The organism is Streptomyces sp. NPDC003032, assembly GCF_053591415.1.
The window spans coordinates 1-55,742 of sequence record NZ_JBSFTT010000014.1 but is presented as its reverse complement, the minus strand read 5'-3'; the positions used below and the strand labels follow the sequence as shown (position 1 = coordinate 55,742).

At 70.5% G+C, this 55,742-nt stretch carries 51 protein-coding genes, 1 tRNA gene and 1 pseudogene (1 of these 53 running past the window's edge); 31 read left to right on the top strand and 22 right to left on the bottom strand.

What is annotated here, in order from left to right:
- The 6 genes in view from ACWDZ7_RS20925 to ACWDZ7_RS20900 are tightly spaced (at most 54 nt apart) and all read left to right on the top strand, a layout consistent with a single transcriptional unit that may run on beyond the window.
- A protein-coding gene (locus ACWDZ7_RS20925; RefSeq protein WP_451519317.1) for a DUF881 domain-containing protein crosses the window boundary here: on the top strand, window positions 1-657 show its 3' portion. 114 nt of this gene lie to the left of the window's left edge; only the last 657 of its 771 coding nucleotides appear in the window; its start codon lies off the left edge, out of view; the stop codon is at window positions 655-657.
- Between the two features lie 31 nt (window positions 658-688).
- Window positions 689-1,351 carry a class E sortase gene (locus ACWDZ7_RS20920; RefSeq protein WP_451798969.1) on the top strand — a complete coding sequence of 221 codons (663 nt, stop codon included), beginning with the start codon at window positions 689-691 and terminating at the stop codon, window positions 1,349-1,351.
- Window positions 1,352-1,405: 54 nt separating this feature from the next.
- Window positions 1,406-1,567: a hypothetical protein gene (locus ACWDZ7_RS20915; RefSeq protein ID WP_107097924.1), complete on the top strand. Its 162-nt coding sequence runs from the start codon at window positions 1,406-1,408 to the stop codon at window positions 1,565-1,567.
- Window positions 1,564-2,223, top strand: coding sequence for an aminodeoxychorismate/anthranilate synthase component II (locus tag ACWDZ7_RS20910; protein WP_451798788.1), 660 nt, complete (start codon window positions 1,564-1,566; stop codon window positions 2,221-2,223). Before ACWDZ7_RS20915 ends, ACWDZ7_RS20910 begins: the two co-directional genes overlap by 4 nt.
- Entirely contained in the window at window positions 2,220-3,464 is a 1,245-nt protein-coding gene (locus ACWDZ7_RS20905) for a class E sortase (protein ID WP_451798786.1), read from the top strand. The genes ACWDZ7_RS20910 and ACWDZ7_RS20905 overlap by 4 nt, the downstream gene beginning before the upstream one ends.
- A gap of 24 nt (window positions 3,465-3,488) precedes the next feature.
- A complete protein-coding gene (locus tag ACWDZ7_RS20900; protein WP_451798784.1) occupies window positions 3,489-4,226 on the top strand; it encodes a class E sortase in 738 nt (245 codons plus the stop codon).
- A 129-nt stretch (window positions 4,227-4,355) separates the two neighbouring features.
- Here the strand turns inward: ACWDZ7_RS20900 and pknB are convergent, their stop codons facing one another.
- The 6 genes from pknB to ACWDZ7_RS20870 all read right to left on the bottom strand — a co-directional run bounded on the left by pknB (window position 4,356) and on the right by ACWDZ7_RS20870 (window position 12,694).
- Window positions 4,356-6,422, bottom strand: a complete 2,067-nt coding sequence (gene pknB / locus ACWDZ7_RS20895; protein WP_451798783.1) for a Stk1 family PASTA domain-containing Ser/Thr kinase — start codon at window positions 6,420-6,422, stop codon at window positions 4,356-4,358.
- Between the two features lie 169 nt (window positions 6,423-6,591).
- A complete protein-coding gene (locus tag ACWDZ7_RS20890; protein ID WP_451798781.1) occupies window positions 6,592-8,055 on the bottom strand; it encodes a peptidoglycan D,D-transpeptidase FtsI family protein in 1,464 nt (487 codons plus the stop codon).
- Window positions 8,052-9,470, bottom strand: a complete 1,419-nt coding sequence (locus ACWDZ7_RS20885) for an FtsW/RodA/SpoVE family cell cycle protein (RefSeq protein WP_451517198.1) — start codon at window positions 9,468-9,470, stop codon at window positions 8,052-8,054. The genes ACWDZ7_RS20890 and ACWDZ7_RS20885 overlap by 4 nt, the downstream gene beginning before the upstream one ends.
- Window positions 9,471-9,496: 26 nt before the next feature.
- On the bottom strand, window positions 9,497-11,059 hold the full coding sequence (locus ACWDZ7_RS20880) for a Stp1/IreP family PP2C-type Ser/Thr phosphatase (RefSeq protein WP_451798779.1): 1,563 nt from the start codon (window positions 11,057-11,059) through the stop codon (window positions 9,497-9,499).
- Between the two features lie 131 nt (window positions 11,060-11,190).
- Complete coding sequence (locus tag ACWDZ7_RS20875; protein WP_451517196.1) at window positions 11,191-11,706, bottom strand: FHA domain-containing protein FhaB/FipA; 516 nt, start codon at window positions 11,704-11,706, stop codon at window positions 11,191-11,193.
- Between the two features lie 10 nt (window positions 11,707-11,716).
- The gene (locus tag ACWDZ7_RS20870; RefSeq protein WP_451798778.1) at window positions 11,717-12,694 is read right to left on the bottom strand and encodes an FhaA domain-containing protein; all 978 of its coding nucleotides are present in this window, start codon (window positions 12,692-12,694) and stop codon (window positions 11,717-11,719) included.
- A 483-nt stretch (window positions 12,695-13,177) separates the two neighbouring features.
- Here ACWDZ7_RS20870 and ACWDZ7_RS20865 point away from each other — a divergent pair.
- The 4 genes and pseudogenes from ACWDZ7_RS20865 to ACWDZ7_RS20850 all read left to right on the top strand — a co-directional run bounded on the left by ACWDZ7_RS20865 (window position 13,178) and on the right by ACWDZ7_RS20850 (window position 16,403).
- Window positions 13,178-13,264 (top strand) — tRNA-Leu (locus tag ACWDZ7_RS20865).
- Window positions 13,265-13,471: 207 nt separating this feature from the next.
- A pseudogene (locus ACWDZ7_RS20860) lies at window positions 13,472-14,916 on the top strand (DUF2252 domain-containing protein).
- 308 nt (window positions 14,917-15,224) lie between these two features.
- Entirely contained in the window at window positions 15,225-15,968 is a 744-nt protein-coding gene (locus ACWDZ7_RS20855) for a hypothetical protein (protein WP_451798967.1), read from the top strand.
- Window positions 15,969-16,055: 87 nt separating this feature from the next.
- Window positions 16,056-16,403, top strand: a complete 348-nt coding sequence (locus ACWDZ7_RS20850) for a rhodanese-like domain-containing protein (protein ID WP_451798776.1) — start codon at window positions 16,056-16,058, stop codon at window positions 16,401-16,403.
- Between the two features lie 27 nt (window positions 16,404-16,430).
- On the opposite strand, the gene ACWDZ7_RS20845 is transcribed toward ACWDZ7_RS20850, so the two are convergent.
- The 6 genes from ACWDZ7_RS20845 to paaA all read right to left on the bottom strand — a co-directional run bounded on the left by ACWDZ7_RS20845 (window position 16,431) and on the right by paaA (window position 21,298).
- Window positions 16,431-17,564, bottom strand: a complete 1,134-nt coding sequence (locus tag ACWDZ7_RS20845; protein ID WP_451798774.1) for an acyl-CoA dehydrogenase family protein — start codon at window positions 17,562-17,564, stop codon at window positions 16,431-16,433.
- A gap of 111 nt (window positions 17,565-17,675) precedes the next feature.
- Window positions 17,676-18,749 carry a 2Fe-2S iron-sulfur cluster-binding protein gene (locus tag ACWDZ7_RS20840; RefSeq protein ID WP_451798773.1) on the bottom strand — a complete coding sequence of 358 codons (1,074 nt, stop codon included), beginning with the start codon at window positions 18,747-18,749 and terminating at the stop codon, window positions 17,676-17,678.
- On the bottom strand, window positions 18,749-19,249 hold the full coding sequence (gene paaD / locus ACWDZ7_RS20835; RefSeq protein WP_451798771.1) for a 1,2-phenylacetyl-CoA epoxidase subunit PaaD: 501 nt from the start codon (window positions 19,247-19,249) through the stop codon (window positions 18,749-18,751). Before paaD ends, ACWDZ7_RS20840 begins: the two co-directional genes overlap by 1 nt.
- Window positions 19,243-19,965, bottom strand: coding sequence for a 1,2-phenylacetyl-CoA epoxidase subunit PaaC (paaC, locus tag ACWDZ7_RS20830; RefSeq protein ID WP_451798770.1), 723 nt, complete (start codon window positions 19,963-19,965; stop codon window positions 19,243-19,245). Before paaC ends, paaD begins: the two co-directional genes overlap by 7 nt.
- Window positions 19,962-20,252 (bottom strand): 1,2-phenylacetyl-CoA epoxidase subunit PaaB, encoded by a 291-nt coding sequence (paaB, locus tag ACWDZ7_RS20825; RefSeq protein WP_451517188.1) that lies wholly within the window; start codon window positions 20,250-20,252, stop codon window positions 19,962-19,964. The genes paaC and paaB overlap by 4 nt, the downstream gene beginning before the upstream one ends.
- The gene (gene paaA / locus ACWDZ7_RS20820) at window positions 20,249-21,298 is read right to left on the bottom strand and encodes a 1,2-phenylacetyl-CoA epoxidase subunit PaaA (protein WP_451798768.1); all 1,050 of its coding nucleotides are present in this window, start codon (window positions 21,296-21,298) and stop codon (window positions 20,249-20,251) included. The genes paaB and paaA overlap by 4 nt, the downstream gene beginning before the upstream one ends.
- Before the next feature lie 193 nt (window positions 21,299-21,491).
- Between paaA and ACWDZ7_RS20815 the strand changes: the two genes are divergently transcribed.
- Genes ACWDZ7_RS20815 through ACWDZ7_RS20805 form a run of 3 tightly spaced genes read left to right on the top strand, consistent with a single transcriptional unit; the run spans window position 21,492 to window position 24,252 of the window.
- Window positions 21,492-22,238 carry a DUF5819 family protein gene (locus ACWDZ7_RS20815; protein WP_451798767.1) on the top strand — a complete coding sequence of 249 codons (747 nt, stop codon included), beginning with the start codon at window positions 21,492-21,494 and terminating at the stop codon, window positions 22,236-22,238.
- Window positions 22,235-23,461, top strand: coding sequence for an HTTM domain-containing protein (locus ACWDZ7_RS20810; protein ID WP_451798765.1), 1,227 nt, complete (start codon window positions 22,235-22,237; stop codon window positions 23,459-23,461). Before ACWDZ7_RS20815 ends, ACWDZ7_RS20810 begins: the two co-directional genes overlap by 4 nt.
- Window positions 23,458-24,252, top strand: coding sequence for a TrmH family RNA methyltransferase (locus ACWDZ7_RS20805; RefSeq protein ID WP_451798764.1), 795 nt, complete (start codon window positions 23,458-23,460; stop codon window positions 24,250-24,252). Before ACWDZ7_RS20810 ends, ACWDZ7_RS20805 begins: the two co-directional genes overlap by 4 nt.
- Before the next feature lie 33 nt (window positions 24,253-24,285).
- Here the strand turns inward: ACWDZ7_RS20805 and paaN are convergent, their stop codons facing one another.
- On the bottom strand, window positions 24,286-25,977 hold the full coding sequence (paaN, locus tag ACWDZ7_RS20800) for a phenylacetic acid degradation protein PaaN (RefSeq protein ID WP_451798762.1): 1,692 nt from the start codon (window positions 25,975-25,977) through the stop codon (window positions 24,286-24,288).
- Window positions 25,978-26,172: 195 nt separating this feature from the next.
- Here paaN and ACWDZ7_RS20795 point away from each other — a divergent pair, with 195 nt between their 5' ends.
- Entirely contained in the window at window positions 26,173-27,684 is a 1,512-nt protein-coding gene (locus ACWDZ7_RS20795) for a 3-hydroxyacyl-CoA dehydrogenase (RefSeq protein ID WP_451798760.1), read from the top strand.
- The gene (locus tag ACWDZ7_RS20790) at window positions 27,681-28,274 is read left to right on the top strand and encodes a TetR/AcrR family transcriptional regulator (RefSeq protein ID WP_451798759.1); all 594 of its coding nucleotides are present in this window, start codon (window positions 27,681-27,683) and stop codon (window positions 28,272-28,274) included. The genes ACWDZ7_RS20795 and ACWDZ7_RS20790 overlap by 4 nt, the downstream gene beginning before the upstream one ends.
- Window positions 28,275-28,284: 10 nt before the next feature.
- Here ACWDZ7_RS20790 and ACWDZ7_RS20785 read toward each other — a convergent pair whose 3' ends face one another.
- Window positions 28,285-28,788, bottom strand: coding sequence for an Lrp/AsnC family transcriptional regulator (locus ACWDZ7_RS20785; protein WP_451798758.1), 504 nt, complete (start codon window positions 28,786-28,788; stop codon window positions 28,285-28,287).
- A 190-nt stretch (window positions 28,789-28,978) separates the two neighbouring features.
- Between ACWDZ7_RS20785 and pdhA (ACWDZ7_RS20780) the strand changes: the two genes are divergently transcribed.
- From pdhA (ACWDZ7_RS20780) to ACWDZ7_RS20740, 9 genes are all read left to right on the top strand, one after another.
- On the top strand, window positions 28,979-30,124 hold the full coding sequence (gene pdhA, locus ACWDZ7_RS20780) for a pyruvate dehydrogenase (acetyl-transferring) E1 component subunit alpha (RefSeq protein WP_451798757.1): 1,146 nt from the start codon (window positions 28,979-28,981) through the stop codon (window positions 30,122-30,124).
- Window positions 30,121-31,137 (top strand): alpha-ketoacid dehydrogenase subunit beta, encoded by a 1,017-nt coding sequence (locus ACWDZ7_RS20775; protein ID WP_451798756.1) that lies wholly within the window; start codon window positions 30,121-30,123, stop codon window positions 31,135-31,137. Before pdhA (ACWDZ7_RS20780) ends, ACWDZ7_RS20775 begins: the two co-directional genes overlap by 4 nt.
- Window positions 31,137-32,636, top strand: a complete 1,500-nt coding sequence (locus ACWDZ7_RS20770) for a dihydrolipoamide acetyltransferase family protein (protein WP_451798755.1) — start codon at window positions 31,137-31,139, stop codon at window positions 32,634-32,636. The genes ACWDZ7_RS20775 and ACWDZ7_RS20770 overlap by 1 nt, the downstream gene beginning before the upstream one ends.
- 85 nt (window positions 32,637-32,721) lie before the next feature.
- Entirely contained in the window at window positions 32,722-33,903 is a 1,182-nt protein-coding gene (locus ACWDZ7_RS20765) for an NTP transferase domain-containing protein (protein WP_451798753.1), read from the top strand.
- Window positions 33,900-35,309 carry a molybdopterin molybdotransferase MoeA gene (locus ACWDZ7_RS20760; protein ID WP_451798752.1) on the top strand — a complete coding sequence of 470 codons (1,410 nt, stop codon included), beginning with the start codon at window positions 33,900-33,902 and terminating at the stop codon, window positions 35,307-35,309. Before ACWDZ7_RS20765 ends, ACWDZ7_RS20760 begins: the two co-directional genes overlap by 4 nt.
- Window positions 35,297-36,403 (top strand): potassium channel family protein, encoded by a 1,107-nt coding sequence (locus tag ACWDZ7_RS20755; RefSeq protein WP_451798751.1) that lies wholly within the window; start codon window positions 35,297-35,299, stop codon window positions 36,401-36,403. Before ACWDZ7_RS20760 ends, ACWDZ7_RS20755 begins: the two co-directional genes overlap by 13 nt.
- A gap of 171 nt (window positions 36,404-36,574) precedes the next feature.
- Window positions 36,575-37,552 (top strand): NAD(P)H-quinone oxidoreductase, encoded by a 978-nt coding sequence (locus tag ACWDZ7_RS20750; RefSeq protein ID WP_451798750.1) that lies wholly within the window; start codon window positions 36,575-36,577, stop codon window positions 37,550-37,552.
- Between the two features lie 241 nt (window positions 37,553-37,793).
- On the top strand, window positions 37,794-38,216 hold the full coding sequence (locus tag ACWDZ7_RS20745; RefSeq protein ID WP_451798749.1) for a hypothetical protein: 423 nt from the start codon (window positions 37,794-37,796) through the stop codon (window positions 38,214-38,216).
- A gap of 65 nt (window positions 38,217-38,281) precedes the next feature.
- Window positions 38,282-38,824, top strand: coding sequence for a bacterial proteasome activator family protein (locus tag ACWDZ7_RS20740; RefSeq protein WP_451517171.1), 543 nt, complete (start codon window positions 38,282-38,284; stop codon window positions 38,822-38,824).
- 122 nt (window positions 38,825-38,946) lie between these two features.
- Here the strand turns inward: ACWDZ7_RS20740 and ACWDZ7_RS20735 are convergent, their stop codons facing one another.
- The gene (locus ACWDZ7_RS20735; protein ID WP_451798748.1) at window positions 38,947-40,590 is read right to left on the bottom strand and encodes a protein kinase domain-containing protein; all 1,644 of its coding nucleotides are present in this window, start codon (window positions 40,588-40,590) and stop codon (window positions 38,947-38,949) included.
- A 306-nt stretch (window positions 40,591-40,896) separates the two neighbouring features.
- Between ACWDZ7_RS20735 and ACWDZ7_RS20730 the strand changes: the two genes are divergently transcribed.
- Window positions 40,897-42,453: a protein kinase domain-containing protein gene (locus ACWDZ7_RS20730; RefSeq protein WP_451798746.1), complete on the top strand. Its 1,557-nt coding sequence runs from the start codon at window positions 40,897-40,899 to the stop codon at window positions 42,451-42,453.
- A gap of 102 nt (window positions 42,454-42,555) precedes the next feature.
- Here the strand turns inward: ACWDZ7_RS20730 and ACWDZ7_RS20725 are convergent, their stop codons facing one another.
- Together ACWDZ7_RS20725 and ACWDZ7_RS20720 are read right to left on the bottom strand one after the other, a co-directional pair.
- Window positions 42,556-42,993 carry a pyridoxamine 5'-phosphate oxidase family protein gene (locus tag ACWDZ7_RS20725; protein ID WP_451798744.1) on the bottom strand — a complete coding sequence of 146 codons (438 nt, stop codon included), beginning with the start codon at window positions 42,991-42,993 and terminating at the stop codon, window positions 42,556-42,558.
- Window positions 42,994-43,083: 90 nt separating this feature from the next.
- A complete protein-coding gene (locus ACWDZ7_RS20720; protein ID WP_451798742.1) occupies window positions 43,084-43,746 on the bottom strand; it encodes a response regulator in 663 nt (220 codons plus the stop codon).
- A 406-nt stretch (window positions 43,747-44,152) separates the two neighbouring features.
- Here ACWDZ7_RS20720 and pdhA (ACWDZ7_RS20715) point away from each other — a divergent pair, with 406 nt between their 5' ends.
- Genes pdhA (ACWDZ7_RS20715) through ACWDZ7_RS20705 form a run of 3 tightly spaced genes read left to right on the top strand, consistent with a single transcriptional unit; the run spans window position 44,153 to window position 47,771 of the window.
- Window positions 44,153-45,352, top strand: coding sequence for a pyruvate dehydrogenase (acetyl-transferring) E1 component subunit alpha (gene pdhA / locus ACWDZ7_RS20715; protein WP_451798741.1), 1,200 nt, complete (start codon window positions 44,153-44,155; stop codon window positions 45,350-45,352).
- A gap of 2 nt (window positions 45,353-45,354) precedes the next feature.
- Window positions 45,355-46,335 carry an alpha-ketoacid dehydrogenase subunit beta gene (locus ACWDZ7_RS20710; protein ID WP_451798739.1) on the top strand — a complete coding sequence of 327 codons (981 nt, stop codon included), beginning with the start codon at window positions 45,355-45,357 and terminating at the stop codon, window positions 46,333-46,335.
- A gap of 11 nt (window positions 46,336-46,346) precedes the next feature.
- Entirely contained in the window at window positions 46,347-47,771 is a 1,425-nt protein-coding gene (locus ACWDZ7_RS20705) for a dihydrolipoamide acetyltransferase family protein (protein WP_451798737.1), read from the top strand.
- Window positions 47,772-47,880: 109 nt separating this feature from the next.
- Here the strand turns inward: ACWDZ7_RS20705 and ACWDZ7_RS20700 are convergent, their stop codons facing one another.
- Window positions 47,881-48,777 carry a D-alanyl-D-alanine carboxypeptidase family protein gene (locus tag ACWDZ7_RS20700; protein WP_451798736.1) on the bottom strand — a complete coding sequence of 299 codons (897 nt, stop codon included), beginning with the start codon at window positions 48,775-48,777 and terminating at the stop codon, window positions 47,881-47,883.
- 176 nt (window positions 48,778-48,953) lie between these two features.
- Here ACWDZ7_RS20700 and ACWDZ7_RS20695 point away from each other — a divergent pair, with 176 nt between their 5' ends.
- Both ACWDZ7_RS20695 and ACWDZ7_RS20690 read left to right on the top strand, forming a co-directional pair.
- A complete protein-coding gene (locus tag ACWDZ7_RS20695; protein ID WP_451798734.1) occupies window positions 48,954-49,607 on the top strand; it encodes a GntR family transcriptional regulator in 654 nt (217 codons plus the stop codon).
- A gap of 121 nt (window positions 49,608-49,728) precedes the next feature.
- Window positions 49,729-51,036, top strand: coding sequence for an MFS transporter (locus ACWDZ7_RS20690; protein ID WP_451798732.1), 1,308 nt, complete (start codon window positions 49,729-49,731; stop codon window positions 51,034-51,036).
- 10 nt (window positions 51,037-51,046) lie between these two features.
- On the opposite strand, the gene ACWDZ7_RS20685 is transcribed toward ACWDZ7_RS20690, so the two are convergent.
- Window positions 51,047-51,871 (bottom strand): maleylpyruvate isomerase family mycothiol-dependent enzyme, encoded by an 825-nt coding sequence (locus ACWDZ7_RS20685; RefSeq protein ID WP_451798731.1) that lies wholly within the window; start codon window positions 51,869-51,871, stop codon window positions 51,047-51,049.
- Window positions 51,872-52,049: 178 nt separating this feature from the next.
- Here ACWDZ7_RS20685 and ACWDZ7_RS20680 point away from each other — a divergent pair, with 178 nt between their 5' ends.
- The gene (locus tag ACWDZ7_RS20680; RefSeq protein ID WP_451798730.1) at window positions 52,050-52,886 is read left to right on the top strand and encodes a carbon-nitrogen family hydrolase; all 837 of its coding nucleotides are present in this window, start codon (window positions 52,050-52,052) and stop codon (window positions 52,884-52,886) included.
- A 66-nt stretch (window positions 52,887-52,952) separates the two neighbouring features.
- Here the strand turns inward: ACWDZ7_RS20680 and ACWDZ7_RS20675 are convergent, their stop codons facing one another.
- The 3 genes from ACWDZ7_RS20675 to ACWDZ7_RS20665 all read right to left on the bottom strand — a co-directional run bounded on the left by ACWDZ7_RS20675 (window position 52,953) and on the right by ACWDZ7_RS20665 (window position 55,135).
- Complete coding sequence (locus tag ACWDZ7_RS20675) at window positions 52,953-53,447, bottom strand: LURP-one-related/scramblase family protein (protein ID WP_451798728.1); 495 nt, start codon at window positions 53,445-53,447, stop codon at window positions 52,953-52,955.
- A 62-nt stretch (window positions 53,448-53,509) separates the two neighbouring features.
- Window positions 53,510-53,740: a hypothetical protein gene (locus ACWDZ7_RS20670; RefSeq protein ID WP_451517157.1), complete on the bottom strand. Its 231-nt coding sequence runs from the start codon at window positions 53,738-53,740 to the stop codon at window positions 53,510-53,512.
- A gap of 99 nt (window positions 53,741-53,839) precedes the next feature.
- Window positions 53,840-55,135 (bottom strand): M18 family aminopeptidase, encoded by a 1,296-nt coding sequence (locus ACWDZ7_RS20665; protein ID WP_451798727.1) that lies wholly within the window; start codon window positions 55,133-55,135, stop codon window positions 53,840-53,842.
- Between the last annotated feature and the right edge of the window lie 607 nt (window positions 55,136-55,742).

Genomic DNA, 55,742 nt, shown 5'->3' with positions numbered 1-55,742 from the left:
TTCAACACGGCCAAGGGCACCAACATCCGTACCGACGCCTCACTGCTGAAACTCTCCGACCTGATTCAGGAACGCAGCCACAAGAACGGCGCGCTCGACGAGTCCAACGGCTCCCTGCGCGACGACGTCGAGTCGCTCGCCCAGCGCGACAACGGCGGCACCAAGGCCGACGACGCCCGGCTCAAGGCCCTGGAGGAGAACGCCGGCACGAAGAAGCTGAGCGGCGAGGCCGTCACGGTCACCCTCGCCGACGCCCCGCCCGACGCCACGGCCAAGCTCCCCGGCTACCCCGAGCCCCAGCCGAACGACCTGGTCATCCACCAGCAGGATCTCCAAGCCGTGGTCAACGCCCTGTGGCAGGGCGGCGCCAAGGGCATCAAGGTCATGGACCAGCGACTCATCTCCACGAGCGCCGTGCGCTGCGTCGGCAACACCCTGATCCTCCAGGGCCGCGTCTACTCCCCGCCCTACAAGGTGACCGCCGTGGGTGACCCCGACAAGCTGACGAGCGCCCTCGTCGCGTCCCCCGAGATCCAGAACTACATGCTGTACGTCAACGCGTACGGCCTCGGCTGGAAAGTGGACGACGACGGGGCGGTGACTCTTCCCGGCTACTCGGGCACAGTGGATCTCCACTACGCGAAGCCCGTGAAATAGCCCGAGCAGCGTCCTGGGGGAGCCCGTGTCCGTGCGCGTGATGGTCAGGACGCTCAGCGAACTGTGCATCACCGTCGGCACGCTGATCGTGCTCTTCGTCGTGTACGTCCTGTTCTGGACCGGCGTGAAGGCCGACAGCGCCATGGACGGCCAGATCGACGAGCTCCAGGACCGGTGGGCGCGGGTCCCGCTCGACAGCTCCCCGAAGAAGCCCGCCCCTTACAAGGACGGCAGGTCGTTCGCCGTCATGTACATCCCGCGGTTCGGTTTCACGTGGAACAAGCCCGTGCTCCAGGGCACCGGCACCGACGTACTGAAGAAGGGCCTCGGCCACTACGCGTCCACCGCGCGGCTCGGGCAGAAGGGCAACTTCTCCGTGGCCGGCCACCGCCGCACCTACGGCGACCCCTTCAAGGACTTCCCGAGGCTGCGCCGCGGCGATGCCGTCGTCCTGACCGACGGCGCGACCTGGTTCACGTACCGCGTCCACAAGAAGCCCTACAGGACGCTCCCCGGCGACGTCGGCGTCATCGATCCCGTCCCGCGCAAGTCCGGCTTCCAGGGCCCGGGGCGTTACCTCACCCTTACGACGTGCGAACCGGAGTGGGGCCACAGCCACCGGCTGATCGTCTGGGCGCATCTGGATGCCACGCAGCCCGTGGAGGCCGGGAAACCGGAGGCACTGCGCCGTTAGTCTGGTGCCGTACGGCGAGAGAGGCCTGTTGCCGTACGCGACGGAAGGGACGGCATGTACGGCTGGATCTGGCGGCATCTGCCGGGAAACGCATGGGTAAGGGCGCTGATTTCGCTGGTGCTCGTCTTCGCGGTGGTCTATGTGCTGTTCCAGTACGTCTTCCCGTGGGCCGAGCCGCTGCTCCCCTTCAACGACGTCACCGTGGACGGCCAGTGAGCACCCCCGGCGGCGCCCGCCGCACCCGCGTCCTGGTCGTGGACAACTACGACAGCTTCGTCTTCAACCTCGTCCAGTACCTGTACCAGCTGGGCGCCGAATGCGAGGTGCTGCGCAACGACGAGGTCGAGCTGCGGCACGCGCAGGACGGCTTCGACGGCGTCCTGCTCTCGCCCGGCCCCGGCACCCCGGAGCAGGCGGGCGTCTGCGTCGAGATGGTGCGGCACTGCGCCACGACCGGCGTGCCCGTCTTCGGGGTCTGCCTCGGCATGCAGTCGATGGCGGTGGCGTACGGCGGCGTGGTGGATCGCGCCCCGGAGCTTCTGCACGGCAAGACCTCGCTCGTACGCCATGAGGGCACGGGCGTCTTCACGGGCCTGCCGTCGCCGTTCACCGCGACCCGCTACCACTCCCTGGCCGCCGAGCCCGCCACGGTCCCGGCCGACCTCGAGGTCACCGCGCGCACGGAGGACGGGATCATCATGGGCCTGCGCCACCGTGAACTTCCGGTCGAGGGCGTGCAGTTCCACCCCGAGTCCGTGCTGACCGAGCACGGCCACCTCATGCTCGCCAACTGGCTGGTGGAGTGCGGCGACACCGGAGCCGTCGAGCGATCGACCGGGCTCGCCCCGGTGGTGGGCAGGGCCACGGCGTGACGGCCTTGCGCCCCGAGCACGACTCCTCCGGAGTCCCGTACGACGCGCAGGGCGCGGCGGGCGGGGACGGGACCGGTCACGCGCTCGGGGACGCCGGTGCCTTGGAGGAGGCGGTCGATCACCTCACCGACCCGCTGAACGATCCGCTGCCGGGACAGCACCCCTCTCCGTGGTTCCGCAGCTCGTCGCCGGAGCCGCCGCGGCCGGCGCCCGCGCGGGAGGCCCCTGAGCCCCAGGGACACGCCCGCGACTGGTACGGCGGCCAAGTGCCGCGGCAAGGGACGCCTGAACCCACGTACGAGCAGCTGTACGGCGCGTACGCCCCCGAACCGACCGCGTACGCCCCCGATCCCATAGCCGGCGCCCGGCGCGCGGCCGATCCGCAGCCCGCTCGCCCCGCTGATCACCCCACCGAGGGCCTCACCGAGGGCCGCGCCGCCCGCCGCAGGGCCGCCAAGGGCAAGCAGACCGCCCGGGTCAAGAAGGGCGCCCCACGCCCCGCACAGCCCCGGCCGGGCGCCGCCCCCCTCTCCCGCGTCGAGGCCCGCCGCGCCGAGCGTGCCCGCAGGCCCTCGCCCGGCGCGGTGATCAGCCGGGGGCTCGGTGAAGTCTTCATCACGGTGGGCGTGTTGATGCTGCTGTTCGTCACGTACCAGCTGTGGTGGACGAACATCCGTGCCCAGCAGCAGGCGGACGGCGCCGCCCACGACCTCCAGGAGGACTGGGCGAAGGGCAAGGGCAAGCCGGACGCCTTCGAGCCGGGCCAGGGCTTCGCGCTCCTGCACATCCCCAAGCTGGACGTCGTCGTGCCGGTCGCCGAGGGCATCGACAAGCAGAAGGTGCTCGACCGCGGCATGGTCGGCCACTACAACGAGGGCGCCACCAAGACGGCGATGCCGGACGCCGAGAAGGGCAACTTCGCGGTGGCGGGCCACCGCAACACCCACGGCGAGCCCTTCCGCTACATCAACCGCCTGGAGCCGGGCGACCCGATCGTCGTGGAGACGCAGGACAAGTACTTCGTCTACAAGATGGCGAGCATCCTGCCGCAGACGAGCCCCGGCAACATCGGCGTGATCGGCCCGGTCCCGCCGGGCTCCGGCTTCACGAAACCCGGCCGCTACATCACACTGACCACTTGCACCCCGGAATTCACGAGTAAGTATCGAATGATCGTCTGGGGCAAGATGGCCGAGGAACGGCCGCGCAGCAAGGGCAAGCCGAGCGTGCTCGTCAACTAGAAGTGTGAGAACGGGGCAGAACCAGTGGCAGCCACGACCGAAGACGACGAGAAGCAGGTCGAGACACCCGCTCCCTCGCCCGCACCACGACGCCGGGGCCGCGGCCCCATCGCCACGGCGGTCAGCGTCTTCGGCGAACTCCTCATCACCGCCGGCCTCGTCCTCGGTCTCTTCGTCGCCTACTCCCTGTGGTGGACGAACGTCGTCGCCGACCGCGAGGCGCACAAACAGGGCGACCGGGTGCGCGACCACTGGGCGGCCGGCCCGGGCAGCGTCGACACCAAGGGCGGCATCGGCTTCCTCCACGTACCCGCGATGGGCAACGGCGAGATCCTGGTCAAGCCGGGCACGGACAGCAAGCACCTCAACAACGGCATCGCGGGCTACTACAAGAAACCGATCAAGTCGGCCCTCCCCCAGGACAAGAAGGGCAACTTCACGCTGGCCGCGCACCGCGACGGGCACGGCGCGAAGTTCCACAAGATCGACAAGATCAAGAAGGGCGACGCGATCGTCTTCGAGTCGCGGGACAAGTGGTACGTCTACAAGGTGTACGAGACGCTGCCGTCGACCTCGAAGTACAACGTGAAGGTACTGGACCCCATCCCGAAGGAATCGGGCGCGAAGAAGCCGGGCCGCTACATCACGCTGACGACCTGCACGCCCGTCTACACCTCCACCTACCGCTACGTCGTGTGGGGCAAGCTGGAGCGGGTCGAGAAGGTCGACAGCGAGAGGACGCCGCCGGCGGAGCTGAAGTGACCTCCGGCTCGTGACAGTAGTGGTCTCCGGCTTGTGACAGTAGTGGTCTCCGGCTTGTGACAGTGACGACAGAGCCCCGGTACCGCTCAGCGGTACCGGGGCTCTGTTCATGGAGCCTGACGAGCCGGTTCAGTCCTCGTCGCGGTTCGAGCCCCAGTGCGAGTCCCGGTGGGAGTCGCGCTGCGACAGGCCGCCGATGAAGCCGCCGCCGTCGTCTCCACCGCCGTTCCCGCCGTTCCCGCCGTCGCCGCCGTTCCCGCCGTTGCCGTTGCCGCCGCCCGCGGTGGTCAGGTCGACCGCCGTGCCGGGGGCCGCCTTCTCGCCCGCGCCGGGTGTGGAGAAGACCACGAGGGAGTCGTCGTCCTGCGGACCCGTGATGGTGCCCACCGAAAGACCGGCGTCCTCGATGGCCTTACGGGCGTCCTTCAGCTTCTGGCCGGTGAGGGGCGGGACGGTGGTTTCCTCGGGGGCCTTGGCGACCTGGACGTTGACGGTGGAGCCGGGTTCCGCGGACGTGCCGGCGGTGGGCGTGGTCTTGATGACCTTGCCCTCGTCGACGTCGTCGCTGGCGACATCCGTCCTCTCGGCCGCGAAGCCGTTGGCCTTGAGCTGCTTCTCGGCGGCCGCGTAGTCGAGGCCGGTCACGTCGGGGACCGGGGTGAGCTTCTTCTCCTGGGCGACGGTGAGCGTGATGGTCTCGCTCTTCTCGATCCTGCTGTCGCCCGGAGGGTCCTGGTCGATGACCTTGCCGGCAGTCCGATCGGACTCCTGCAGCTCCTTCTCGATGTCGGTGAAGCCCTTGGCCTCCAGCTGCTTCTCGGCCTCTTCGTAGCTCAGGCCCTGCACATCCGGGACAAGGATCTTCGGCGAGCCGGTCGAGACGGTCACCGTGATGGTGTCGCCCTTCTCGACCTCGGCACCCACCGCGGGATCCTGATCGCAGACCTCACCCTTCGGGTACTTGGCACACGCCTTGCGATCGCCGACCGCGAACTTGAGGCCGTAGTTCGTGGCCGAATCCTTCGCCTCGCTCTCGGTCTCGCCGATGAGCTTCGGCGCCTTCATCGGCGCGTCGGCGCCGTCCCCGCTGACCGCCCACTTCCCGATGAGGATCGCTCCCACCAGGACGAGAACGCCCGCGAGGATGAGCAGCCACGTCGACGTGTTGCTCTTCTTCTGGCGGCGGCCGTGGCCGCCCTCGTCGCCGTAACCCCCCTCGTCGGGGTTGACCGGCGGCATCATGGACGTCTGGCCGCCGCCGTTCTGCGGGCGCAGCATCGCGGTCTGCTGGTCGGCCCCGTAGCCGTCGGTCCCGCCGTAGCCGACCGCGCCCATGGCGGCGGTGGCCGCGACGGGCTGGCCGTCCAGGCAGGCCTCGATGTCGGCGCGCATCTCGTCGGCCGACTGGTAGCGGTAGTCGGGGTCCTTGGTGAGGGCCTTCAGGACGATGGCGTCCATCTCCGGAGTGATCTCTCCGTCGAAGACGCTCGGGGCCTGCGGCTCCTCACGTACGTGCTGGTAGGCGACCGCGACCGGGGAGTCGCCGACGAACGGCGGCCGCACGGTGAGCAGCTCGTAGAGCAGACAGCCGGTGGAGTACAGGTCGGAACGGGCGTCGACCTGCTCGCCCTTGGCCTGCTCGGGCGAGAGGTACTGGGCCGTGCCGATGACCGCGGACGTCTGCGTCATCGTCATGCCGGAGTCGCCCATGGCGCGGGCGATGCCGAAGTCCATGACCTTGACCTGGCCGTTGCGCGTCAGCATGACGTTCGCGGGCTTGATGTCACGGTGGACGATGCCGCTGCGGTGGGAGTACTCCAGGGCCTGGAGGATGCCGATCGTCATCTCCATGGCCCGCTCCGGCAGCAGCTTGCGGCCGGAGTGCAGCAGCTCGCGCAGCGTGGAGCCGTCGACGTACTCCATCACGATGTACGGGATGGAGACCCCGTCGACGTAGTCCTCGCCGGTGTCGTAGACCGCGACGATCGCCGGGTGGTTGAGCGAGGCGGCAGACTGGGCCTCACGGCGGAACCGGGCCTGGAACGACGGGTCGCGGGCCAGGTCGACCCGCAGCGTCTTCACCGCCACGGTGCGTCCGAGGCGGGTGTCGTGCCCGAGGTAGACCTCCGCCATCCCACCGCGGCCGAGCACCTGGCCCAGCTCGTACCGGCCGCCGAGGCGACGCGGCTCTTCCATAGCTAATCCAGCCCTCTCCGTCGGTCCCCGACCGCACCTTTGTGTGGTCCGGCGGTGTGCTGTCCGGGCATACCGTACCCGGCTCGACTTGCGTGACCCGGACGCGACCGTCAGCCGATACCGGACCGGTACCGCAACGTGCACCGATGTGGAGTGGCCGTGACGGGCGTCACTTCTTGCTCTTGATGACCGCTTCCATCACGTCCTTGGCGATGGGGGCGGCGAGCCCGCCACCGGAGATGTCACCCCGGTCGGCGTCGCTGTCCTCCACGACCACGGCGACGGCGACCGGCGACCCGGAGTCCGTCTTGGCGTACGAGATGAACCAGGCGTACGGGTTCTTGCTGTTCGCCACGCCGTGCTGCGCGGTGCCCGTCTTGCCTCCGACAGTGACGCCGGGGATCTTGGCCATGGTTCCGGTGCCTTCGTTGACGACCGTCTCCATCATTTCCTGGAGCTTCTGGGCGTTCTCCTTCGAGAGCGGCTCGCTCATCTCCTTGGGCGAGTGCTTCTCGATGACGTCCAGGTTCCGCGCCTGCAGCTCGCTGACCATGTACGGCTCCATGAGCGTGCCGTCGTTGGCGATCGCGGAGGCGACCATGGCCATCTGCAGGGGCGTCGCGGCGGTCTCGAACTGGCCGATGGAGGACAGCGCGGTCTGCGGCTTGTCCATGTCCTCGGGGAAGTGGGAGGCGTTGGAGCGGACCGGAACGAACTGCTCGGAGTTGAACCCGAACTTCTTCGCCGTCTCCAGCATCTTGTCCTTGCCGAGATCGGAGCCGATCTTGCCGAAGACGGTGTTGCAGGAGACCCGCAGCGCCTCACGCAGCGTGGCGTTCTTGCAGGGGATGTTCCCCTCGTTCTTCAGCGGCGTCGTGGTGTTCGGCATGACCCACGGCAGTGGCGAGCGCGTCTTGCCGTCGATGTCGTCGTACAGGCCGTGCTCAAGGGCGGCCGCGGCCGTGACCACCTTGAAGGTGGAGCCGGGCGGGTACGTCTCGCGCAGCGCGCGGTTGACCAGCGGCTTGTCCTTGCTCTTGTCGAGGTCGAGGAACTTCTGGGCCTCGTCGTTGGTGTTGCCCGCGAAGTCACCGGGGTCGTACGAAGGCGTGGAGGCCAGCGCCAGGATCGCGCCCGTGGAGGGGTCGATCGCGGCGACCGCGCCCTTGCCGCGGCCCTTCAGACCGTCGTATGCGGCCTTCTGCGCGGCGGAGTCGAGGGTCGTGACGACATTGCCGCCCTCCTTCTTCTCACCGGTCAGCATGTCGAGCGTGCGGCGGAAGAAGAGCCGGTCGTCGTTGCCGGTGAGGATGCCGTCGTCGATGCTCTCCAGCTGGCTGGCGCCGATGCGCTGCGAGGAGTAACCGGTGACGGGGGCCCACATGGGCCCGTCCTTCCAGGTGCGCTTGTACTTCAGGTCGCTGCCCGGGGTGGCCTTGGAGCCGGTGATGGGCTTGCCGTCCACGATGATGTCGCCGCGCGGCTGGGAGTAGCGCTCGATGGTGACGCGGCGGTTCTTCTCGTGCTTGGCCAGGGTGTCGGCCTGGACGTACTGGAGCCAGTTGTCCCGGGCGAGCAGGGCGAGGACGAGCAGCCCGCAGAAGATCGCGATCCGGCGCAGGGGCTTGTTCACGGTCGGACCACCTGGGTCATTTCGGCGTCGGGGTTCGGGGCGGGGGACGGGGCGGGACGGCGCGCGGTGTCGCTGATCCGGATGAGGATGCCGACCAGGGCCCAGTTGGCGATGACGGACGAACCGCCGTACGCCAGGAAGGGCATGGTCATACCGGTCAGCGGGATCAGGCCCATGACGCCGCCGGCGACGACGAAGACCTGGATGGCGAAGGCCCCGGAGAGACCGATCGCGAGGAGCTTGCCGAACGGGTCGCGGGCGGCGAGCGCCGTGCGGACGCCGCGCTCCACGATCAGGCCGTAGATCAGCAGGATCGCCATCACACCGGCCAGACCCATCTCCTCGCCGAAGGTGGCGAGGATGAAGTCGGAGTTGGCGGCGAAGCCGATGAGGTCGGAGTTGCCCTGACCGAGGCCGGTGCCGAGGACACCGCCGGAGCCGAAGGCCATGAGGGACTGGGCGATCTGCTCGGTCTGCTGGAGCGTCTCGGGGGCGAACGGGTTCAGCCAGGCGTCCACACGCTGCTGTACGTGGGGTTCGAACGAGGCCACGCCGACGGCACCGACGGCGGACATCAGCAGACCGAAGACGATCCAGCTGGTGCGCTCCGTGGCGACGTACAGCATCACGACGAACATGCCGAAGAACAGCAGCGACGTACCGAGGTCGGTCTCGAAGACCAGGATCAGGATCGAGATCGCCCAGACGACGATGATCGGACCGAGGTCGCGGCCACGCGGCAGGTACAGGCCCATGAAGCGGCGGCTGGCCAGCGCGAGCGCGTCACGCTTCACCATCAGATAGCCGGCGAAGAAGATCGCGATGACGATCTTCGCGAACTCACCTGGCTGGATGGAGAAGCCGCCGACCCGGATCCAGATCTTGGCGCCGTAGATGTTCTGGCCGAGACCCGGCACGAGCGGCAGCAGCAGCAGGACGATCGCGCCGACCATCGAGATGTACGTATAGCGCTGCAGGACGCGGTGGTCCTTGAGGAAGACCAGTACGGCCACGAAGAGCGCGATGCCGATCGCGGAGTACATGAGCTGGTTTGGAGCCGACGGGCTGAAGGCGTCGAACTGGGCCTTGGCCAGATTCTGCAGCCTCTCCGACTGGTCGAGCCGCCAGACCACGACAAGGCCGAGTCCGTTGAGGACCGTCGCCAGCGGCAGCAGCAGCGGGTCCGCGTACGCCGCGAATTTGCGTACGACGATGTGGCCGACGCCCGCGAGGAGGCCGAGCCCCATGCCGTAGCCGAGCATGCCGGACGGCAGTTCACCGTCGAGCGCGAGGCCGACGTTGATGTAGGCGAACAACGGAATGACGACCGCGAAAGCGAGCAGCGCGAGCTCGGTGTTGCGCCGGCTCGGCGCCCCGATCGCGCCGATCGTCGACGTGTGTGTAGTACTGCTCATGGCGTGCAGAGGCCCCCAACGGCTGCTTACTGCTTACCGCACAGCGGGACCAGCTTCTGCTCATCCTCGGAGAGGCTGGGGCCGGGTGTGGGAGTCGGTGCGGTCTTGGACTTGTTCTTGTCGGTCGTGCTGTTCTTGTCGTTCTTGCCGGTCGGGTCCGACGACGGGTTCGTGGTGGGGTCGTCGCCCGGGGCCTTGGTCAGGCCGGTCGTGCCGCCCGCCTCGCCCTCACCGGTCCTGGCGTTGTTCTCGCGCTCGACCTCGCGGCGCTCGGCGTCCTTCTTGCACGCCGAGGCCTGGAGGCCGAGCTCCTTGATCTTGCTCTTGGCCTCGTCGAGGTTGCCCTCGGCGATGGTGGCCTCGACCTGCTTGCGCTGGTACGGCGGCAGGTACTTGAGTTCGATCTCGGGGTGGTCCTTCTCGACCTTCGACAGACTGACCCAGGCCAGGTCCTGGTCGATGCCGCGGTAGAGCGCGATGTGCCTGTCCTTCGTGCCCACGTAGTACTGGGTCTGCGTCCAGCGGTACCCGCCGTAGAGCCCGCCGCCGATGACGGCGAGCGCGAGCACTGTGTAGAGGGATCTCTTGAGCCACTTGCGGCCGCCGCCGGGCTTCACGAAGTCTTCGTCGTCGTACGCCCCGAAGCCGCCCTCGGGGACATACCCCGTGGTGTCGCCGCTGCCGGGCGGGCCGAAGCCGCCACCCTGCCCATGAGAGGTCTGCGGCGGCACCGGGCGGCCGAGGCCGGAGGCGCGTCCCGCGGGCGTCTGCATGGCGCCGTCGTCCTGCGCCTGGAGCTGGTTCTCGGCGACCGCGCCGACCACCACGGGGGTGTCGGACAGCTGGCCGGCGAGGGTGTCGCCGCTGTCGATGTCCAGGACATCGGCGACGATCACGGTGATGTTGTCGGGGCCGCCGCCGCGCAGTGCGAGCTGGATCAGCTCCTGCACGGTCTCCTGCGGGCCCTGGTAGGAGGCGAGCGTGTCCTCCATGGTCTGGTGCGAGACGACTCCGGAGAGGCCGTCCGAGCAGATCAAGTACCGGTCGCCGGCGCGGACTTCACGGATGGAGAGGTCGGGCTCGACGTGGTCGCCGCTGCCCAGCGCGCGCATCAGCAGGGAGCGCTGCGGGTGGGTGGTGGCCTCTTCCTCGGTGATGCGGCCCTCGTCGACGAGGCGCTGCACCCAGGTGTGGTCCTGCGTGATCTGCGTGAGCACGCCGTCCCGCAGGAGGTACGCGCGCGAGTCGCCGACGTGTACGAGACCGAGGCGCTGGCCCGTCCACAGGAGGGCGGTCAGGGTGGTCCCCATGCCCTCCAGCTGGGGGTCCTCCTCGACCATCAGCCGCAGCTGGTCATTGGCCCGCTGCACAGCCGTGCCGAGCGACGTCAGGATGTCGGAGCCGGGGACGTCGTCGTCGAGCGTGACGAGCGTCGAGATGACCTCGGAGCTCGCCACCTCGCCCGCCGCCTGGCCCCCCATGCCGTCGGCGATGGCGAGGAGACGGGGGCCGGCGTAACCGGAGTCCTCGTTCCCCTCCCGGATCATGCCTTTGTGCGATCCGGCGGCGAAGCGCAAAGACAGACTCATGCGCACCTCGCCCGTCGGCTCCGGGTACATCCGCACGGTGCCCACCCTCCGGTCGGGAGCGCGCCGGCGTCCAGTGCCTGGACAGCCGCTTCGGCTCGCTCGCTCCGCTCGCGCTCTTTCATGACGTAGCACTACTTCCGCAGCTCGATGACGGTCTTGCCGATGCGGATCGGCGCGCCCAGCGGAACGGGCGTCGGGGTGGTGAGTCGGGTCCGGTCGAGATACGTGCCGTTGGTGGACCCGAGATCCTCGACAATCCACTGGCCGTCACGGTCCGGGTAGATCCTGGCATGTCTGCTGGAGGCGTAGTCGTCGTCCAGCACGATCGTCGAGTCGTGCGCACGGCCCAGCGTGATGGTCTGCCCCTGCAGGGCGACCGTCGTCCCCGCGAGGATGCCCTCGGAGACGACCAGCTTGCTGGGGGCGCCGCGGCGCTGGCGGCCGCCACCGCCCTGCTGCTGGCGCGGCGGAGTTGGTGCGGCCTGCTGCTGGCGGGCGGCCTGCTGCGGCCGCTCGCGCCGGGAACCGCGTTGTGTGACGCGTGTTCCGAACAGGTCGCTGCGAATGACCTGGACGGCCACGATCACGAACAGCCACAGAACAGCTAGAAAACCTAGCCGCATGACCGTCAGGGTCAGCTCTGACATTGCCCCCGCTTCACCCTTCGGCTTGCCGGTAAACGATGGTGGTTTGGCCCACGACGATCCGCGAGCCGTCGCGGAGCGTAGCGCGGGTGGTGTGCTGCCCGTCTACCACGATGCCGTTGGTAGACCCGAGATCCTGGATCGTCGAGGGCGTTCCGGTCCGGATCTCACAGTGCCGGCGGGATACGCCGGGGTCGTCGATCCGCACATCGGCGTCGGTGCTGCGACCCAGCACCAGCGTCGGGCGGGAGATCTGATGGCGGTTGCCGTTGATCTCGATCCAGCGCCGCACCTGGGCGCCCGGAAGAGGTCCGGCACCGGGCCCCGCGGGCCTGCTCGCTGCCGTGGACTGACCGCCTGGGCGACTCGCGCCGGGTGGCGGTGCGGCAGGCATGGGAGGTGCCCCGCCGGGAGCGCCGCCGGTGGCTCCGGAGGGCGGCTGCGGATAGCCATAGCCGCCGCCCGCGCCACGGCCGGGAGCCGCGGGGCCACCGGAACCGGGACCGCCGGAACCGGCACCACCGGAACCGGGACCGCCGGAACCCGGGCCGGTGCCGCCGGGGCGAGGGCCTGCGGAGCCGGGGCCCGCGGGGGCGCGTTCAGGAGACTGCGAGGTGCTGGAGGCGAGTGTGCGGCTGCGGACGCGATACAGGCCGGTGTCGAGATCCTCGGCCTTCTCCAGGTGCACCTTGATGGGGCCCATGAAGCTGTAGCGCTGCTGCTTGGCGTAGTCGCGCACCATGCCGGACAGCTCGTCGCCGAGCTGTCCGGAGTAGGGGCTCAGGCGCTCGAAGTCGGGCGCGCTGAGCTCCACGATGAAGTCGTTGGGGACGACCGTCCGCTCGCGGTTCCAGATCGTCGCGTTGTTGTCGCACTCCCGCTGGAGGGCGCCGGCGATCTCGACGGGCTGGACCTCGGACTTGAACACCTTGGCGAAGGTGCCGTTGACCAGACCTTCGAGTCGCTGCTCGAACTTCTTCAGGACTCCCATGGGGCACCTCCTCCGTCGTAGTCATCCTGGTACTGCTTACTGATCGTATCCACGCGCCGGGAAATCGGCTGGTTCCCCCTGTTCGCCCGGTCGACGAGTGTCGCCTCTCACAAGGCATGCCCGCACCAGGCCCCAGGGATCCTCCCAGCACCCCTGACGAGGCCCTGATTTCCGGATCCGTAAACCCTTCCGGGAAGTGGCTCGGGACGCCTGCTCGAGTCTCCTCTTACCAGGGATCGTAGAGGGGGTCCCAAGCCAGTGTCCCGCACCTGGCTGCGGACCTCGGCGAGCCCGGTGGGCCCGGTGGGCGGAGCGGTCCCGGTCCCGGTCCGTTCCTGTGCGCGTACGGGAGTGTTGCGGGCGGATCCCTTGGCAGGTGCCCCCCGAATACGGATGTGAATCCACCGTCCGCAGCGTGCTAATCTTCTGGATGTCGGCAGGCGCTCGCCCCACACGGCGGGGAGCCCGAAGGCAACACCCAATGCGCGGGTGGCGGAATAGGCAGACGCGCTGGATTCAGGTTCCAGTGCCCGAAAGGGCGTGGGGGTTCAACTCCCCCCTCGCGCACCATGAGGAAGCGGTCCTCCTCCGGACGAAAGTCCGGAGGAGGACCGCTTCTTTTTGTGTCCGTGGACGGCTGGTGGCCTGCTCGGGTGGCTTGCTCGGAGCGGGGGCGGTGATGTATGTCACCGCGGTTGTCCACAGGCTCTGACGGGGATCGGTGCGCGGCGGTACTTTCGAGGCCGGGTTCGGTGACGGTCGGCGGGGGCGATGGGCATGGCGGAGCTGGGTGAGGCCGGGGCGGGTGGGCTGCTCGGGGCCGGGCGCGGGGCGGACGCGCGGCTTCCGCGGGTGACGGGGTTCGCGGCGTGGCCCGCGCAGGGATCGCCCAAGAGCGACGGCAAGGCGCTGCGAGGGCGGGTGCCTCGCTCGGCGCACGCGCGGTTCGAGGCGGGTGTGGGACGCCCTGGCCCCGTGGCGGCCGTGAAGGAGGCGAACCGCGGCAGGCGTGCCGAGCTCGGGTCGGCAGGATGGCCGCCTCTCCCTTCGCGTTCCTGCGGGGCTCCGCGGGACTCATGGCGTACGACCTCGCGCGCGCCCCGCTGACCGGCATCGGCGCGCAGATCTGCGGGGACGCGCACGCGGCGAACTTCGGGCTCTACGCGGACGCGCGGGGCGGCCTCGTCATCGACCTCAACGACTTCGACGAGACCGTGCACGGCCCCTGGGAGTGGGACCTCAAGCGGCTGGCCACCTCCCTGGTGCTCGCCGGCCGCGAGGCGGGTGCGAGCGAGGCTGTCTGCACGGCTGCCGCGCTGGACGCGGCGGGGGCCTATCGACGCACCATGCGGCTGCTCGCGAAACTCCCCGTCCTGGACGCGTGGAACGCCATCGCGGACGAGGAGTTGGTCTCGCACACGGACGCGCGTGACCTCCTCGGCACGCTGGAGCGTGTCGCGGCGAAGGCGCGGCAGAACACGAGCGCCCGGTTCGCCGCGAAGTCGACGGAGCGGGTCGAGGGCGTTGACGGTTCCGTGGGGCGGCGCTTCGTCGACGCCCCGCCCGTGCTGCGGCGGGTGCCGGACGCGGAGGCCGCCTCGGTGGCGGGTGCGCTGGAGGAGTATCTGGGCACGCTGACCGAGGACCGGCTGCCGCTGCTCGGGCGGTACGCGATCCAGGACGTCGCGTTCCGCATAGTGGGCACCGGCAGCGTCGGCCTGCGGTCGTACGTGGTGCTGCTGCTCGACCACCGGGGCGAGCCGCTGGTGCTCCAGGTCAAGGAGGCGCGGCCCTCCGCGCTGCTGCCGCAGCTGCCCGTGGCGGGCTTCAAGGTGCCCGATACCGCGCACGAAGGGCAGCGGGTGGTGCGCGGCCAGCAGCGGATGCAGGTCGTCAGCGACTTCCTGCTCGGGTGGACGACGGTGGACGGGTCTCCTTTTCAGGTACGCCAGTTCAGGAACCGCAAGGGCAGCGTGGACCCGGTGGCGCTGACCGCCGACCAGATCGACGACTACGGCCGCATGACCGGCGCGCTGCTGGCTCGCGCCCATGCGCACAGCGCCGATCCGCGCCTCATAGCGGGGTACTGCGGCAAGAGCGACGAGCTGGACGTGGCGATATCGCGGTTCGCGACGGCGTACGCGGACCGTACGGAGGCGGATCACGCGCTGCTGGTGCGGGCGGTCAAGGAGGGGCAGGTGGCAGCTGAGGTGGGGGTGTGAGGGCTTCTTGAGCGGGTGGTGAGCGGGCCCGGGCAGGCTGTCCGGGGGAACGGACCGGCCGTGCTTCGGGGGCGGGGCACTTGGTGCCCTACGCTGGACGAGTGACGATCCCGGAAGCCGAGCCGACGCAGCCCGAGACGCCTGAGACTCCCGGCGAGGAGTCCGGGCAGCCGGGCCCAGAAGGGCGGCTCAAGGACCAGCTCAAGGAGCGGCTCAGGGCGCGCTCCGAAGAGCGGCGTGCGGGGCAGGCGGACCAGCGGGCCGAGGAGCAGGCGGATCAGCGGCCCGAGGCGCGGCTCGAACGGGCCGTGCGCGCCGCCGAGCAGGCGCTGATCGAGTACGAGATCGCGTTGGAGACCTTCCGGGTGGAGGTCGAGAACTTCTCGCGTCTGCACCACCAGAAGCTCGGCCCGATGTACGCGCGCCTCGACGAGCTGGACGCACGGATCGCCGAGGCCACCGCGGCCCGCACGGGCGACCCCGAGGATCTGCGCAAGGCGGAAGAGGCGCGGGCGCGGGTGATGCCGATGCCGGGTGTCGAGGAGCTGTTCCACGGCTGGATGGACGACGAGGGTCTCTACCCCGAGGCCGCCGCGATGCTCACCGACCAGTCGGTGCGGCCTCCGCAGCGCGTGCGCCCCGGCGAGGAGGCCCGCAAGCTCTACCGCGAGCTGGTGCGCAAGGCGCATCCGGACCTGGCGCAGGAGGAGGGCGAGCGGCAGCGGCGCGAGGAGTTCATCACGCGCGTCAACGCCGCGTACGCCCGTGGCGACGAGGCGCTGCTGCGGGAGCTGTCCGAGGAGTGGGCCGCGGGGCCGGTGCCCGAGGAGCAGCGGCTGACCCGCAGCGAGGAGCTGTACGCCAGGCTCGAATGGCTCGCCCAGCGCAAGGAACTCCTCTCCGTCCTCGCCAAGGATCTGGAGGAGAGCGCGATCGGCGGGATGCTGCGTCTCGCGCCCGACGATCCGGACGCGCTCCTCGACGAGATCGCCGAGCGGCTGCTCGCGCAGGTCGCCGAGCGCGAGGCGGAGCTGGAGCGGCTGAGCGCGTAGCCGCGTCCACAGCCCGCTGCGCGGGCATCCGCGGTCCGTCGCGCAGGCGCGCCCGCGGGGCGGCATCGGTCGGGTAGCGTCGGGGGCATGGCTTTCGGAACTCATGTCCCCACGGTCGGCGTCGATGACCTCACGCCCGTCGACTTTCTGCTGGATGTCCGCGAGGACGACGAATGGCAGGCGGGCCACGCCGAGGGCGCGCTGCACATCCCGATGAGTGAGTTCGTCGCCCGGTACGGGGAGTTGACCGAGGCGGCGCCGCAGGACGGCAAGGTCAACGTCATCTGCCGGTCCGGCGGGCGCTCCGCCCAGGTCGCCATGTACCTGGGGCAGCAGGGCATCGACGCGGTGAACGTCGCCGGTGGCATGGAGGCCTGGCAGGCCGCCGGGCGACCGGTCGTCGACGACAAGGGCGCGCCGGGCACCGTCGTGTAGGCCCTGGTACGTCCACCTCCCGCTGGTTCAGCCGAGCGCATGGGCGGCCAGCAGGTCGCCCAGCGCTTCCTCGTGCGCCGCTGCCGGGCCGAGGGAGAGCTCAAGGTACTTGGCCCAGGCGTGATAGCGGTGCAGGGGGTAGTCGGTGTCGGCGCCGAAGCCGCCGTGCAGATGCTGGGCCGTCTGTACGACCCTTCGTACGCCGTCGGACGCCCAGATCTTGGCGACGGCCACGTCCCCGGTGGTGGGCAGCGCGCTGTCCGCACCCGTGGCGATGCGCCAGGCGGCCTGCCAGAGGGTGGCCTCCATGGCGCGCAGGTCGATGTAGCGGTCGGCGGCCTGCACGGCGACCGCCTGGAACGTGGCGATCGGGTGGCCGAACTGCTCGCGCTTGCTGACGTACTCACTTGTCATACGGAGGACGCCTTCGCCGAGGCCCAGGGCGAGCGCGCACGTGCCGGTGGCGAGCAGGTCGCGCAGCCGGTCCCAGGCGCCGTCGGCCTCGATGACGTCGGACGCGGCGACGCGCACTGCCTCCAGGCGCAGCTCGCCGAGGTGCTCGCCGCTGGTGGAGTACTGCTCGGCCAGGCTGAGGCCGTCGTGGACGCGGGGGACCAGGGCGAGGACGGTGCGGCCCTCGGCGGTGTGGGCGGGTACGACGACGAGGTCGGCGTTCCGCACCCAGGGCACGGCCGTCTGGAGTCCGTCCAGGAGCCAGCTGTCGCCGTCCCGCCGGGCTGAGACGGCCAGCTCGGCAGGGCCGTGGCCGGTGCGGCCGTTGGCGGCGACGGTCAGGACGAGCCTCCCACGGGCGGCCCGGGGGAGGAGCCGTTGCCTCAGCTCGTCGCCGCCATGGGTCTGTACGAGTGCGGCGGCGGCGCTGCTTTCCAGGAGCGGTACCCGTGCGAGGACCTTCGCGGATTCGCGGAGCACCAGGCACAGGGCGATGGCGTCGAGGCCCACGCCGCCGTACTCGGCGTCGATGAGCAGGCCGAGCAGATCGGCGTCCGCGAGCCTGGACCACAGGGCGCGGTCGAGGTCCTCGGCGACGGCACCCGGAGTGAGGGCCGGACTCGGCACCCCGTCCGGCGCGACGTCGGTGAAGAGCGCCTCGGCCGTCTCGACCACGGCCTGCTGTTCCTCGGTGAAGGTGAAGTCCACTGCCTGTCCTCCCGCGCCGGCCTCCGCTTACCTGATGGGGCGTCAAGATAGAACAGGTTCTAGCGGAAGGGAACAGGCGCGGGGTCCTGGCGGCGCCCGAGCGCCCGCGTCTCAGCGGTCGAAGTCCAACTCCACTGTGGCCGTGGCCGGATGGGACTGGCAGGCCAGGACATACCCGGCCTCCGTCTCCTCCGGTTCCAGTGCGAAGTTCCGCTCCATCTGGACCTCGCCCGAGACCCGGAAGGCGCGGCACGTCCCGCAGACCCCGCCCTTGCAGGCGTAGGGCGCGTCCGCGCGGTTGCGCAGCACCGTCTCCAGCAGTGTCTCGCCGTCCAGGACGGGCCAGGTGCCCGAGCGGCCGTCGAGGGTCACCGTCACCGTGCTGTGCGCGGGCGTGGCCGGGGGTGCCGAGGGTGCGGTGGAAACACCGCCGTCCACGTGGAAGATCTCCTCGTGGATGCGCCGGCGGCCCACGCCGAGGGCGCGCAGGGTCCGCTCCGCGCCCTGCACCAGACCGAACGGGCCGCACAGGAACCAGCCCTTGACCTCCGCCACGGGCAGCAGCGCCGGCAGGAGACGGGCGAGCCGCCCCTCGTCGAGGCGTCCGGAGTCCAGTCCCGCCTGCTGCTCCTCCCGGGAGAGCACGGTCACCAGCTGGAAGCGGTCCGGCCAGCGGTCCTTGAGGTCGGCTACCTCCTCCAGGAACATCGTCGAGGCGGCGGTGCGATCGCTGCGTATGAGGCAGAAGTGCGCCAGCGGCTCGCGCACCAGGAGCGTGGTGACGATGGAGAGCACCGGTGTGATCCCGCTGCCGCCGACCACCGCCGCATAGCGCCCGGGGGCCGGGTCCAGGGTGAAGCGTCCGGCCGGGGTCATCACCTCCAGCTCGTCGCCGACGGAGAGTTCCTTGAAGGCGTACGTCGAGAAGGCGCCGTCCTCGACGAGGCGCACTCCGACCCGCAGCGTTCGTGGCTCACCCGGGGCGTCGGGGAGCGGGGCGGGGGAGCAGATCGAGTACGTACGGCGGATCTCGGTGCCGTCGGTGAAGCGGCGGAGGGCGAGGTGCTGGCCCGGCGTGAAGCGGTACTCCTCGCGCAGGGCGGGCGGCACGTCGAAGGTCAGCGTCACGGAGTCGTCGGTGAGCCGGTCGACCGCCGCTACCCGGAGCGGGTGGAAGCGGGCCATCACAGCTCCTTGAAGTGGTCGAAGGGTTCACGGCAGGAGACACAGCGGCGCAGCGCCTTGCAGGCCGTGGAGGAGAAGCGGCTGAGCAGCTCCGTGTCGGTCGATCCGCAGTGCGGGCAGCGGATCGAGAGGCTCAAGGGGACGGGCCCGTCCGCCGGGTGGGAGCGCGGGGGCGCTATGCCGAACTCCGCCAGTTTGCGACGGCCTTCGGCGCTGATGTCGTCCGTCGTCCAGGCGGGCGCGAGCACCGTGCGCACCGAGACCTCGGCCATGCCGTGGTCGTGCAGCACCTGCTCTATGTCGGAGGTCATGGCCTCGATCGCCGGGCAGCCGGTGTACGTGGGGGTCAGCTCGACGTCGACCTTGCCGGGGGCCAGGACCCGCACCCCGCGCACCACGCCGAGGTCGGCCAGGGTCAGGACCGGCAGCTCCGGGTCGGGCACCGAGCCCGCGAGGGTCAGCAGCTCGGCCTCCAGCGCGGTGGGCGCGGTCGTCACCATGACGCCCCCGGGTGGCTGCGGTGGAGGTGCTGCATCTCGGCGAGCATCCGTCCGAACGGCTCGGTGTGCAGGCCCTCGCGGCCGGCGCCCGCCGCCCAAGCGCCGGTCTGCGGTCCGCCGGGCAGGGTCAGGGTGGCGCGCTCCATGACGGCCGTCACCGAGGCCGTCCAGCTGTCCCGCAGGGCGTCGCAGTCGACACCGAGCCCGTCCACCGGCTGGAACATCTCGCCGGTGAACCGCCAGAGCGCGTCGAGCCCGCGCTGCATCCGCTCGTGGCTCTCGGCTGTGCCGTCGCCGAGCCGCAGTGTCCACTGCTCGGCGTGATCCTGGTGGTAGGCGACTTCCTTGACGGCCTTCGCCGCCAAGGGCGCGAACTCGCTGTCCCCGGAGGCCAACTGGCCATACAGCAGCGTCTGGTAGGTGGAGAAGTACAGCTGGCGGGCGATGGTGTGCGCGAAGTCGCCGTTCGGCTGCTCGACCAGTTGGAGGTTGCGGAAGGCGCGCTCCTCGCGGAGGTACGCCAACTCGTCCTCGTCCCCGGCCAGGGAGAGCAGGACGCGGGCCTGCCCGAGCAGATCCAGGGCGATGTTCGCCAGGGCGACCTCTTCTTCGAGGACCGGGGCGTGCCCGGCCCACTCCCCCAGGCGGTGCGAGAGCACCAGGGCGTCGTCCCCCAGGGCGAGGGCGGGTGCGGTCGGGGCCGGTGCGGCGGTCACAGGTGCTTCACCCCGTCCGGGATGTCGTAGAACGTCGGGTGGCGGTAGGGCTTGTCGCCGGCCGGTTCGAAGAAGGAGTCCTTCTCGTCCGGGGAGGAGGCGGTGATCGCGGTGGACGGCACGACCCAGAGGGAGACGCCTTCGCTCCTGCGGGTGTACAGGTCGCGGGCGTTGCGCAGGGCCATCTCCGCGTCCGGCGCGTGCAGGCTGCCGGCGTGGGTGTGGGAGAGGCCGCGGCGCGAGCGGACGAAGACCTCCCACAGCGGCCAGTCGGTCGAGCTGCTCATGCTGTCGCCTCTCCGTGCTGTGCGGCGGCCCCGCCATGCGTGGCGTCCGTGCGGACCGCTTCCGCTTGCTTCGCGGCATACGCGGCCGCTGCCTCCCGGACCCAGGCGCCCTCCTCGTGGGCGCGCCTGCGTTGGGTGATGCGCTGTTCGTTGCACGGGCCGTTCCCCTTCAGGACGTCCCAGAATTCGGTCCAGTCGATCGGGCCGAAGTCGTAATGCCCCCGTGTTTCGTTCCACACCAGGTCCGGGTCGGGGAGGGTCAGGCCGAGCGACTCCGCCTGGGGGACGCAGATGTCCACGAAGCGCTGGCGCAGCTCGTCGTTCGAATGGCGCTTGATCTTCCACGTCATCGACTGCTCGGAGTGCGAGGACTCGTCGTCGGGCGGGCCGAACATCATCAGTGAGGGCCACCACCAGCGGTTCACCGCGTCCTGCGCCATCTCGTGCTGGGCCTGGGTGCCTCTGCTGAGGGCGAGCAACGACTCGTACCCCTGGCGCTGGTGGAAGGACTCCTCCTTGCAGACGCGGACCATCGCGCGGGCGTACGGGCCGTACGAACAGCGGCACAGGGGGACCTGGTTGGTGATCGCGGCGCCGTCCACGAGCCAGCCGATCGCGCCGACGTCCGCCCAGGTCAACGTGGGGTAGTTGAAAATCGACGAATACTTCTGGCGGCCCGAGTGCAGCTTGTCGAGCAGCTCGTCGCGGCTGGTGCCGAGTGTCTCGGCGGCGCTGTAGAGATACAGGCCGTGGCCGGCCTCGTCCTGCACCTTGGCCATGAGGATCGCCTTGCGCCGCAGGGAGGGGGCGCGCGTGATCCAGTTGGCCTCGGGCTGCATGCCGATGATCTCGGAGTGCGCGTGCTGCGCGATCTGCCGGACGAGTGACGCGCGATAGGCGTCCGGCATCCAGTCGCGCGGCTCGATGCGCTCGTCGGCGGCGACCGCCTCGTCGAAGGCGGCCTGGTGCCCGGCCGTGCGTGCGGCCGAGGACGTGGCCTCGTCCGGCTCCGTCCCCGCCGCCCTGTCTGCGGCTGCTGTCGCCATCTCGGTCCCCCTCGACCTGAGCGAACCGACCGACCGATCGTTCGGTTCGTCTGGATTCAATGGTGCGGCGCGCCGCCATAAGGTGTCAACCCTGTGGATAACTTCGCGAACGCTGTGCGCGGCGGGCGGGCCTGAGTACCGTTCCGGCGGCAGGGTTCGGAGCGAGCGGCCGGGGATCGGGGAACGGGGCGGAATGGACGGGTACGACAAAGGCTCCGGCGGCGGGCCTGCCGGGCCCGCCGACCCGGAAACCGGCCCGGAAGCCGCGCCGGAGCCCCGCGTCGGTATCGCCGGGCTGAAGCTGGGCTATCAGATCGCGGCCGCCTGCGCCCTCGCGTTCGTCGGCGTGGTCGCGTGCGTCCACATAGGGATGCTCTTCTTCCATGTCGCGCCCTCGAACACCCTGACCAAGCAGCATGGCGACGTGGTCGAGGAGTGGGTCTACCCCGAGTTCGAGCAGAACTGGAAGCTTTTCGCGCCCAACCCGCTCCAGCAGAACGTCGCGGTGCAGGCCCGGGCGGAGCTCCGTACGGCCGACGGCGGAACGCGGACCACCGACTGGTACGACCTCTCCGCACAGGACGGCGCCGCCATCGACGGCAACCTCCTGCCCAGTCACACGCAGCAGAACGAACTCCGCCGGGCCTGGGACTTCTACGTCGGCTCGCACGACGCGCAGAATCGTCCCGTCGGCCTGCGGGGCCAGCTATCGGAGCGCTACATCCGACGCATCGCGTACATGCGGCTGGACCGGGAGCGGCCGGGCGGCAAGGGCGACGACATCGCGCGCGTGCAGCTGCGCTCCAGGACCACGAACGTGCGGCCGCCGAAGTGGAGCGAGGAGAAGGTCTCCGCCAAGCCGGTGTACCGGCTGCTCCCCTGGTGGCCGGTGACGCCCGATGACCTGCCGCTCACGGACGCGGAAGGGACCGCGCGGTGACCACCCGTATCGAACGCCCGTTGGCGCGAGGGCTCAGCAAAGTCACCGGGTTCGCCCTCGGTCCGTACCAGACAGCGGTGGTCCGCATCGGATTCGCCGGCACCTGGCTCTTCTTCCTGCTGCGCGAACTCCCCCACCGCCATGAGATGTACGGTCCCCACGGCCCCTGGGACTGGGACATGGCGCGGCAGCTCATCTCGGGGAACGGTGCCTTCACCGCCCTGATGTGGTCGGACGGGCGGATCTGGTTCGAGGTCGTCTACGCGCTGGCGATCCTGAGCAGTGCCCTGCTGCTGCTCGGCTGGCGGACGCGCACCATGTCCGTGCTGTTCATGATCGGCGTGCTGTCGCTGCAGAACCGCAGCATCTTCATCGGTGACGGCGGCGACAACGTCATCCATCTGATGGCGACCTACCTGGTGTTCACCCGGTGCGCCCAGGTCTGGTCGCTGGACGCGCGGCGCGCGGCACGCGCGCGCGTGGAGGACACCGACAGGGTGGGACCCCTCCTGTGGTGGGTGCTCGGGCTCGGACTGTCCGTCGTGACCTTCATGGGGGAGCTCAGCGGCGGCTGGCTGCGGTTCTTCTGGGGGCTGTGGCTGGTGCACGGCCTGTGGTGGGCCGTGGGGCGGCGCGCCCCGCGGAGCGAGCTGCGCAAGCTGCTCGACGTCGTCGCCAACATCGCCCACAACGCGGGCCTGCTCGTCATCATGGTCGAGGCCTGCCTGATCTACGCCACCGCCGGCTGGTACAAGATCCAGGGCAGCCGCTGGCAGGACGGCACGGCTGTCTACTACCCGCTGAACCTCGACTACTTCTCCCCGTGGCCCGCCCTCTCCGAGCTGCTCTCGTCCAACGGCCTGATCCTGATGCTGGTGACGTACGGGACGGTCGCCGTGCAGGTGGCCTTTCCCTTCACCCTCTTCAACCGGCGGGTGAAGAACGTCCTGCTGGCGGCGATGATCCTGGAGCACGCCGTCATCGCCGTCGTCCTGGGGCTGCCCTTCTTCTCGCTGGCGATGATCACAGCCGACGCGGTGTTCCTGCCGACGTCGTTCCTGCGGCGCCTGGGCGGATGGGTGGCACGCGCGCGTGGAGCGGTGGTCTCCCGTGTGCCGCTCTCCCGTCTGCCGCTCCGGGGCGCCCGGCCGCGGCGGAGCGCGGCGGAGTGGTGGCGGGACGAGGAGCCCACCGAGCACGCGCGCGTAGGCTTCACTCCATGAACAGGACGTCCATGAACAGGGCGGATGCGGTGGAGCCCGACGGCGCCCTGCGCGCCTGGCACGGGCTCGCCGACACGTCCGTGCTGCTCGACGGCTTCCATGCGATCAAGCACGCGCTGCGCTTCGAGGCGCGTGTACCGGTCGCGCTGACCGGCGACCGGGCCGGTGCGCTGGCTCTCGCGGACGAGCTGGCGCCGGATGTGAGGGACGCGCTGGACGCGCTCCTGGTGGAGGTCCCCGAGGAGCGGCTGCGCGCCCTGGTGCCACGGCTGCACCCCACCGCGATGGCCGCCTTGGCGGTACGTCCCTCGCGCGCGGCCAACCTCGAAGCGCTGGGGCGTACGCCGAGGACCGCGCCGGTCGTCGTGCTCGACGACCCCCGCAATCTCGGTAACGCCGGGGCGGTGATCCGGCTCGCCGCCGGTTTCGGGGCGACTGGTGTCGTCACCACCGGGACGCTCGACCCCTGGCACCCCACTGTCGTACGCGGTGGCGCCGGGCTGCACTTCGCGACGGCCGTGGAGCGCGTGGAGGTCGCCGAGCTACCGCCCGGGCCGGTGTTCGCGCTCGACGCGGAGGGCGTGGACATCCGGGGGCTGAAGCTCCCGGATGACGCCGTGCTCGCCTTCGGGTCCGAGCGCAGTGGCCTGTCGGCGGCGCTGCGGGAACGGGTCGACCACTTGGTGTCCCTGCCGATGCGCCCGCAGGTCTCCAGCTACAACCTGGCGACGAGCGTCGGCATGGCGCTCTTCCACTGGTCGGCGGGCAGACCCCCGGGTCTGGAGGCCTGAACCCGCCGCCGGGTCACATCCTTCGCGCGCGGGTCACGCGTCCTTGCGGATCTCCACCACACGGAAGCGGTTGGCCACGAACGCGCCGTCGCACAGCGCGGCGTTCGCCGCGGGGTTGCCGCCCGAGCCGTGGAAGTCCGAGAACGCCGCGGTCTGGTTCACATAGACACCGCCCGTGAGGTTCAGGGACAGCTGGGCGCACTCCTCCAGGCAGGTCTCCTCGACGGCCGCGGAGACCTCTTCCGAGGTGGTGTACGCCCCGACGGTCATCGCTCCCTTCTCGCGCACCGTGCGGCGCAGCAGCTTCACGGCGTCCGCCGCCGAGTCGACGGCGACCGCGAAGGAGACCGGGCCGAAGCACTCGCTGAGGTAGGCCGCCTCGGCGTCCGGCTTCGCGCCGTCCAGTTTGACGATCACCGGGGTGCGCACCACGGCCTCGGGGAAGTCGGGGTTGGTGACCTCCCTTGACGGCAGGGCCACTTCGCCGAGCCCGGCGGCCGCCTCCAGGCGGCTCTTCACGTCCGGGTTGACCAGCGCGCCCAGGATGCCGTTCGCCCGGGCGTCGTCGCCCAGGAGGCCGCTCACCGAGGCCGCGAGGTCGGCCACCACCTCGTCGTACGACTTGGCTCCGGCGTCCGTCCGGATGCCGTCGCGCGGGATGAGGAGGTTCTGCGGGGTGGTGCACATCTGGCCGCTGTAGAGGGACAGGGAGAAGGCGAGGTTGGCCAGCATTCCTTTGTAGTCGTCCGTCGAGTCGACGACGACGGTATTGACTCCGGCCTTCTCCGTGTAGACGTGCGCCTGGCGGGCGTTGGTCTCCAGCCAGTCGCCGAAGGACGACGATCCCGTGTAGTCGATGATCTTGATCTCGGGGCGGACGGCGAGGGTCTTGGCGATGCCCTCGCCGGGCCGCTCGACGGCCAGGCAGATCAGGTTCGGGTCGAAGCCCGCCTCCGCGAGGACCTCGCGGGCGATCCGCACCGTCAGCGCGAGCGGCAGCACCGCGCGCGGGTGGGGCTTGACCAGGACGGGGTTGCCGGTCGCGAGCGAGGCGAAGAGGCCCGGGTAGCCGTTCCACGTCGGGAAGGTGTTGCAGCCGATCAGGAGAGAGATGCCGCGCGCCACGGGCGTGAACCGCTTGCTCATGGCGAGGGGGTCGCGCTTGCCCTGGGGCTTGTGCCACTCGGCGGTCTCGGGGGTGCGGGCCTGCTCGGCGTAGGCGTACGCGATCGCTTCCAGGCCGCGGTCCTGGGCGTGCGGGCCGCCCGCCTGGAAGGCCATCATGAAGGCCTGGCCACTGGTGTGCATGACCGCGTGCGCGAACTCGTGCGTGCGGGCGCTGATCCGCGCCAGGATCTCCAGGCTGACCACCGCGCGCGCTTCCGCGCCCGCGTCGCGCCAGGCGCGCATTCCGGCGCGCATCGCGGGGAGCAGGGCGTCGATGTCCGGGTGGGGATAGGTGATCCCCAACTCCGGGCCGTACGGCGAGACCTCGTCGCCGACCCAGTCATCTGTGCCGGGCTGGTCGAGGTCGAAGCGTGTGCCCTGGAGGGCGTCGAAAGCGGCTTTGCCCTCGGGCAGGCTCAGGCTGCCGTCCTCCCCGTACGCCTTGGGGTGCTCGGGGTGCGGGGACCAGTACGCCCGCGTGCGGATGGTGTCCAGCGCCTGATCGAGGGTGGGCCGGTGCTTGGCGATCAGCTGGTGCGCGGTGAGTTCGGCGGCCATGACAGGACCAACTCCTCGTCGGTCAGCTCTCCATCGAGCTGGCGAGTGGGCGGGAACAGTGGGCAGGGACTGGCTGACAGAGCTAGAGTAACCGAACGATCGGTCGGGACAAGAGGGTCCGCCAAACCTGTGGACAACTTCTCCGCGGCCACCCCGAACCCCCCGGCCGACAGACCGTGCGGGAGGATCGCGGACATGACAGCAGTCGAGCTCAGCAGCGCCGTGGCCGTGGTCGGCACCGGAACCATGGGGCAGGGCATCGCACAGGTCGCCCTCGTGGCCGGTCACCCCGTACGGCTGTACGACGCGGCCCCCGGCCGGGCGGAGGCGGCGGCCGACGCGATCGGCGCCCGCCTGGACCGGCTCGTCGAGAAGGGCAGACTGACGGCCGACGACCGCGCCGCCGCGGCCGCCCGGCTCGCGCCTGCGGAGAGTCTCGCGGAGCTGGCGGGCTGCGGCCTCGTCATCGAGGCGGTACTGGAACGACTGGACGTCAAGCAGCGGCTGTTCCAAGACCTGGAGGGCGTCGTCGCCGACGACTGTCTGCTGGCCACCAACACCTCCTCGCTCTCCGTCACCGCCGTCGCGGGAGCCCTGCAGAAGCCGGGCCGAGTCGTCGGCCTGCACTTCTTCAATCCGGCGCCGCTGCTCCCCCTCGTCGAGGTCGTCAGCGGCTTCGCGACGGACGAGACGGCCGCCACGCGCGCGTACGAGACCGCAAAGGCCTGGGGCAAGACGCCGGTGCGCTGCGCGGACACCCCCGGCTTCATCGTCAACCGCGTCGCCAGGCCCTTCTACGCAGAGGCGCTGCGCCTGTACGAGGAGCGGGTCGCCGACCCGGCGACGATCGACGCGGTCCTGCGCGAGTGCGGCGGCTTCAAGATGGGCCCCTTCGAACTCACCGACCTCATCGGCCAGGACGTCAACGAAGCCGTCACGCGCTCCGTGTGGGAGTCGTTCTTCCAGGATCCCAAGTTCACGCCCTCGCTCGCCCAGCGCCGGCTCGTCGAGTCGCGCCGCCTCGGCCGGAAGTCGGGCCAGGGCTGGTACGCGTACGGGGACGACGCCCCGCGCGCGGAGCCGCACACCGCCGAGCCCGAGAAGGCCCCGCGGGCCGTCACCGTCCACGGCGACCTCTTCCCGGCGGACGCCCTGCTCGACCTCATGCGAGAGGCCGGCATCCGGGTCGGCCCGGGGCAGGGCGTACCGAGCCGCCCCGGCTCCATCGAGCTGCCGAGCGGCGCCCGGCTGGAGCCGGTCGACGGGACGGCCCCCGACACCGCGGCGGAGCCCACGATCCACTTCGATCTCGCGCTGGACTACCGCGCCGCGACCCGGATCGCCCTCGCCCCGTCCAGCAGGGTCGGTGAGCAGGCCCTGAAGGAGGCGATCGGCCTCTTCCAGGCGCTCGGCAAGAAGGTCAGCGTCATCGGGCCCGTCCCGGGGATGATCGTGGCCCGCACGGTGTGGATGCTCGTCGACTTCGCCCTGGACGCCGTGGGGCGCGAGGTGGCGGACGCCGAGGACGTCGACACCGCCATGCGCCTCGGGGTCAACTACCCGCTCGGCCCGCTCGAATGGGGCCGCCGTCTCACCACGTACCGCGTGGCCGAGGCGCTGGACCTCTTGAGCAGCGAGTACCCCACCGGGCGTTACGCGCCCTCCCAGGCCCTGCGGCGCCAGGCCGTGCGAGAGGAGTACTCATGACCACCGCCCGGCGGGACACGTACACCCCGGAGACGCTGCTGAGCGTCGCCGTCCGCGTCTTCAACGAGCGCGGCTACGACGGCACGTCCATGGAGCACCTCTCCAAGGCGGCAGGTATCTCCAAGTCCTCGATCTACCACCATGTGGCGGGCAAGGAGGAGCTGCTGCGCCGCGCGGTGAGCCGGGCGATCGACGGCCTCTTCGGGATCCTCGCCGAGGAGCACGCGCGCGTGGGGACCGCCGTCGAGCGCCTGGAGTACGTCACCCGCCGCACGGTTGAGGTGCTGGTCGCCGAACTGCCCTATGTGACGCTGCTGCTGCGGGTGCGGGGCAACACCGACACCGAGCGGTGGGCCCTGGAGCGGCGCAGGCAGTTCGATCAGCAGGTGGCCGCGCTGCTCAAGGAGGCCGTCGCGGACGGCGACCTGCGCTCCGACGTCGAGCTGCGCCTGGCTACCCGGCTGCTCTTCGGGATGATCAACTCCATCGTGGAGTGGTACCGGCCGGAGAGCCGGGGAGCGGCCAACGGCGCCCAGATCGCCGACGCCGTCGTGCAGTTGGCCTTCGCGGGGCTGCGCACCGACCGCTGAGCCGCGCGGTTCACCCCTTTGGCTCGGCGCTCTCCAGGTCCTCCTCCTCGAAGACCAGCAACGTACGCGTGCTGAGGACTTCGGGGATGGACTGCAGCCGGGTCAGCACCAGCTCGCGCAGGGCGCGGTTGTCCGGTGTGTGGACCAGGAGCAGTACGTCGAAGTCACCGCTGACCAGCGCGATATGGGACGCGCCAGGGAGCGCGCGCAGATGCTCGCGCACCGTGCGCCAGGTGTTCTGCACGATTTTGAGCGTGATGTACGCCGACGCGCCCTGCCCGGCGCGCTCGTGGTTGATCCGCGCCCCGAAGCCCCGGATGACGCCGTCGTCGATGAGGCGATTGATGCGCGCGTAGGCGTTGGCCCGTGACACATGGACCCGTTCGGCCACGGAGCGTATCGACGCGCGACCGTCCGTGTGCAGGATCTGGAGGATGTCACGGTCGATGGAGTCCAGGGGTCGGGGCTCCGGCCGGTCGCCGGCGTGCTGCTCGGCCATTCGTTCAGATCCCATGTCCCCCCGCCTCCCTACCATGGACGTACTGCATCCATCCCAGGCTGTGCAGAACCGTTTGTCCACAGCCTGGAGGTGCCTGTAGCCAAAATGTGCCGACGACCGAACAATCGGTAGGTGAGGCGCGTCACACCGCTGCGCCTCTTTTGCCGCTCCCACGAGGAGACCGCTTCCCCCAGGAGGTGCCGTCATGACGGTTATGGAGCAGCGGGGCGCCTACCGGCCGACCCCGCCCCCCGCTTGGCAGCCCAGGACCGACCCCGCGCCGCTGCTGCCGGACGCGGAGCCGTACCGCGTCCTTGGCACCGAGGCCGCCGCGAAGGCCGACCCAGGGCTGCTGCGCCGCCTCTATGCCGAGCTGGTGCGGGGACGTCGCTACAACACGCAGGCGACGGCGCTGACGAAGCAGGGCAGGCTCGCGGTCTACCCCTCCAGCACCGGCCAGGAGGCCTGCGAGGTCGCCGCCGCGCTGGCCCTCGACGAGCAGGACTGGCTCTTCCCGAGCTACCGGGACACACTCGCCGTGGTCGCCCGCGGCCTCGACCCCGTGAGCGCGCTGGCGCTGCTGCGCGGCGACTGGCACACCGGTTACGACCCGCGCGAGCACCGCATAGCGCCCCTGTGCACGCCCCTCGCCACCCAGCTGCCCCACGCTGTCGGCCTCGCGCACGCCGCACGCCTCAAGGGCGACGACGTGGTCGCACTCGCCATGGTCGGCGACGGCGGCACCAGCGAAGGCGACTTCCACGAGGCGCTGAACTTCGCCGCCGTGTGGCGGGCGCCCGTGGTCTTCCTCGTGCAGAACAACGGCTTCGCGATCTCCGTGCCGCTCGCCAAGCAGACCGCGGCCCCCTCCCTGGCCCACAAGGCCGTCGGGTACGGCATGCCGGGGCGTCTGGTGGACGGCAACGACGCGGTCGCGATGCACGAGGTCCTGGGCGAAGCGGTCACCCGCGCGCGGAAGGGCGGCGGGCCCACCCTCGTGGAGGCGGTCACGTACCGCGTGGAAGCCCACACGAACGCCGACGACGCCACGCGCTACCGCCACGACGCCGAGGTCGAGGCCTGGCGCGACCACGACCCGATCCTGCTCCTGGAGCGGGAGTTGGCGGAGCGCGGCCTCCTCGACGACGACACCAAGCGGCAGGCGAGCGAGGACGCCGAGGCCATGGCGGCCGACCTGCGCGAGCGCATGAACCAGGACCCCCTGCTCGACCCCATGGACCTCTTCACGCACGTGTACGCCGAGCAGACCTCCCAATTGCGGGAGCAGGCGGCGCAGTTGCGGGCCGAGCTGGAAGCGGCCTCGGAAGAGGCACAGGAGGAGACGCGATGACCACGGTCGCGGTGAAGCCGGCCACCAAACCGGCCACCATGGCGCAGGCGCTCGGACGCGCGCTGCGTGACTCCATGACCGAGGACCCCTCCGTGCACGTCCTCGGAGAGGACGTGGGGGCGCTCGGCGGCGTCTTCCGGGTCACCGACGGGCTCACCGAGCAGTTCGGAGAGGACCGCTGTACGGACACACCGCTGGCGGAGGCGGGCATCCTGGGGACAGCGGTCGGCATGGCCATGTACGGCTTGCGGCCCGTCGTCGAGATGCAGTTCGACGCCTTCGCCTACCCCGCCTTCGAGCAGCTCATCTCGCACGTGGCACGGATGCGCAACCGCACCAGGGGCGCGATGCCGCTGCCCATCACCGTGCGCGTGCCCTACGGCGGCGGAATCGGCGGAGTGGAGCACCACAGCGATTCCTCGGAGGTGTACTACATGGCGACCCCGGGCCTCCATGTCGTGACGCCCGCCACGGTCGCCGACGCCTACGGCCTGCTGCGGGCCTCCATCGCCTCCGACGACCCGGTCGTCTTCCTGGAGCCGAAGCGGCTGTACTGGTCCAAGGCCGACTGGAACCCGCAGGCGCCCCAGGCCGTTGAACCGATAGGCCGCGCGGTGGTGCGGCGCCCCGGGCGCAGCGCCACGCTCATCACGTACGGGCCGTCCGTGCCCGTCTGCCTGGAGGCGGCCGAGGCGGCCCGCGCGGAGGGCTGGGACCTCGAAGTGGTCGACCTGCGGTCGCTGGTGCCCTTCGACGACGAGACGGTCGCCGCGTCCGTGCGACGCACGGGGCGGGCGGTCGTCGTGCACGAGTCGGGCGGTTTCGGCGGTCCCGGCGGAGAGATCGCCGCGCGGGTCACCGAGCGGTGCTTCCACCACCTGGAGGCGCCGGTGCTGCGGGTCGCGGGGTTCGACATCCCGTATCCGCCGCCGATGCTGGAGAAGCACCATCTGCCGGGTGTCGACCGGATCCTGGACGCGGTCGCGCGATTGCAGTGGGAGGCGGGGAACTGATGGCGCCTGCTTTTGATGTGAACAGCCTGGAGTTCAAACTGCCCGACCTCGGCGAAGGGCTCACGGAGGCCGAGATCGTCCGCTGGCTCGTCCAGGTCGGGGACGTCGTCGCCGTGGACCAGCCGGTCGTCGAGGTCGAGACGGCCAAAGCGATGGTCGAGGTGCCGTGTCCCTACGGGGGCGTGGTCACGGCCCGCTTCGGCGAGGAGGGCGAGGAACTGCCGGTCGGAGCGCCGCTGTTGACGGTCGCCGTGAGCGCGCCGGCCGGTCCCCGAGCGCCTGAGGAGCCCGCCGAGCGGGCCCTGCAGACGGCCGCGGAGGAGTCCTCCGGGAACGTCCTGGTCGGTTACGGCACCGCGGCGGCGCCCGCCCGCCGCAGGAGGGTGCTGCCCACGCGGCCCGCCCTGAGGACGCCCTCCGCAGAGCCCGGCCCGGAGAGGCCTCCCGCGCGCGTGGACGGCCCGGTCCCGGTGATCTCCCCTCTCGTACGCAAGCTGGCGCGGGAGCACGGCGTGGAGCTGCGCGGGCTCGCGGGTTCGGGCCCGGACGGGCTCATCACGCGGGCCGACGTCGAGGCGGCCATCGGCGGGGACCGGGCGGCCGAGCGCGAGACGGCCACCTCGGGTGCCGGGACCTATACCTCAAGTGCCGAGGCCGATACCTCGCGGGCGAAGAGCGAGGCGCGCCGGGTCGCGGCGGTCAAGAAGGCGGTCCGCGAGGACGACGAGCTGATCCGCGCCGGGCGGGCCGAGGCGCGCCGCCAGGTCGGGGCGGGGCAGGAGCCCACGCGCGCGGGCATCGAATCCCGGTATCCGCTGAGCGGCATCCGGGGCCTCGTCGCCGACAAGATGTCCCGCAGCAGGCGCGAGATACCGGAGGCCACCTGCTGGGTCGACGCCGACGCGACGGAACTGCTCGCCGCCCGTGCCGCCATGAACGCCGCGATGACGGAGCGCGAGGGCCACAAGGTGTCGCTGCTCGCGCTGCTCGCCCGCATCAGCGTGGCCGCGCTGGAGCGCTTCCCGATGCTGAACTCCACGGTGGACATGGAGGCGCGGGAGGTGCGGCGGTTCGCCGACATCCATCTCGGGTTCGCCGCGCAGACCGATCGGGGCCTGGTCGTTCCGGTCGTACGGCACGCGCAGACGCGGACGACCGCGTCGATCAACGCCGAGCTGATCCGGCTCACGGTCGAAGGGCGGGCCGGGACACTGACCCCCGGGGAGCTGACCGGGGGGACGTTCACGCTGAACAACTACGGGGTGTTCGGCGTCGACGGATCCACGCCGATCATCAACCACCCCGAGGCGGCCATGCTCGGCGTGGGCCGGATCGTCCCCAAGCCGTGGGTGCATCAGGGGGAGTTGGCGGTGCGGCACGTGGTCCAGCTGTCGCTCACCTTCGACCACCGGGTGTGCGACGGCGGCACGGCCGGAGGCTTCCTGCGGTACGTGGCGGACTGCGTGGAACAGCCGGCGGTGCTGTTGCGGTCGGTGTGAGGCCCCCTGGTGACGTAAGCCCTTTACCCAACCCAAGGGTCCTTAATGGGGTGGCAATGATCCTCTGTACGCCCATACTCGGGGGGTGACCGCGAACGAAGGTGCCCTGTACGACGCCGTGGTGCTCGCCGGTGGCGGCGCAGCGCGGCTCGGCGGTGCCGACAAACCCGGCCTGCGCGTGGGTGGCCGGACGCTGATCGACCGGGTCCTGGCGGCGTGCGCCGGCGCCGGGACCACCGTCGTCGTGGCCGCGCCGAGGCCGACCGTACGGCCCGTGGTGTGGGCGCGCGAGGAGCCGCCGGGCGGCGGGCCGCTGGCCGCGCTCGACGCGGGCCTGCGGCGCACGACGGCGGAGCGGGTGGTGGTGCTCTCCGCGGACCTGCCGTTCCTGTCCGAGGAGACCGTACGCCGTCTGCTCGGCGCCCTGCGGAAGAGCGGCGCCGACGGAGCGGTCCTCACCGACCCCGGCGGCCGTGAGCAGCCGCTCGTCGCGGCCTATCGGAGTGCGTCGCTCCGGCGGGAGATCGCGGGGCTCGCGGGCGCGGCCGCGAGCACGGGTACGGGTGCAGGCACGGGTGCGGGTGCGGGCACGGGTGCGGGTGCGGGTCCGGGCGCGGGCCAGGGTGGTGGGCTCGGTGGGCTGCCGCTGCGGCTGCTGACCGCGCGGCTCGACCTGACCCGGGTCGCCGACCCCGTCGCCGCCTTCGACTGCGACACCTGGGACGACATCACCGCCGCGCGGGCGCGCATCAGGGAGCATGGGCACGTGTTGGATGAATGGATTTCCGCAGTCAAGGACGAGCTGGGCATCGAACTCGACGTCGATACCGGCACCCTCCTCGACCTCGCCCGCGACGCCGCGCACGGCGTGGCAAGGCCGGCGGCACCGCTGACCACCTTCCTCGTCGGCTATGCGGCGGCGCAGGCCGCCGGGCGGGACGGGACGACGGGCGGCGCCGAAGCGGTGGCCGAGGTGGCGCGCAAGGCCGCGGCGCTGGCGGCCCGTTGGGCGGACGAGGACGAACAGGACGCGAAGCCGACGTCGACCTCCGACACCGCCTCCGGCGCCACCTCCGACACCGCCTCCGACACCGCCTCCGACACCGCCTCCGACACCGCCTCCGGCGCCGCCTCCGGCGCCGGGCTTCATGCGGACTCCGGCACGGAGACCCAGGTGGCTCCTGGCGCGCAGCCCCCCACCACCTCCGATCCGGAGCCCTCGGCCACCCCGCGTCCCCAGCCCCACCCCACCCCGGACGCCGGATGAGTGGGAACCCCGCGCCGGATGCCGAGCTTGATGAAGCTCTTGCTCTGGTGAACGAGTGCCGGGATGGTCACGGAGTCGTGCCCCGCTCGGCGTCCCCGGCCGCGCCGACAGCCCCGGTCGGCGTCACCCCCTGGCCCGCGGCCCGTGCCCTTGCCGCGCGGGTCGTGCCGAGGGCCGGGGGTGAGCCCGTGGCGGTTCCGTTGGAGGGGGCCCTCGGGATGGTTCTGGCCGTTCCGCTCGCCGCCCTCACCGATCTGCCGTCCTTCGACACCTCCGCGATGGACGGCTGGGTCGTCGCGGGCCCGGGCCCCTGGGACGTGCGGGCCGACGGCATCCTCGCCGGACACGACGGTCCGGAGACGCTCGGCGACGGAGAGGCGGTCCGCATCGCGACGGGCGCCCGCATCCCGCGGGACGGCACCGCGGTTCTGCGCAGCGAGCACGGCCGTATCGACGACAAGGGCAGGCTGCACGCCCTGCGTGAGGTGGTGCCGGGGCAGGACATCCGCCCGCGCGGCCAGGAGTGCCGTTCCGGTGACCATCTCCTGCCGGCCGGCTCCCTGGTGACGCCCGCCGTACTCGGGCTCGCCGCGGCCGCCGGGTACGACACGCTCCGTACCGTCCGCAGGCCCCGCGCCGAAGTCCTCGTACTCGGTGACGAGTTGCTCACCGAGGGTCTGCCCCGCGAGGGCCTCATCCGGGACGCGCTCGGCCCGATGCTGCCGCCCTGGCTGCGCGCGCTCGGCGCCGAGGTCACCGGGGTCCGGTGGCTCGGCGACGACGCGAAGGCGCTCCACCAGGCGCTCACGACGTCCACCGCCGACCTGATCGTCACGACGGGCGGTACGGCGTCGGGCCCCGTCGACCACATCCACCCCACGCTGCGCCGCATCGGCGCCGAACTGCTCCTGGACGGTGTCGCCGTACGCCCCGGACACCCGATGCTGCTGGCCCGCATCCGCCCGGGGCAGCACCTCGTCGGTCTCCCGGGCAATCCGCTCGCCGCCGTCTCCGGACTGCTGACGCTTGCCGAGCCGCTGCTGCGCACGCTCACCGGACGCGCGGCCGACCCCGGCGGCGGCTCCTCAGAGGCTTCGGCGGCTTACGCGGCTTCGGCGGCTTACGCGGCTTCGGCGAATCCGGCGGCTTCGACCGGCTCGGCGTACACCGCGCCCGTACGCGACGACGTGCAGGGACACCCGTACGACACCCGCCTCGTGCCTGTCGCCCTGCGTGCCGAGCAGGCCGTGCCGCTGCACTTCAACGGCCCGGCGATGCTGCGCGGCATCGCCGCGGCCGACGCGCTCGCGGTCGTGCCGCCCGGCGGTGCCCGCGAGGGCCAGGAGCTGGAGATCCTCGATCTCCCCTGGGCCCTGACCGACGGTGGCGGGGTGTGTTTCACGTGAAACTTCCCGGCCACGACGCGATCGCCCGCAACCCCGAAGAGCACCACGCCACCCATCGGATCAAGCTGCCCCAGCGGGTGGTGGAGCGGCCATTGCGCCAGGTCACCCGGCGTCTGCTGATGGCCTTGCTGGTGCTCGCCCTGACGACGTTCATAGTCTGGATCGACCGCGGCGGCTACCACGACAACTCGGACGAGCGCGTCGACTTCCTCGATGCCGCGTACTACGCCACCGTCACGCTCTCCACCACCGGGTACGGCGACATCGTCCCGTACAGCGACAGTGCCCGGCTCACCAACATCCTCATGATCACGCCGTTGCGCGTGCTCTTTCTGATCATTCTGGTCGGCACGACCCTCGAAGTGCTCACGGAACGGACGCGCGAGGAATGGCGTCTGTCCCGCTGGAGGTCCAACTTGCGTGAACACACCGTCGTCGTCGGCTTTGGCACCAAAGGCCGCTCGGCGATCCAGACCGTCTGCGCGACCGGTCTGAAACCGGAGCAGATCGTGGTGGTCGACCCCAGCGCGAAGGTCATCGACGCGGCCACGGCGGAGGGGTACGCGGGTGTCGTCGGCGACGCCACGCGCAGCGATGTGCTGCTCCGCGCGGAGGTGCAGCGGGCCCGCCAGATCATCATCGCGACACAGCGCGACGACACGGCGGTCCTTGTCGCCCTCACCGCGCGGCAGCTGAACCGCGGGGCGAAGATCGTGGCCGCGGTCCGCGAGGAGGAGAACGCGCCGCTGCTCCGGCAGTCCGGCGCCGACGCGGTGATCACCAGCGCCAGCGCGGCGGGCCGGCTGCTCGGGCTCTCCGTGCTGAGCCCCAGCGCGGGCATGGTCATGGAGGACCTGATCCAGCAGGGCACCGGGCTCGATCTCGTCGAGAGGCCGGTCATAAAGGCCGAGGTGGGGAAGGGCGTCCGGGAGACGGATGACCTGGTCGTGAGTGTCGTACGAGGGCATCGGGTGCTCGGGTACGACGATCCGGCCGTCGGGAAGCTGCAGTTGATGGACCGGCTGATCACGATTGTGCGGGTGACGCCGGGGTCGGCGGTCGCGCCCGATACGAAGCCGTTGCCGGCGGACTGAGGGCGGGCCCTCGCTGCGGGGGCGCTGGCGCTGTGCCGGGGCTGGGGTTGTACCCCTGGGCCAGGGTGCGGCGTGGGGCAGGGCTTGGGGTTCTCTGTCGCGGTAGCGGTGCGTCGTGGCTTGTCGCGCAGTTCCCCGCGCCCCTGACGGGGCCGGAGTAGCCTCGGCCGCATGCATGCGATCACGATCCCCGAACCCGGTGGCCCTGAAGCGCTCGTATGGGCCGAGGTGCCCGATCCCGTGCCCGGTGAGGGCGAGGTGCTGGTCGAGGTGGTGGCCAGCGCCGTGAACCGCGCCGATCTGCTGCAGCGGCAGGGCGCCTACAACCCGCCGCCCGGCGCGTCCCCGTACCCGGGCCTGGAGTGCGCGGGCCGCATCACCGCGCTCGGCCCCGGCGTCTCCGGCTGGGCCGTCGGCGACGAGGTGTGCGCCCTGCTCTCGGGCGGCGGTTACGCCGAGCAGGTCGTCGTCCCGGCCGGACAGCTGTTCCCCGTGCCCGAGGGCGTCGACCTCGTGACGGCGGCCGCGCTGCCCGAGGTGACCTCCACCGTCTGGTCCAACGTCTTCATGATTTCCCACCTGCGCCCCGGCGAGACGCTGCTCGCGCACGGCGGTTCGAGCGGCATCGGCACCATGGCGATCCAGCTGGCCAAGGCGGTCGGGGCGAAGGTCGCCGTCACGGCGGGCAGCAAGGAGAAGCTGGCGTTCTGCGGGGAGCTGGGGGCCGACGTCCTCATCAACTACCGCGAGCAGGACTTCGTCGAGGAGATCCAGCGGGCCACGGACGGGGCCGGCGCGGACGTCATCCTCGACAACATGGGCGCGAAGTACCTGGACCGGAACGTGCGGTCCCTCGCGGTCAACGGCCGGCTAGCGATCATCGGCATGCAGGGCGGCGTCAAGGGCGAGCTGAACATCGCCACGCTCCTCAACAAGCGTGCCGCCGTCACCGCCACCTCGCTGCGCGGCCGCCCCGCCGCCGAGAAGGCGTCGATCGTCGCGGCGGTGCGGGAGCACGTCTGGCCGCTGATCGGTGGGGGGCATGTCCGGCCGATCGTCGACCGCACGGTGCCGATGAGGGACGCGGCGGCGGCGCATCGGGTTCTTGAGGAGAGCGGGCACATCGGGAAGGTGCTGCTTACGCGGTAGCGCGTTGCCGGCGTGCGGTGCGGTGCCGTGCCGTGCGGGGCAGGGAGACTGGCGCGTGGTCTCGTCCCTGCGGGCTCGACGTGGCTGGTCGCGCAGTTCCCCGTGCCCCTTCGGGCCGCCCCCTTCGCGCGTCCCTTCGGGTGCGATCAAGGTGCCGGAATTGTTGTGCTATGTGACGCTGTCACTGGCGTGATGATCCTCTTGGTCCTGGGCGACCCGACAGCGGGAGGGAGCCGGCGCGGTGCCTGTTCCATGGACGACTCTTCGCATGGTCCTCGTGGCGACGCTGCTCACGTCCCTCGCGGCGCTCGTACCGGATGACCTCATGTCGTACGCGGCCGAATCCGCGCCCCGAGGCCCCGTCTCCACCGTCGACGAGACGCCCCGCGCCGGGAGCCGCCCGGGTGAGGGCCGCGCACGGCCGGGGCGGCCGGATCCGCCGCTGCCCGATCCGCCGCCGCCCCCCTTCACGCCGCCGCCGTACGTACCGCCGCCGCAGCCCGAACCGGCCCCCGTGACGCACCGCGACCCCGTGTCCGACGCCGGAGAACCGGCGCCCGCCGAGGCCGTGCTGCCGGGGCTGCGCGTCCTGCCGCTCGGCGGCGGGCTGGTCCTCATCGGGCTCGGCCTCGGCTTCCTCGCTCTGCGGTTGCGGCGCGGCTGAGGGTGGATCAGCTCCGTACGGGGGCACTACCGATGTGTGATGTAGGGGTGCGAGAGAATGGCGGCATGGAGATGCCGAGGAACGAACGGTCACAGGAGAGTCCCCAGGTCCTGGTCGTGGGCCAGGACGGAATGGCTCTCGGTGGTGGCGGAGACGACGAATCCCGCGAGGTCCCGGTGACGGAGATGGTCGAACAGCCGGCCAAGGTCATGCGCATCGGCAGCATGATCAAGCAGCTGCTCGAGGAGGTGCGGGCGGCTCCTCTCGACGAGGCGAGCCGGGTCCGCCTCAAGGAGATCCACGCCAGCTCGGTCAAGGAGCTGGAGGACGGACTCGCCCCCGAGCTAGTCGAGGAGCTGGAGCGGCTCTCCCTGCCCTTCACGGAGGAGGCGACGCCCAGCGACGCCGAACTGCGCATCGCGCAGGCCCAGCTGGTCGGCTGGCTCGAAGGCCTCTTCCACGGGATCCAGACCACGCTGTTCGCGCAGCAGATGGCGGCGCGGGCCCAGCTGGAGCAGATGCGGCGGGCGCTGCCGCCCGGTGTGGGCGGCGGCGATGACGACGACGAGGGCGGCCTCGCGGGCCGAACGGGGGGTCCCTACCTCTAGGACGACCTACGACTAGGACGACCTACGACTTGGACGGCCTACGACGAGGGGCCCGGTACGCACCCCGCGTACCGGGCCCCTCGTCGTACTCAGGCAGTACTCAAGCGGTACTCAAGCCGTACTCAAGCCGGATTGCCCGTCGAGATGTCGAACTGGATGTCCACGTTCTTCGGGTCGACCTCCGTGCCTTCCTTCGGGGTCTGCCGCATGACGGTGTCCTTGCCGTAGGCGTTCTCGTCGACTTCGCGCTTGTCGTACTGCCATCCGGCGGCCTGCAGGCAGGTCAGGACGGACTTCCAGTCGCGGAAGGTGAAGTCCGGGACCTTGATCTTCTTCTCGTCGTTGTAGCCGGTCTCCGGCTCCGTGCACTTCTCTTTCTCGATCACCATGTTGCGGTTGGGCCCCTTGTACCCCGCCACCGGCTGCTTCGACTTGTCGTCCGACGCTTCCTTGCCGCCCTTGTCGTCGCTGTTGAGCGAGAGGGCGGTGATCAGGCCGCCGATGGCGAGGAGGGCGACGACGATCGAGCCGACGATCACCGGCATGTTCCGCTTGCCGGAGTTGCCCGAACCGGAGGACGTCGTCGTGGCCGGCTGCGGGGAGAGGTTGTACGGCGGCGGGGTGTGCGCCCCCTGCTGCGGCGCGTACGCGTTGGTGGGCGCCGGGGTCTGGTAGCCCTGCTGCTGCGGCGGGTAGCCGTAGCCCGGAGTGGGCGCGGGCGTCGGGGCCGGGGTCGACGGGCCGTAAGGACCCGGCTGGTACGGCGTCTGGACGCTGCCCGACTGCTGCGGGAGCGAGGAGTCGACCGGCGGGAAGACCGCGGAGCCGACGCCCGCGCCGCTCGCCGTCGGGGCGCCGGGGACGATGCTGGGGGCCGCCGCCTGGAAGGACTGGGCCACGCGCAGGCACTCGTCCCGCATGGACTCGGCGGTCGGGAAACGCTCGTTCGGGTTCTTTTTGAGCGCGCGGGCGACGATCGCGTCGACCGCGGGCGGCAGCGAACGGTTGATCGAGGACGGAGCGACCGGCTCCTCCTGGACGTGGGCATACGCGATGGCCAGCGGCGAGTCCGCCTCGAACGGCAGCCGTCCCGTGACCAGCTGGAAGAGCATGATGCCGACCGAGTAGAGGTCGGAGCGCGCGTCCACACCGCGCCCGAGGGCCTGCTCCGGCGAGAGGTACTGCGGGGTGCCGACGACCATGCCGGTCTGCGTCATCGACGTGACGCCGGACTGCATGGCGCGGGCGATGCCGAAGTCCATGACCTTGACGACGTTGCGCTTGGTCATCATGACGTTGCCGGGCTTGATGTCGCGGTGCACCAGGCCCATCTCGTGGCTGATCTCCAGCGCCGCGAGGACATCCGCCGTGATCTTCAGGGCCTGGTCCGTCGGCATCGCGCCGAACTGCGCGACGGACGCGTCGAGCACGGAGCCGAGCGGCTTGCCCTCGACGTACTCCATGACGATGTACGGCATCGTCGTGCCGTCGAGGTCGTCCTCGCCGGTGTCGAAGACCGACACGATGTTCGTGTGCGTGAGCTTCGCCACCGACTGGGCCTCGCGGCGGAAGCGCTCGCGGAAGGACTGCTCGCGGCCCAGCTCGGTGTGGAGCGTCTTGATCGCGACTTGGCGATCGAGAACGGCGTCGTACGCGAGGTGGACCGAGGCCATGCCGCCTTCGCCGAGCAGATCGCGCAGTTGGTAGCGGCCGCCGGCCAGCGAACGCCCCGCGTACCGCCCCTGTGCGCCGTCCTGGCTGCTCATCTCGTGCGTCCCCCATCGGCGCGGTGGCCGGACGGCTCCGCGGCTGGTGATCGATTACCCGCTATTCCTGGCCAAGTCTGCCCCAGGACGAGGACGCGTCAAGCTCGGTGCCCGTTCCGTGACCGTACGCGCAAGAAGCGTCTCGGAAGCGTTACAAGTTTGCGCGTGAGGACCCGGGAACGCTTTTATGTCCGGTCCACCTCGAACCGGCAGGTGGTGTGAAGGCTGTAGCGTGGCCCGTCGGAGTACCCGTACAGCGACGTACTCAGCACCAAGTACCACGACCAGAAACGACGGCGAGGACTGATGGCACAGACGCAGCGCGCTCAGGGCCCGTCCGACCCCGAGGCGACTGGCGGCGGAATGTCTGACGCGCCTGAGTTGTGGGGCAATGGCGGGCTCGTCGGAGACGGCCGGTATCGGCTGACCCACAGACTCGGCCGGGGCGGTATGGCCGAGGTGTTCGCGGCCGAGGACGTACGTCTCGGCCGCACCGTCGCGGTCAAGCTGCTCCGCTCCGACCTCGCCGAGGATCCCGTCTCCAAGGCCCGCTTCACGCGCGAGGCCCAGTCCGTCGCCGGCCTCAACCACCACGCTGTGGTCGCGGTGTACGACTCCGGTGAAGACGTCGTCGGGCCGAGCGTCGTCCCGTACATCGTCATGGAGATCGTCGAGGGCCGCACGATCCGCGATCTGCTGATCAGCGCGGAGGCGCCGGGGGCCGAGCAGGCGCTCATCATCGTCTCCGGGGTGCTCGAAGCGCTCGCGTACTCGCACCAGCACGGCATCGTCCACCGCGACATCAAGCCCGCGAACGTGATCATCACCAACACCGGCGCGGTGAAGGTGATGGACTTCGGCATCGCGCGCGCCCTGCATGGCGCGCAGTCGACGATGACGCAGACCGGCATGGTCATGGGCACGCCCCAGTACCTGTCGCCCGAGCAGGCGCTCGGCAAGGCCGTCGACCACCGCTCCGACCTGTACGCGACCGGCTGTCTGCTCTACGAACTGCTCGCGCTGCGGCCGCCGTTCACCGGCGAGACGCCGCTCTCCGTGGTCTATCAGCACGTCCAGGACACGGCCTTGCCGCCCTCCCAGGTCTCGGACGCGGCGCCGCCGGAGCTGGACGGACTCGTCATGCGCTCCCTGGCCAAGGACCCGGACGACCGGTTCCAGACCGCCGAGGAGATGCGTGGCCTCGTCCAGTACGGGCTGCAGATGCTGCACGAGCAGGGCAGCCACACGGGCACCTGGAACACCGGACCCGTCGAGATGCACGAGGGCGGCAACACCCCGGCGATGGGCGTCGCGGGGACGACCGCGATGGGGCACCCGGACTCCGGGACCGCGCAGATCCCGGGCCCGATGCTGCGGCCGCCGGGCGACGACGGCGGTTTCGAGGGCGGGCAGCGCGGCGGCAAGGGCGGCCGCGGCAAGATGTGGATCTTCGCTGTGCTCGCGGTCATCGCGATCGCGGTGGGCGTCGCGTTCGCGCTGAACGCGAGCAACGACACGAAGGACAAGGACAAGACTCCGACGACTCCTTCGACGAAGCAGTCGCAGAAGGAGAAGCCCAGCAAGAGTCCGGACGAGGACGAGACGGACAAGGCGACGGAGCCGGGCGGGGACACGGGGGGCCAGACCGACTATCCCCCGCAGACGAACCAGCCGACCGGGCCGACGCAGCCGACGCAGCGTCCGACGCAGCCGACGACGAATCCGACCCAGCCCACGCCGGATCCGACGACGCCGGACCCGACGGACGACCCGGTGACGGACCCGCCGACGGACCCGCCGGTCACGACGGACCCGACCGACGGCGGCGAGGACCCGGGCAGTGGTGCCGGCGACGGTGAATGATCCGGCGACCGTGGTGACGTAGGGACAGGGACAGGGACGGGTGCGTGGCCCGGCGGTGCGGGGTGCCGCTGTGCTACGCCTCGTCTACGTCTACGTCCATGTCTACGCCAGGCGTTGCGGCTCGACGGCCCACAGTTGCGGCTCTATCCGCAGATACACCCCGTCGAAGAGCTCCCCACCCGCGAAGTGCGGCGTAGGGCCGAAGAGTGCCAGCTCCGCGTCGGTCGGCTCGGCCGCCTCGCAGAGGCCGACGCACTGCACGGTCCACTGGCCGTCGCGGCCGGACGACGCGTCGAGGTTGTCCGCGCCGTACGCGACGACGCTGCCGGCGCACGCCTGGTGGTAGCCGTAACCCTTGTGCATGCGCAGCAGGAGCTGCCCGTCGACGACGATGTGGCGGGCCACCGCGAGGAAGGGCAGCGCGCGCATGCTGGTCGCCACCCGCCCGTAGTCGGTACGGCGGAGCAGTTCGAAGGCGAGCTGTTCATCGGCGGAGGCAGCGGCGGAGGCGGTGGGATCGACGGGGTCGATGGACGACATGACCCCACCCTCGTTCAGGGAGGGGATGTCGGAAAAGAGGACCCCGCCCCCATCCAAACGGGACGTAAGTCCCGTCGGTGGCGGGTTTCGTCAGCGCTGCTTCTCCGCCTGCATGCGCGCCACGTACGCGGCGGCCTGCGAGCGGCGCTCCATGCCCAGCTTGGAGAGCAGGCTGGAGACGTAATTCTTGATGGTCTTCTCGGCGAGGTGCAGCCGCTCGCCGATGACGCGGTTGGTGAGGCCCTCGCCGATCAGGTCGAGGATCTTCCGCTCCTGGTCGGTGAGGCCCGCGAGGCGGTCGTCGCCCTTGGTGTTGTTGCCGTCGCGCAGCCGCTCCAGGACCCGGGCCGTGGCGACGGGGTCGAGCAGGGACTTGCCGGCGGCCACGTCGCGCACGGCGGTGAGCAGCTCGTTGCCGCGGATGGCCTTGAGGACATAGCCCGAGGCACCGGCCATGATCGCGTCGAAGAGGGCCTCGTCGTCGGCGAACGAGGTGAGCATCAGGCACTTGATGTCCTCGTTCTGCGAACGGATCTCGCGGCACACCTCGACGCCGCTGCCGTCCGGCAGGCGCACATCGAGCACGGCCACGTCGGGCCGGGTCGCGGGGATCCTGACCAGGGCGTCCGCCGCGGTGCCGGCCTCGCCGACCACCTCGATGTCGGACTCCACGGAGAGCAGCTCATGGACTCCACGCCGGACCACTTCGTGATCGTCGAGGAGAAATACCGTAATTTTTCCGTCATCGCGCACGGGGTCAGTCTCACACACACGCTCTTTCGGTGCCCGGGCGGAACCCTTCTCGTGCGGCTCTTCCCGTGCCCGGGGTGGCCGGGATAACGTGCCGGTGTTCCGGCCCCCTGCAAGGCTGTGATCAGTGCTGTGACCAGGAAGTGTTCCCCCTTTTCTCGATTTACTCGGAAATCCAAGTACTCAGCACGTCGCCGTTTACTTGGAAATCCAAGCAAATTCGCAGGTCAGATGGGGTTTCACAGAATTGGGGAGCACTGGGTAACGTGCTTTGTGCAGGGCGCTCGCCGGGGCACCTGTCACGCCTGTTCCCGGCCAGCCGCACCCACCCCCGTGCGCGGGCACGGACCAGGCGAGCCGTACTGGCTACCCGGTAACCCCCGGGAGCCGGACCGACGGAGGAGCACACGTGACCGTGGAGAGCACCGCCGCGCGCACACCGCGCCGCAGCAGTACCGGCAGCGGCAAGCGCGCGAGCGCCAAGAAGGCCGCGCCGCAGAGAAGCACGGAGCCCGAGCTCGTACAACTGCTGACGCCCGAGGGCAAGCGGGTCAAGAGCGCGAAGAACGCCGTCTACGACGCGTACGTCGCCGACATCACCGGCGAGGAGCTGCGCGGCCTGTACCGCGACATGGTCCTCACCCGCCGCTTCGACGCCGAGGCCACCTCCCTGCAGCGCCAGGGCGAGCTGGGCCTGTGGGCCTCGCTGCTCGGCCAGGAGGCCGCCCAGATCGGCTCCGGCCGGGCCACGCGCGACGACGACTACGTGTTCCCCACGTACCGCGAGCACGGCGTCGCCTGGTGCCGCGGGGTCGACCCGACGAACCTGCTCGGCATGTTCCGCGGCGTGAACAACGGCGGCTGGGACCCGAACAGCAACAACTTCCACCTGTACACGATCGTCATCGGCTCGCAGACGCTGCACGCCACCGGCTACGCCATGGGCGTGGCCAAGGACGGCGCCGACTCGGCCGTGATCGCGTACTTCGGGGACGGCGCCTCCAGCCAGGGTGACGTGGCCGAGTCGTTCACCTTCTCCGCGGTCTACAACGCCCCGGTCGTGTTCTTCTGCCAGAACAACCAGTGGGCGATCTCCGAGCCGACCGAGAAGCAGACCCGCGTACCGCTCTACCAGCGCGCGCAGGGCTACGGCTTCCCCGGTGTGCGGGTCGACGGCAACGACGTGCTCGCCGTGCTCGCCGTCACCAAATGGGCCCTGGAGCGGGCCCGTACGGGTGAGGGTCCCGCGCTGATCGAGGCGTTCACGTACCGCATGGGCGCGCACACGACCTCCGACGACCCGAGCAAGTACCGCAACGACGACGAGCGGGTGGCCTGGGAGGCCAAGGACCCGATTCTGCGGCTGCGGGCCTACCTGGAGTCCGAAGGTCACGCGGACGAGGGATTCTTCGCGGAACTCGACGACGAGAGCGAAGCGTTGGGCAAGCGAGTGCGAGAGGTGGTGCGGGCGATGCCGGATCCGGATCTGATGGCGATCTTCGAGAACGCGTATGCCGACGGGCACGCGCTCGTGGACGAGGAGCGCGCCCAGTTCGCCGCCTACCAGGCGTCGTTCGCGGACGCCCCCGCGGGTGGGGAGGGCAAGTAACCATGGCCGTACAGAAACTTCCCATCGCCAAGGCGATCAACGAATCGCTGCGCACGGCGCTGGAGAACGACCCCAAGGTCCTCGTCATGGGCGAGGACGTCGGCAAGCTCGGCGGTGTCTTCCGCGTCACCGACGGGCTGCAGAAGGACTTCGGTGAGGAGCGGGTCATCGACACCCCGCTCGCCGAGTCCGGCATCGTCGGCACGGCCATCGGCCTCGCGCTGCGCGGCTACCGCCCGGTGGTGGAGATCCAGTTCGACGGCTTCGTCTTCCCCGCGTACGACCAGATCGTCACGCAGCTCGCGAAGATGCACGCCCGCGCGCTCGGCAAGATCAAGATGCCGGTCGTCATCCGCATTCCGTACGGCGGCGGGATCGGCGCGGTCGAGCACCACAGCGAGTCGCCCGAGGCGCTCTTCGCGCACGTGGCGGGCTTGAAGGTGGTCTCCCCGTCCAATTCGGCGGACGCCTACTGGATGATGCAGCAGGCCATCCAGAGCGACGACCCGGTGATCTTCTTCGAGCCGAAGCGGCGTTACTGGGACAAGGGCGAGGTCGACAAGGAGGCCATCCCCGGGCCCCTGCACAAGGCCACCGTCGCCCGCGAGGGCAGCGACCTCACGCTCGTGGCGTACGGCCCGATGGTGAAGGTCTGCCTGGAGGCGGCCGCGGCCGCCGAGGAGGAGGGCAAGTCCCTGGAGGTCCTGGACCTGCGCTCCATGTCGCCGCTCGACTTCGACACCGTGCAGGCGTCGGTCGAGAAGACCCGGCGGCTCGTCGTCGTGCACGAGGCCCCGGTCTTCCTGGGCACGGGCGCGGAGATCGCGGCCCGCATCACCGAGCGGTGCTTCTACCACTTGGAGGCTCCGGTGCTGAGGGTCGGCGGCTATCACGCCCCGTATCCGCCGGCGCGCCTCGAAGAGGAGTACCTGCCGGGCCTCGACCGGGTGCTCGACACCGTCGACCGCTCGCTGGCGTACTGAGGGAGAGGGTCGTGACGACGATGACAGACACCGCTCTTGCCGAGTTCAAGATGCCCGACGTGGGCGAGGGACTCACCGAGGCCGAAATTCTCAAGTGGTATGTGACCCCGGGTGACACCGTCACCGACGGGCAGGTCGTGTGCGAGGTCGAGACGGCCAAGGCCGCGGTCGAACTCCCCATTCCGTTCAACGGTGTCGTACGCGAGCTGCGCTTCCCCGAGGGTACGACGGTCGACGTCGGCCAGGTGATCATCTCGGTGGACGTGTCGGGCGGCGGTGCGGGTGCCGTGGCGGCGCCCGAGCCAAAGGCGGCGCCCGAGCCGGTCGCCGCGTCCGAGCCCGAGGCTGAGCCCGCCGCACCGGCGGGGCGGCAGCCCGTGCTCGTGGGGTACGGGGTCGCCGAGTCCTCGACGAAGCGGCGCGCGCGGAAGGGCGGGGCGCAGGACGTGCCCGAGCCGCAGCCGGAGCCGCAGCCGGTGGCGCGGCATGACGTGAACGGCCACGGTGCCCGGCCGCTGGCCAAGCCGCCGGTGCGCAAGCTCGCCAAGGATCTCGGAGTGGACCTCGCGACGGTCACGCCGTCCGGGCCCGACGGCATCATCACCCGCGAGGACGTGCACGCGGCGGTGGCCCCGGCCCCGGCCGCGCAGCCGCAGGACCGGCCGGCGGTGACCGAGGCCCCCGCGCCGCAGGCCGCCCCCGCCTCGGCGCCCGCCCCCGTGGCCGGTGCCGACGCCCGGGAGACCCGCATCCCCGTGAAGGGCGTCCGCAAGGCCACCGCGCAGGCGATGGTCGGCTCGGCGTTCAGCGCGCCGCACGTCACGGAGTTCGTGACCGTCGACGTGACGCGGACGATGAAGCTGGTCGAGGAGCTGAAGCAGGACAAGGCTTTCGAGGGGCTGCGGGTCAATCCGCTGCTGTTCGTCTCCAAGGCCCTGCTGGTGGCGATCAAGCGGAATCCCGACGTCAACGCCGCCTGGGACGAGGCCAACCAGGAGATCGTCCAGAAGCACTATGTGAACCTCGGCATCGCCGCGGCCACCCCGCGCGGTCTGATCGTGCCGAACATCAAGGACGCGCACGCCAAGACCCTGCCCGAACTCGCCGAGGCACTCGGCGAGTTGGTGACCACGGCGCGGTCGGGCAAGACCTCGCCCGGCGCCATGCAGGGCGGCACGGTCACGATCACGAACGTCGGCGTCTTCGGCGTCGACACGGGCACGCCGATCCTGAACCCCGGTGAGTCCGCGATCCTCGCGATCGGCTCGATCAAGCTCCAGCCGTGGGTCCACAAGGGCAAGGTCAAGCCGCGCCAGGTGACCACGCTCGCGCTCTCCTTCGACCACCGCCTGGTGGACGGGGAGCTGGGTTCCAAGGTACTCGCCGATGTGGCGGCCATTCTGGAGCGGCCGAAGAGGCTGCTGACCTGGGCGTAGTGCCCGTTCACCGGTATACCCGTATACCCGTTTCGGGTATACGGGTATACGGAGGAGGGGCCCGCCGCGGAGATCGCGGCGGGCCCCTCCTCCGTACTGCTGCCGGGGGTCAGGCGACCTTGAAGCCGTAGTCCATCAGCTTCTTGGCGTCCGAGGTGCGGTTGGCCGAGGAGGAAGAGGTCAGGACCGTGCCGATGACCGTCTTGCCGTTGCGGGTCGCCGCGAAGACGAGGCAGAACTTCGCCTCGGGGCCGGAGCCCGTCTTCACGCCGATGGCGCCGCGGTAGGAACCGAGGAGGGTGTTCGTGTTCGACCACGGCATGTAGCGGTAGCCGCCGGACTTCGTGGTGACCTTCTGCTTCGTCGACTTCGTCTTCACGACCGTACGGAACGTGGAGTACTTCATCGCGTTGCCGGCCAGTTTCGTCAGATCACGCGGCGTCGAGTAGTTCTTGCCGTGTCCGATGCCGTCGAACGAGTCGAAGTTGGTGTTCGTCAGGCCGAGCGTCTTGGCCGTGGAGTTCATCTGGCCGATGAAGTTCTTCACGCGGGCCTTGCGGGTCGAGCCCTTGCCGAACTTGTCCGCGAGCGCGTACGCGGCGTCGCAGCCGGACGGCAGCATCAGCCCGTACAGCAGCTGGCGGACGGTGACCTTGTCGCCGACGATCAGACGGGCCGACGAGGCGTAGTTGTTGGCGACGATGTAGTCGCTGTACGCCTTCTGGACCGTGACCTTGGAATCCAGGTTGAGGTTCCGCTGGCCGAGGACGACGCGCGCCGTCATGATCTTCGTCGTGGAGCCGGTGGACCGGCGGGTGTCGGCGGACTTGGTGTAGAGGCTCTTACCCGTGGCGTTGTTCATCACATAGCCGCCCTTGGCGACGATGGACGGCTTCGGCGGTGCGGCCGCGTGGGCCGGGGTGGTGAGGACGCCACCGGCCAGTATCGCGCTCGCGGTGACGGTAACAGCTGATACGCGACGTACGTCCTTAATGCCGGTATTCAAGATCTCTGCTCCAAATGCCCCTGGATTACGGCCGCATGGAGGGGCCGCTCTTCCGTAAGACGAGCGAGAAGGGGTAATGGATGTGCGGGGCGGCCCGGGAAATACCCGTGCGGTCTCGTTCGACTGCCATATGGACGGAGATTCCCTCGTATGCGTGTTGTATCTATGCTGTGCGCATGCCAGTCACCTCCATCAAGCAGCCGCCCGCCGCGGAGCGCGTCTACGCACACGTGAAGCGGGCCGTCCTGGAACGCCGCTACGAGGGCGGCACGCTCCTCACCGAGGGCGAGCTGGCCGAGGCCGTGGGGGTCTCCCGGACGCCGGTGCGCGAGGCGCTGCTGAAGCTGGAGGTCGAAGGGCTGCTGCGGCTCTACCCGAAGAAGGGGGCCCTCGTGCTGCCCGTCTCCGCGCAGGAGATCGCGGACGTCGTCGAGACGCGGCTGCTCGTCGAGACGCACGCGGTGCGCAAGGCCGTGCCGGCGCCGGCGGGGCTCGTGGAGCGGCTTGAGGCGCTGCTCTCCCGGCAGCGGGAGCAGGCCGCCGCGGGGGATCTCGCGGGGGCCGCGGTCACCGACCGGTGCTTTCACGCCGAGATCGTGCGCAGCGGCGGGAACGAGATTCTCTCGCGGCTCTACGACCAGCTTCGGGACCGGCAGTTGCGGATGGGGGTCGCGGTGATGCACTCGCATCCCGATCGGATCGCGAAGACGCTCTCGGAGCATGAGGAGCTGCTTGCGGCGGTGCGTTGCGGCGACGCGGGGGCGGCGGTCTCTGTTGTCACCCGGCATGTCGGGTGGTTCCAGGATTTGGCTCGGGGTGAGGTTCGGTGAGGTTGCGCTTTCGCGGGTCTCCGTCCGCGGGTTTTGGGTTTTTCGCCGCTTCGCGGCATGTTTCCCACCCACCCACCCGTCTCGCCGCATTGAGCCCATGCCGTAGGAACGGGAGGTTTCGGTGAGTTCTCTCTCCTCGCCCGTCTCGCTTCCCGGTGATCCGCCCGGCGGCAAGAAGGCCGTGGTCGTCTGGTCCGTCGGCGTCGCCGTCTACTTCGTCGCCGTCATCTTCCGGACCTCCCTCGGCGTCGCCGGGCTCGACGCCGCCGACCGGTTCCACGTGAACGCCTCCGCCCTGTCGACCTTCTCCATCCTCCAGCTGCTCGTGTACGCGGGGATGCAGATACCTGTCGGCCTGATGGTCGACCGGCTCGGCACCAAGAAGGTGCTGACCATCGGGGTCGTGCTGTTCACGGTGGGACAGCTCGGCTTCGCGTTCTCACCCTCGTACGCGATGGCGCTCGCCTCGCGCGCCCTGCTCGGCTGCGGTGACGCGCTGACCTTCATCAGCGTGCTGCGGCTCGGCACCCGCTGGTTCCCTGCCCGGCGCGGCCCGCTGGTCGCGCAGCTCGCGGGGCTCGTCGGCATGGCGGGCAATCTCGTCTCCACGCTCGTCCTTGCCCGGCTGCTGCACTCCGTCGGCTGGACCGCCGCCTTCGCGGGCAGCGCGCTGTGCGGTGTCCTCGTCCTCGTCCTGATGACGCTGTTCCTGAAGGACCACCCCGAGGGCCATGAGCCGGAGCCGGTCGGGCACACCGGGGCGCCCTTCGTGCGCAAGCAGATCGGCCTGTCCTGGCGGGAGCCCGGCACCCGGCTCGGCATGTGGGTGCACTTCACCACGCAGTTCCCCGCGATGGTGTTCCTGCTGCTGTGGGGCCTGCCGTTCCTCGTCGAGGCGCAGGGCCTCTCGCGGGCGACCGCCGGGGAGCTGCTCACGCTCGTCGTGCTCTCCAACATGGTCATCGGTCTGGTCTACGGCCAGATCGTCGCCCGGCACCACGCCGCGCGCCTCCCGCTGGCGCTCGGCACCATAGGGGCGACGGCCACGGCCTGGGTGGCCACGCTCACCTTCCCCGGGGACCACGCCCCGATGTGGCTGCTGATCGTCCTGTGCACCGTGCTCGGCTCCTGTGGGCCCGCCTCCATGATCGGCTTCGACTTCGCGCGGCCCGCCAACCCGCCGGAGCGCCAGGGCACGGCCTCCGGCATCACCAACATGGGCGGCTTCGTCGCCTCCATGACGACGCTGCTCGCGATCGGGCTGCTGCTGGACGCCACCGGGGACGACTATCGCGTGGCGTTCTCCGCGGTGTTCGTCCTGGAAGCGGTGGGGCTCTGCCAGATTCTGCGGCTCAGGTCCCGGGCGGTCCGCCGTGAGCGGGAGCAGCTTGTCGCCTCCCGCGTCGAGGCCGTGCACGTCCCTGTGTGAACATCCGCGCCTACGGCGTCACCGCGAAGTTCCTCAGGATCGCCTCCGCGAGGCCCTGGTCGCCCTCTGTCTTGACCCGGTCGGCCACGGACGCGTACGTCACGCGTCCGCAGGCGAGCCTGAAGTACGTGTCCCAGTCGAGGCCGATGGTGGCGAGCGGGCCGAGCGACGGCGCGCTGTCCACCGTGCCCTTGCCCTCGGCGTCCACGCGCACTGTGCGCAGGAACTCCACGGGGCCGCTCACATCGAAGACGACCGCCGAACTCGCGGGCGCCCCCGCCTCCTTGGCGACGACCTTCGGCAGCCCCTGGAGGAGGAGGTCACGGGCGACGTACGCACCGAGGGAGTCTAGATTGCCGGGCTTCTTCAGCGTCGTACGGAGGTCCTGTTCGTGCACCCATACGTCGAACGCCCGCAGTCGCATGGCGAGTTCAAGGGTCTGCTCGGAGCCGAGCGGGCCGCGGATCTTGGTGCTGGGGTCCCGCGACTCGTTCCGCAGCTGGCGGGAGCGGCGGATGATCGTGTACTCCAGCTCGGAGGTCATCTCCGGCGCGGTGTGGTGGCGCCGCACGTCGACCTGCATCTCCATGTACCGCTGGCCCTCGGTCTGGACGTGGTACAGGTCGCGGGGGAGCGAGTGGATCGGCCGCGGGTCGCCCAGCATCTCGCAGTCGAGGCCGATGACATGGGAGACGATGTCGCGCACCGACCAGCCGGGGCACGGGGTGGCCCAGTTCCACTCGCCCTCGGCGAGCGGTGTCACCAGCTCGGATATCGCCTCAACAGAGTGCGTCCAGGCATCGGCGTAGTTTTGCAGGCTGGGATGGAGACTCACGGGACCCCTCGACGGTCGTACGCGGGCGGTGGGTGTCTGTGTGGCGTCGTGGGGGTCCGGGGGGGTCCCCCGGAAAATCACAGTACGCTGCCCGCAGGCACCCCGGCAGTGCTTTCGTGTGACGATCGTAGGCTGTGCTTGACGGTGATGACGGATCGAATGCCAGGACGGTGGTAGTGTGCGCGCCTCTCTCATCCAGATCGCCGTGGACGAGGGCGAACCGGTCAATTCCCGCCGCGAGCGCGTCTCTTCGCTGGTGCGTGAGGTGGCGGCGCGGGAGCGTCCCGACCTTGTGGTGCTGCCCGAGCTGTGGACGACGGGGGCGTTCGCGTACGACTCCTTCGCGAGCGAGGCCGAGCCGCTCGAAGGGCCAACGTACGACGTGATGGCGAAGGCCGCGCGTGACGCGGGCGTCTGGCTGCACGCCGGGTCCATCCCGGAGCGCGCCGCGTCCGCCGACGGCTCCGCCGCACAGGACGAGCCCCTCTACAACCTCTACAACACGTCCCTCGTCTTCTCCCCCGACGGTGAACTGGCCGCGACCTACCGGAAGATCCACCGTTTCGGCTTCGACAAGGGCGAGGCCGTGCTGATGGGCGCGGGCTCGCGGCTCGTGACGGTACGGACGCCGGCCGCCACCCTCGGCCTCGCCACCTGCTACGACCTGCGCTTCCCCGAGCTGTTCCGGGGGCTCGTCGACGCGGGCGCGGAGATGTTCGTGGTGCCCGCCGGGTGGCCCGAGCGGCGGCGTGAGCACTGGCTGCTGCTCGCGCGGGCGCGGGCGGTCGAGGACCAGGTGTACGTCCTCGCGTGCGGGACGGGCGGTACGCACGCGGGCGTGCCGCAGGCCGGGCACAGTGTCGTCGTCGATCCGTGGGGCGAGGTGCTCGCGGAGGCGGGCGACGGCGAGGAGGTCCTCACCGTCGACCTCGATCCCGCGAAGGTGGCGGCGACGCGGGAGCAGTTCCCGGCGCTGAAGGACCGGCTGCTGGGAATGGATACGCCGCGGCGCTGAGGGTGCGGGGCTGAGGGCGCGTCGACTGGAAGAGCGTCGGCTGGAAGAGGGTCGGCTGGAAGAGGGTCAGTTGTCCTCGCGTTCCTTCTCCGCGAGGCGGATGACGCAGACCGCGACGGCGAGCAGCAGCGCCGTGTCCGCGTCCTCGCGCACCACGTGCACGCCGTACGTCTCGCGCACGCTGAACCAGCGGCGCGAGATGTCCGCGAGGAGTTCACCGTCGTACTCGATGGCGAACTCGCGGTCCAGGATCTTGCCGCTGACGTCCAGCTCGGTGCCGTCCACCAGCGTGACGCGGTAGTGGTTGCGCAGCAGGGACAGGCGCTTGCGCCGGACGGTGGCGAGCGGGCGTCCCTCCCGCTCGATCACCATCGTGTCGCGCAGGGCGAGCATCTTGGCCCGGATGTCGATGAGGACCCTGCCCCCCGCGTCCTTCAGCTCGAAGGTCTCGCGCAGGCGCATCGCCTTGCCGTCGACGAGGAAGACCTTGCGGCCCTGGTCGTCCTCGATCCAGTAGTCGTCGCCGATGCCGAGCAAGCGGTCGCGTACGAGTAGCTTCATGGCGCCATGACTACCCCGAACCTCCACCTTCCGGACATTCTGTGCCGTGTCGGCGGATCGGATCAGTAACCCCTGCGCTCCTGGTCGGGGTCGACGACCGTCGTCGGCGCGACCGGTGGCACCACCGCACGCCTGCGCCGCGCGATGCTGGTGAACGCGGCGACACCTATGAGGCCCACCGCCATCATGACGAGCCCGGCGACGGTGACGTTGAAGCCCTCCATCTTCCAGTCGGTCGCGAACGTGAGAATGGCGCCCACGGCGATGAGAATGATGCATCCGCCCAGGCCCATATGGACCGCCTCCCTGTGGTCGTGGCTGCGACTTCACCGTGTACCCGGCTCCGCCACCACCACACGGGAAACCGTCCGGGGCCCGGGGAAGGGGACCCCTCAGCCTTCGAGGAACGCCACGAGCGCGTTGGCCAGCATGTGGGGGTCGTCCGCGCCGCACAGCTCGCGCACGCTGTGCATCGACAGGATGGCGACGCCGATGTCGACCGTCTTGATGCCGTGCCGGGCCGCGGTGATGGGGCCGATCGTCGTGCCGCACGGCATCGCGTTGTTGGAGACGAACGACTGGAACGGCACACTCGCCCTCTCGCACGCGGCGGCGAACACCGAGCGTCCGGCGCCGTCCGTGGCGTAGCGGTTGTTGACGTTCACCTTGAGGATGGGGCCGCCGTTGGCGCGGGGGTGGTGCGTCGGGTCGTGCCGCTCGGCGTAGTTGGGGTGCACGGCGTGGCCGGTGTCGGAGGAGAGGCAGACGGTGCCGGCGAAGGCGCGCGCCCGGTCCTCGTACGAGCCGCCGCGCGCGAACACGGACCGCTCAAGGACGCTGCCGAGCAGCGGGCCGTCGGCGCCGGTGTCGGACTGCGAGCCGTTCTCCTCGTGGTCGAAGGCGGCGAGCACGGGGATGTACGAGAGGTCTTCCCGGCCCGCTACGGCGGCGAGGGCGGCCGTCGCCGCGTGCACGGACAGGAGGTTGTCCATGCGGGGGCCCGCGACCAGCTCGCGGTCACGGCCGAGGTAGGCGGGGGCCTCCACGGAGTACGTCATCAGGTCCCAGCCGGTGACATCGCCCTCGCCGAGGCTGGTCTCCTCCTCCAGGAAGTCGATGAGGTCGCCCTCGTGGACGTCGTCGCCCAGGCCCCAGATCGGCTGCATGTGCTTCTGCTTGTCGAGCTTGAGCCCGTCGGCGTGGATGGAACGGTCCATGTGGATGGCCAGTTGGGGCACACGCAGCAGCGGCCGGTCGATGTTCACGAGCCGCGTCGTGCCGTCGCGCAGCGAGAGGCGTCCGGCGAGGCCGAGGTCCCGGTCGAGCCAGGAGTTGAGCAGCGGGCCGCCGTAGACCTCCACCGCGACCTGGCGCCAGCCGTGGGCGCCGGCGTCGGGCTGCGGCTTCACGCGGAGGTTCGGGGAGTCGGTGTGGGCGCCCACGATGCGGAAGGGGGTGTGCGGGGTGGTGCTCTCCGGGACGTACCAGGCGATGATCGCGCCGCCTCGCAGCACGTACTTGCCGCCGGTCGTTCCGTCCCAGGCGTCAGTCTCCTCCACCTGCCGGAAGCCGGCCTTCTCCAGCCGCTCGGCGGCGCTCGCCACGGCGTGGTACGGCGTGGGGCTGGCCGCCAGGAAGGACATGAGGTCTTCGGTGTGGCCGCGGTCGAAGCGGGAGGGAGTGCTCATGGCGCCAGCCTAGCCAGGCGGCTTCCTGTGCGGCTGCTCCCCTCTACGTGACCGGCGTTGCCCCTGTCCCGCCGCTCTCCTCCACGTACCCGGGGTTGGCCCGTGTCCCGTCGCTCTCCTTTACGTACCGGGGTTGGCCCCTGTCCCGCCGCTCCGCGGCGGATGTCTCCCACCCACCCGCCCGTTTGCCCCGCGCTGGTCAGGAGCCGAACAATCCACCGGTTGCTGTCGGCTCATGGATGCCGGGCAACGGGCGGGTGGGAAACACCCGCCGCGCAGCGGCGGAACAGGATGCCTCCGCCGGAAGGGCGTCGGGCAACCGGCGGCCGGGTGGGAGGCATCCGCCGTGGAGCGGCGGTTCAGGACACATCCACCGAAGGCGCCGGGCAACGGGCGGGTGAGCGGAGGCACCCGCCGCGCAGCGGCGAGCCGCTGGTCCGAGTCGCCGCCCGTCGGCGGTAGACGGACGTGCGGCGGCCCGCCCCCCCGGGGGGAGACGCTGTTGGTTAATTCCGGGGCTCGCGTGACGTCGGCCTTCAAGACCTGGTTGTGGTCTTGTTTGGCGCCGGTGTGGGTTGGGGGGGGGGGGGTTGTTGTTGGAGCCGCA

Bases quoted from the DNA above. Each gene is read 5' to 3' on its own strand.
- ACWDZ7_RS20915 (WP_107097924.1), top strand. From the start codon at position 1,406: ATGTACGGCTGGATCTGGCGGCATCTGCCGGGAAACGCATGGGTAAGG.
- pknB (WP_451798783.1), bottom strand. From the start codon at position 6,422: ATGGAAGAGCCGCGTCGCCTCGGCGGCCGGTACGAGCTGGGCCAGGTG.
- ACWDZ7_RS20885 (WP_451517198.1), bottom strand. From the start codon at position 9,470: ATGAGCAGTACTACACACACGTCGACGATCGGCGCGATCGGGGCGCCG.
- ACWDZ7_RS20880 (WP_451798779.1), bottom strand. From the start codon at position 11,059: ATGAGTCTGTCTTTGCGCTTCGCCGCCGGATCGCACAAAGGCATGATC.
- ACWDZ7_RS20875 (WP_451517196.1), bottom strand. From the start codon at position 11,706: ATGTCAGAGCTGACCCTGACGGTCATGCGGCTAGGTTTTCTAGCTGTT.
- ACWDZ7_RS20870 (WP_451798778.1), bottom strand. From the start codon at position 12,694: ATGGGAGTCCTGAAGAAGTTCGAGCAGCGACTCGAAGGTCTGGTCAAC.
- ACWDZ7_RS20850 (WP_451798776.1), top strand. From the start codon at position 16,056: ATGGCTTTCGGAACTCATGTCCCCACGGTCGGCGTCGATGACCTCACG.
- ACWDZ7_RS20840 (WP_451798773.1), bottom strand. From the start codon at position 18,749: ATGGCCCGCTTCCACCCGCTCCGGGTAGCGGCGGTCGACCGGCTCACC.
- paaD (WP_451798771.1), bottom strand. From the start codon at position 19,249: ATGGTGACGACCGCGCCCACCGCGCTGGAGGCCGAGCTGCTGACCCTC.
- paaB (WP_451517188.1), bottom strand. From the start codon at position 20,252: ATGAGCAGCTCGACCGACTGGCCGCTGTGGGAGGTCTTCGTCCGCTCG.
- paaA (WP_451798768.1), bottom strand. From the start codon at position 21,298: ATGGCGACAGCAGCCGCAGACAGGGCGGCGGGGACGGAGCCGGACGAG.
- ACWDZ7_RS20815 (WP_451798767.1), top strand. From the start codon at position 21,492: ATGGACGGGTACGACAAAGGCTCCGGCGGCGGGCCTGCCGGGCCCGCC.
- ACWDZ7_RS20805 (WP_451798764.1), top strand. From the start codon at position 23,458: ATGAACAGGACGTCCATGAACAGGGCGGATGCGGTGGAGCCCGACGGC.
- paaN (WP_451798762.1), bottom strand. From the start codon at position 25,977: ATGGCCGCCGAACTCACCGCGCACCAGCTGATCGCCAAGCACCGGCCC.
- ACWDZ7_RS20795 (WP_451798760.1), top strand. From the start codon at position 26,173: ATGACAGCAGTCGAGCTCAGCAGCGCCGTGGCCGTGGTCGGCACCGGA.
- ACWDZ7_RS20790 (WP_451798759.1), top strand. From the start codon at position 27,681: ATGACCACCGCCCGGCGGGACACGTACACCCCGGAGACGCTGCTGAGC.
- ACWDZ7_RS20785 (WP_451798758.1), bottom strand. From the start codon at position 28,788: ATGGGATCTGAACGAATGGCCGAGCAGCACGCCGGCGACCGGCCGGAG.
- pdhA (WP_451798757.1), top strand. From the start codon at position 28,979: ATGACGGTTATGGAGCAGCGGGGCGCCTACCGGCCGACCCCGCCCCCC.
- ACWDZ7_RS20775 (WP_451798756.1), top strand. From the start codon at position 30,121: ATGACCACGGTCGCGGTGAAGCCGGCCACCAAACCGGCCACCATGGCG.
- ACWDZ7_RS20770 (WP_451798755.1), top strand. From the start codon at position 31,137: ATGGCGCCTGCTTTTGATGTGAACAGCCTGGAGTTCAAACTGCCCGAC.
- ACWDZ7_RS20760 (WP_451798752.1), top strand. From the start codon at position 33,900: ATGAGTGGGAACCCCGCGCCGGATGCCGAGCTTGATGAAGCTCTTGCT.
- ACWDZ7_RS20750 (WP_451798750.1), top strand. From the start codon at position 36,575: ATGCATGCGATCACGATCCCCGAACCCGGTGGCCCTGAAGCGCTCGTA.
- ACWDZ7_RS20740 (WP_451517171.1), top strand. From the start codon at position 38,282: ATGGAGATGCCGAGGAACGAACGGTCACAGGAGAGTCCCCAGGTCCTG.
- ACWDZ7_RS20735 (WP_451798748.1), bottom strand. From the start codon at position 40,590: ATGAGCAGCCAGGACGGCGCACAGGGGCGGTACGCGGGGCGTTCGCTG.
- ACWDZ7_RS20730 (WP_451798746.1), top strand. From the start codon at position 40,897: ATGGCACAGACGCAGCGCGCTCAGGGCCCGTCCGACCCCGAGGCGACT.
- ACWDZ7_RS20725 (WP_451798744.1), bottom strand. From the start codon at position 42,993: ATGTCGTCCATCGACCCCGTCGATCCCACCGCCTCCGCCGCTGCCTCC.
- ACWDZ7_RS20710 (WP_451798739.1), top strand. From the start codon at position 45,355: ATGGCCGTACAGAAACTTCCCATCGCCAAGGCGATCAACGAATCGCTG.
- ACWDZ7_RS20695 (WP_451798734.1), top strand. From the start codon at position 48,954: ATGCCAGTCACCTCCATCAAGCAGCCGCCCGCCGCGGAGCGCGTCTAC.
- ACWDZ7_RS20675 (WP_451798728.1), bottom strand. From the start codon at position 53,447: ATGAAGCTACTCGTACGCGACCGCTTGCTCGGCATCGGCGACGACTAC.
- ACWDZ7_RS20670 (WP_451517157.1), bottom strand. From the start codon at position 53,740: ATGGGCCTGGGCGGATGCATCATTCTCATCGCCGTGGGCGCCATTCTC.
- ACWDZ7_RS20665 (WP_451798727.1), bottom strand. From the start codon at position 55,135: ATGAGCACTCCCTCCCGCTTCGACCGCGGCCACACCGAAGACCTCATG.